Source organism: Algoriphagus sp. 10J20-15, from assembly GCF_055809615.1.
The window spans coordinates 57,672-115,342 of sequence record NZ_JBVVUG010000044.1 but is presented as its reverse complement, the minus strand read 5'-3'; the positions used below and the strand labels follow the sequence as shown (position 1 = coordinate 115,342).

At 41.9% G+C, this 57,671-nt stretch carries 56 protein-coding genes, 1 tRNA gene and 3 pseudogenes (2 of these 60 cut by a window edge); 34 read left to right on the top strand and 26 right to left on the bottom strand.

Translation table 11 applies throughout. The features are described 5' to 3' along the window. The 8 genes from AC0L6R_RS18875 to AC0L6R_RS18840 form a co-directional block, all read left to right on the top strand. Window positions 1-362, top strand: partial view of a sensor histidine kinase gene (locus AC0L6R_RS18875; protein ID WP_473272629.1) — the 3' end only. The gene continues 724 nt to the left of window position 1, outside the view; the window shows 362 of its 1,086 coding nt (coding positions 725-1,086); its start codon lies off the left edge, out of view; it ends in the stop codon at window positions 360-362. Beyond that, window positions 359-1,054 carry a LytR/AlgR family response regulator transcription factor gene (locus AC0L6R_RS18870; RefSeq protein ID WP_473272628.1) on the top strand — a complete coding sequence of 232 codons (696 nt, stop codon included), beginning with the start codon at window positions 359-361 and terminating at the stop codon, window positions 1,052-1,054. Before AC0L6R_RS18875 ends, AC0L6R_RS18870 begins: the two co-directional genes overlap by 4 nt. Window positions 1,055-1,145: 91 nt before the next feature. After that, complete coding sequence (locus tag AC0L6R_RS18865; protein ID WP_473272626.1) at window positions 1,146-1,613, top strand: hypothetical protein; 468 nt, start codon at window positions 1,146-1,148, stop codon at window positions 1,611-1,613. 150 nt (window positions 1,614-1,763) lie between these two features. Beyond that, window positions 1,764-2,057, top strand: coding sequence for a winged helix-turn-helix domain-containing protein (locus AC0L6R_RS18860; RefSeq protein ID WP_283412716.1), 294 nt, complete (start codon window positions 1,764-1,766; stop codon window positions 2,055-2,057). Between the two features lie 52 nt (window positions 2,058-2,109). Further along, window positions 2,110-2,436: a hypothetical protein gene (locus AC0L6R_RS18855; protein WP_473272625.1), complete on the top strand. Its 327-nt coding sequence runs from the start codon at window positions 2,110-2,112 to the stop codon at window positions 2,434-2,436. A gap of 53 nt (window positions 2,437-2,489) precedes the next feature. Continuing rightward, on the top strand, window positions 2,490-3,821 hold the full coding sequence (gene creD / locus AC0L6R_RS18850; protein WP_473272624.1) for a cell envelope integrity protein CreD: 1,332 nt from the start codon (window positions 2,490-2,492) through the stop codon (window positions 3,819-3,821). 39 nt (window positions 3,822-3,860) lie between these two features. Continuing rightward, window positions 3,861-4,586, top strand: a complete 726-nt coding sequence (locus AC0L6R_RS18845) for a DoxX family protein (RefSeq protein WP_473272623.1) — start codon at window positions 3,861-3,863, stop codon at window positions 4,584-4,586. 138 nt (window positions 4,587-4,724) lie between these two features. Next, window positions 4,725-5,984: a cation:proton antiporter gene (locus AC0L6R_RS18840; RefSeq protein ID WP_473272622.1), complete on the top strand. Its 1,260-nt coding sequence runs from the start codon at window positions 4,725-4,727 to the stop codon at window positions 5,982-5,984. 8 nt (window positions 5,985-5,992) lie between these two features. On the opposite strand, the gene AC0L6R_RS18835 is transcribed toward AC0L6R_RS18840, so the two are convergent. Next, window positions 5,993-6,658 carry an FAD-binding oxidoreductase gene (locus AC0L6R_RS18835; protein ID WP_473272620.1) on the bottom strand — a complete coding sequence of 222 codons (666 nt, stop codon included), beginning with the start codon at window positions 6,656-6,658 and terminating at the stop codon, window positions 5,993-5,995. A 159-nt stretch (window positions 6,659-6,817) separates the two neighbouring features. On the opposite strand from AC0L6R_RS18835, the gene AC0L6R_RS18830 reads away from it, so the two are divergent. Together AC0L6R_RS18830 and AC0L6R_RS18825 are read left to right on the top strand one after the other, a co-directional pair. Further along, window positions 6,818-7,729, top strand: coding sequence for a sugar phosphate isomerase/epimerase family protein (locus AC0L6R_RS18830; protein ID WP_473272619.1), 912 nt, complete (start codon window positions 6,818-6,820; stop codon window positions 7,727-7,729). A 146-nt stretch (window positions 7,730-7,875) separates the two neighbouring features. Next, window positions 7,876-9,399 (top strand): arylsulfatase, encoded by a 1,524-nt coding sequence (locus AC0L6R_RS18825; protein WP_473272618.1) that lies wholly within the window; start codon window positions 7,876-7,878, stop codon window positions 9,397-9,399. A 269-nt stretch (window positions 9,400-9,668) separates the two neighbouring features. Here AC0L6R_RS18825 and AC0L6R_RS18820 read toward each other — a convergent pair whose 3' ends face one another. Together AC0L6R_RS18820 and fahA are read right to left on the bottom strand one after the other, a co-directional pair. Next, entirely contained in the window at window positions 9,669-11,171 is a 1,503-nt protein-coding gene (locus tag AC0L6R_RS18820) for a hypothetical protein (protein WP_473272617.1), read from the bottom strand. Between the two features lie 267 nt (window positions 11,172-11,438). Next, window positions 11,439-12,708, bottom strand: a pseudogene (gene fahA, locus AC0L6R_RS18815) (fumarylacetoacetase). 328 nt (window positions 12,709-13,036) lie between these two features. Here fahA and AC0L6R_RS18810 point away from each other — a divergent pair. The 11 genes and pseudogenes from AC0L6R_RS18810 to AC0L6R_RS18760 all read left to right on the top strand — a co-directional run bounded on the left by AC0L6R_RS18810 (window position 13,037) and on the right by AC0L6R_RS18760 (window position 23,447). Next, complete coding sequence (locus tag AC0L6R_RS18810) at window positions 13,037-13,285, top strand: CocE/NonD family hydrolase (protein WP_473272616.1); 249 nt, start codon at window positions 13,037-13,039, stop codon at window positions 13,283-13,285. Next, the gene (locus AC0L6R_RS18805; protein ID WP_473272615.1) at window positions 13,282-14,922 is read left to right on the top strand and encodes a CocE/NonD family hydrolase; all 1,641 of its coding nucleotides are present in this window, start codon (window positions 13,282-13,284) and stop codon (window positions 14,920-14,922) included. Before AC0L6R_RS18810 ends, AC0L6R_RS18805 begins: the two co-directional genes overlap by 4 nt. Before the next feature lie 298 nt (window positions 14,923-15,220). Further along, window positions 15,221-15,466, top strand: coding sequence for a carboxypeptidase-like regulatory domain-containing protein (locus AC0L6R_RS18800; protein ID WP_473272614.1), 246 nt, complete (start codon window positions 15,221-15,223; stop codon window positions 15,464-15,466). Further along, window positions 15,451-15,891 (top strand): TonB-dependent receptor plug domain-containing protein, encoded by a 441-nt coding sequence (locus AC0L6R_RS18795; protein ID WP_473272613.1) that lies wholly within the window; start codon window positions 15,451-15,453, stop codon window positions 15,889-15,891. Before AC0L6R_RS18800 ends, AC0L6R_RS18795 begins: the two co-directional genes overlap by 16 nt. Window positions 15,892-15,968: 77 nt before the next feature. Further along, window positions 15,969-16,784 (top strand): hypothetical protein, encoded by an 816-nt coding sequence (locus AC0L6R_RS18790; protein ID WP_473272612.1) that lies wholly within the window; start codon window positions 15,969-15,971, stop codon window positions 16,782-16,784. Continuing rightward, the gene (locus AC0L6R_RS18785) at window positions 16,781-18,124 is read left to right on the top strand and encodes a TonB-dependent receptor domain-containing protein (protein WP_473272611.1); all 1,344 of its coding nucleotides are present in this window, start codon (window positions 16,781-16,783) and stop codon (window positions 18,122-18,124) included. Before AC0L6R_RS18790 ends, AC0L6R_RS18785 begins: the two co-directional genes overlap by 4 nt. A gap of 11 nt (window positions 18,125-18,135) precedes the next feature. Continuing rightward, window positions 18,136-18,390 carry a hypothetical protein gene (locus tag AC0L6R_RS18780; RefSeq protein WP_473272610.1) on the top strand — a complete coding sequence of 85 codons (255 nt, stop codon included), beginning with the start codon at window positions 18,136-18,138 and terminating at the stop codon, window positions 18,388-18,390. A gap of 22 nt (window positions 18,391-18,412) precedes the next feature. Further along, window positions 18,413-19,516: a RagB/SusD family nutrient uptake outer membrane protein gene (locus AC0L6R_RS18775; protein WP_473272609.1), complete on the top strand. Its 1,104-nt coding sequence runs from the start codon at window positions 18,413-18,415 to the stop codon at window positions 19,514-19,516. 129 nt (window positions 19,517-19,645) lie between these two features. Continuing rightward, window positions 19,646-20,008: a DUF4260 domain-containing protein gene (locus tag AC0L6R_RS18770; RefSeq protein WP_473272608.1), complete on the top strand. Its 363-nt coding sequence runs from the start codon at window positions 19,646-19,648 to the stop codon at window positions 20,006-20,008. Between the two features lie 89 nt (window positions 20,009-20,097). Continuing rightward, entirely contained in the window at window positions 20,098-20,601 is a 504-nt protein-coding gene (locus tag AC0L6R_RS18765; protein ID WP_473272607.1) for a GreA/GreB family elongation factor, read from the top strand. 210 nt (window positions 20,602-20,811) lie between these two features. Next, window positions 20,812-23,447: pseudogene (locus AC0L6R_RS18760) on the top strand (valine--tRNA ligase). A gap of 281 nt (window positions 23,448-23,728) precedes the next feature. Here the strand turns inward: AC0L6R_RS18760 and AC0L6R_RS18755 are convergent. Continuing rightward, window positions 23,729-26,264, bottom strand: a pseudogene (locus tag AC0L6R_RS18755) (phosphoenolpyruvate carboxylase). 397 nt (window positions 26,265-26,661) lie between these two features. Here AC0L6R_RS18755 and AC0L6R_RS18750 point away from each other — a divergent pair. Then, entirely contained in the window at window positions 26,662-27,579 is a 918-nt protein-coding gene (locus AC0L6R_RS18750; RefSeq protein ID WP_473272606.1) for a lactonase family protein, read from the top strand. Here the strand turns inward: AC0L6R_RS18750 and AC0L6R_RS18745 are convergent. After that, a complete protein-coding gene (locus AC0L6R_RS18745; RefSeq protein WP_473272605.1) occupies window positions 27,576-28,658 on the bottom strand; it encodes an o-succinylbenzoate synthase in 1,083 nt (360 codons plus the stop codon). The genes AC0L6R_RS18750 and AC0L6R_RS18745 overlap by 4 nt on opposite strands. A 31-nt stretch (window positions 28,659-28,689) precedes the next feature. Here AC0L6R_RS18745 and AC0L6R_RS18740 point away from each other — a divergent pair, with 31 nt between their 5' ends. Next, on the top strand, window positions 28,690-29,940 hold the full coding sequence (locus tag AC0L6R_RS18740; RefSeq protein ID WP_473272604.1) for an S-adenosylmethionine:tRNA ribosyltransferase-isomerase: 1,251 nt from the start codon (window positions 28,690-28,692) through the stop codon (window positions 29,938-29,940). Between the two features lie 43 nt (window positions 29,941-29,983). Here the strand turns inward: AC0L6R_RS18740 and AC0L6R_RS18735 are convergent, their stop codons facing one another. Then, the gene (locus AC0L6R_RS18735) at window positions 29,984-30,238 is read right to left on the bottom strand and encodes a hypothetical protein (protein WP_473272603.1); all 255 of its coding nucleotides are present in this window, start codon (window positions 30,236-30,238) and stop codon (window positions 29,984-29,986) included. Between the two features lie 303 nt (window positions 30,239-30,541). On the opposite strand from AC0L6R_RS18735, the gene AC0L6R_RS18730 reads away from it, so the two are divergent. The 5 genes from AC0L6R_RS18730 (at window position 30,542) to AC0L6R_RS18710 (ending at window position 33,602) form a co-directional block, all read left to right on the top strand. Continuing rightward, window positions 30,542-30,633 (top strand) — tRNA-Ser (locus AC0L6R_RS18730). Between the two features lie 726 nt (window positions 30,634-31,359). Next, a complete protein-coding gene (locus AC0L6R_RS18725; RefSeq protein ID WP_473272602.1) occupies window positions 31,360-31,848 on the top strand; it encodes a helix-turn-helix domain-containing protein in 489 nt (162 codons plus the stop codon). Between the two features lie 145 nt (window positions 31,849-31,993). Further along, the gene (locus AC0L6R_RS18720; protein ID WP_473272601.1) at window positions 31,994-32,218 is read left to right on the top strand and encodes an NAD(P)H-binding protein; all 225 of its coding nucleotides are present in this window, start codon (window positions 31,994-31,996) and stop codon (window positions 32,216-32,218) included. Next, a complete protein-coding gene (locus tag AC0L6R_RS18715) occupies window positions 32,211-32,849 on the top strand; it encodes an NAD(P)H-binding protein (protein ID WP_473272600.1) in 639 nt (212 codons plus the stop codon). The genes AC0L6R_RS18720 and AC0L6R_RS18715 overlap by 8 nt, the downstream gene beginning before the upstream one ends. A gap of 138 nt (window positions 32,850-32,987) precedes the next feature. Continuing rightward, window positions 32,988-33,602, top strand: a complete 615-nt coding sequence (locus AC0L6R_RS18710) for a siderophore-interacting protein (protein WP_473272599.1) — start codon at window positions 32,988-32,990, stop codon at window positions 33,600-33,602. A gap of 235 nt (window positions 33,603-33,837) precedes the next feature. On the opposite strand, the gene AC0L6R_RS18705 is transcribed toward AC0L6R_RS18710, so the two are convergent. From AC0L6R_RS18705 to AC0L6R_RS18665, 9 genes are all read right to left on the bottom strand, one after another. Continuing rightward, window positions 33,838-34,464: a glycoside hydrolase family protein gene (locus AC0L6R_RS18705; protein ID WP_473272598.1), complete on the bottom strand. Its 627-nt coding sequence runs from the start codon at window positions 34,462-34,464 to the stop codon at window positions 33,838-33,840. Next, entirely contained in the window at window positions 34,431-34,781 is a 351-nt protein-coding gene (locus tag AC0L6R_RS18700; protein ID WP_473272597.1) for a hypothetical protein, read from the bottom strand. The genes AC0L6R_RS18705 and AC0L6R_RS18700 overlap by 34 nt, the downstream gene beginning before the upstream one ends. A 213-nt stretch (window positions 34,782-34,994) precedes the next feature. Next, the gene (locus AC0L6R_RS18695; RefSeq protein WP_473272596.1) at window positions 34,995-36,038 is read right to left on the bottom strand and encodes a family 16 glycosylhydrolase; all 1,044 of its coding nucleotides are present in this window, start codon (window positions 36,036-36,038) and stop codon (window positions 34,995-34,997) included. Window positions 36,039-36,054: 16 nt separating this feature from the next. Then, window positions 36,055-36,627, bottom strand: coding sequence for an alpha/beta hydrolase (locus tag AC0L6R_RS18690; protein WP_473272595.1), 573 nt, complete (start codon window positions 36,625-36,627; stop codon window positions 36,055-36,057). After that, on the bottom strand, window positions 36,624-36,857 hold the full coding sequence (locus AC0L6R_RS18685; protein WP_473272593.1) for a hypothetical protein: 234 nt from the start codon (window positions 36,855-36,857) through the stop codon (window positions 36,624-36,626). The genes AC0L6R_RS18690 and AC0L6R_RS18685 overlap by 4 nt, the downstream gene beginning before the upstream one ends. Window positions 36,858-36,866: 9 nt before the next feature. After that, complete coding sequence (locus tag AC0L6R_RS18680) at window positions 36,867-37,985, bottom strand: Zn-dependent alcohol dehydrogenase (RefSeq protein WP_473272592.1); 1,119 nt, start codon at window positions 37,983-37,985, stop codon at window positions 36,867-36,869. Between the two features lie 33 nt (window positions 37,986-38,018). Beyond that, a complete protein-coding gene (locus tag AC0L6R_RS18675) occupies window positions 38,019-39,275 on the bottom strand; it encodes an NAD(P)/FAD-dependent oxidoreductase (protein WP_473272591.1) in 1,257 nt (418 codons plus the stop codon). After that, entirely contained in the window at window positions 39,272-39,580 is a 309-nt protein-coding gene (locus tag AC0L6R_RS18670) for a 2Fe-2S iron-sulfur cluster-binding protein (RefSeq protein WP_283412747.1), read from the bottom strand. The genes AC0L6R_RS18675 and AC0L6R_RS18670 overlap by 4 nt, the downstream gene beginning before the upstream one ends. A 4-nt stretch (window positions 39,581-39,584) precedes the next feature. Continuing rightward, window positions 39,585-40,748 carry a cytochrome P450 gene (locus AC0L6R_RS18665; protein WP_473272590.1) on the bottom strand — a complete coding sequence of 388 codons (1,164 nt, stop codon included), beginning with the start codon at window positions 40,746-40,748 and terminating at the stop codon, window positions 39,585-39,587. Between the two features lie 173 nt (window positions 40,749-40,921). Between AC0L6R_RS18665 and AC0L6R_RS18660 the strand changes: the two genes are divergently transcribed. Continuing rightward, the gene (locus tag AC0L6R_RS18660; RefSeq protein WP_473272589.1) at window positions 40,922-41,764 is read left to right on the top strand and encodes an AraC family transcriptional regulator; all 843 of its coding nucleotides are present in this window, start codon (window positions 40,922-40,924) and stop codon (window positions 41,762-41,764) included. A 38-nt stretch (window positions 41,765-41,802) separates the two neighbouring features. Here AC0L6R_RS18660 and AC0L6R_RS18655 read toward each other — a convergent pair whose 3' ends face one another. The 11 genes from AC0L6R_RS18655 to AC0L6R_RS18605 all read right to left on the bottom strand — a co-directional run bounded on the left by AC0L6R_RS18655 (window position 41,803) and on the right by AC0L6R_RS18605 (window position 51,250). Next, a complete protein-coding gene (locus AC0L6R_RS18655) occupies window positions 41,803-43,377 on the bottom strand; it encodes a sulfatase family protein (protein ID WP_473272588.1) in 1,575 nt (524 codons plus the stop codon). A 162-nt stretch (window positions 43,378-43,539) separates the two neighbouring features. Continuing rightward, complete coding sequence (locus AC0L6R_RS18650) at window positions 43,540-44,553, bottom strand: L-rhamnose/proton symporter RhaT (protein WP_473272587.1); 1,014 nt, start codon at window positions 44,551-44,553, stop codon at window positions 43,540-43,542. 33 nt (window positions 44,554-44,586) lie between these two features. Beyond that, complete coding sequence (locus tag AC0L6R_RS18645) at window positions 44,587-45,630, bottom strand: aldose epimerase family protein (protein WP_473272586.1); 1,044 nt, start codon at window positions 45,628-45,630, stop codon at window positions 44,587-44,589. 70 nt (window positions 45,631-45,700) lie between these two features. Next, window positions 45,701-46,735: a mandelate racemase/muconate lactonizing enzyme family protein gene (locus tag AC0L6R_RS18640; RefSeq protein WP_473272585.1), complete on the bottom strand. Its 1,035-nt coding sequence runs from the start codon at window positions 46,733-46,735 to the stop codon at window positions 45,701-45,703. Further along, window positions 46,732-48,189, bottom strand: coding sequence for an aldehyde dehydrogenase (aldA, locus tag AC0L6R_RS18635; protein WP_473272584.1), 1,458 nt, complete (start codon window positions 48,187-48,189; stop codon window positions 46,732-46,734). The genes AC0L6R_RS18640 and aldA overlap by 4 nt, the downstream gene beginning before the upstream one ends. 21 nt (window positions 48,190-48,210) lie before the next feature. Next, complete coding sequence (locus AC0L6R_RS18630; RefSeq protein ID WP_473272582.1) at window positions 48,211-48,981, bottom strand: SDR family NAD(P)-dependent oxidoreductase; 771 nt, start codon at window positions 48,979-48,981, stop codon at window positions 48,211-48,213. Between the two features lie 25 nt (window positions 48,982-49,006). Then, on the bottom strand, window positions 49,007-49,675 hold the full coding sequence (locus tag AC0L6R_RS18625; RefSeq protein ID WP_473272580.1) for a zinc-dependent alcohol dehydrogenase: 669 nt from the start codon (window positions 49,673-49,675) through the stop codon (window positions 49,007-49,009). Next, a complete protein-coding gene (locus tag AC0L6R_RS18620) occupies window positions 49,612-50,022 on the bottom strand; it encodes an alcohol dehydrogenase catalytic domain-containing protein (RefSeq protein WP_473272579.1) in 411 nt (136 codons plus the stop codon). The genes AC0L6R_RS18625 and AC0L6R_RS18620 overlap by 64 nt, the downstream gene beginning before the upstream one ends. A 24-nt stretch (window positions 50,023-50,046) precedes the next feature. Further along, the gene (locus AC0L6R_RS18615) at window positions 50,047-50,226 is read right to left on the bottom strand and encodes a hypothetical protein (RefSeq protein ID WP_473272577.1); all 180 of its coding nucleotides are present in this window, start codon (window positions 50,224-50,226) and stop codon (window positions 50,047-50,049) included. 11 nt (window positions 50,227-50,237) lie between these two features. Then, window positions 50,238-50,801 (bottom strand): glycoside hydrolase family protein, encoded by a 564-nt coding sequence (locus tag AC0L6R_RS18610; RefSeq protein WP_473272576.1) that lies wholly within the window; start codon window positions 50,799-50,801, stop codon window positions 50,238-50,240. Further along, a complete protein-coding gene (locus tag AC0L6R_RS18605; RefSeq protein WP_473272575.1) occupies window positions 50,792-51,250 on the bottom strand; it encodes a hypothetical protein in 459 nt (152 codons plus the stop codon). Before AC0L6R_RS18605 ends, AC0L6R_RS18610 begins: the two co-directional genes overlap by 10 nt. A 505-nt stretch (window positions 51,251-51,755) precedes the next feature. On the opposite strand from AC0L6R_RS18605, the gene AC0L6R_RS18600 reads away from it, so the two are divergent. The 5 genes from AC0L6R_RS18600 to AC0L6R_RS18580 form a co-directional block, all read left to right on the top strand. Beyond that, the gene (locus AC0L6R_RS18600; protein WP_283412758.1) at window positions 51,756-53,324 is read left to right on the top strand and encodes a tetratricopeptide repeat protein; all 1,569 of its coding nucleotides are present in this window, start codon (window positions 51,756-51,758) and stop codon (window positions 53,322-53,324) included. 479 nt (window positions 53,325-53,803) lie between these two features. Continuing rightward, the gene (locus AC0L6R_RS18595) at window positions 53,804-54,388 is read left to right on the top strand and encodes a TonB-dependent receptor plug domain-containing protein (RefSeq protein ID WP_473272571.1); all 585 of its coding nucleotides are present in this window, start codon (window positions 53,804-53,806) and stop codon (window positions 54,386-54,388) included. Further along, window positions 54,382-54,648, top strand: coding sequence for a hypothetical protein (locus tag AC0L6R_RS18590; protein ID WP_473272568.1), 267 nt, complete (start codon window positions 54,382-54,384; stop codon window positions 54,646-54,648). The genes AC0L6R_RS18595 and AC0L6R_RS18590 overlap by 7 nt, the downstream gene beginning before the upstream one ends. Beyond that, entirely contained in the window at window positions 54,575-56,731 is a 2,157-nt protein-coding gene (locus tag AC0L6R_RS18585) for a SusC/RagA family TonB-linked outer membrane protein (protein WP_473272565.1), read from the top strand. The genes AC0L6R_RS18590 and AC0L6R_RS18585 overlap by 74 nt, the downstream gene beginning before the upstream one ends. Before the next feature lie 143 nt (window positions 56,732-56,874). Continuing rightward, a protein-coding gene (locus AC0L6R_RS18580) for a RagB/SusD family nutrient uptake outer membrane protein (RefSeq protein WP_473272563.1) crosses the window boundary here: on the top strand, window positions 56,875-57,671 show its 5' end (the start). Its footprint extends 856 nt past the window's final position; only the first 797 of its 1,653 coding nucleotides appear in the window; its start codon is at window positions 56,875-56,877; its stop codon lies off the right edge, out of view.

The following is a 57,671-nucleotide window of genomic DNA, read 5'->3' as shown; positions in this document are numbered from 1 at the left end:
ATGGGGAAAAACTGAAAATCAAATCGACTTTTCCAGATAATTTAAGCAGCCAAATGATCGCTCCTATGCTTTTTCTTCCTTTGCTGGAAAACAGTTTCAAACATGGAAAGTCCCAGGGAAATGACGCTTTTGTAGAATTAAGAATAGAGGCTAGTGAGGGTGATATAAACTTCTTCCTAAAAAACTCCTTAGAGGAAACTGATCAGAATGAAACACTAACTTCTTCTGGAATAGGACTTCAAAACATCCAAAAACGCCTAGCACTCCTCTATCCAAAAGCCTATAATTTTACCTTCGAAAAAGTGAATGGCTACTTTATTGTCAACCTTCACATACAAACAAATCATCCCAAGAGCTCATGAATTGCCTGATCGTTGACGACGAACCCATTGCCCAGAATATTCTGAAGGACTTCATATCCAAGGTTGATCATTTGAACCTTATCGGGTGCGCAAGCAATGCTAACGAAGCTTTCAATGTACTACAACTTGAACAAATCGACTTAATATTCCTCGACATCAATATGCCTGGAATTGACGGGATGGCTTTCGCCAAAATCATCCCTCAGGAGATTCATATGATTTTCACCACTGCCTTTCGGGAATATGCTATTGAGGGATTTAATCTTGAGGCAACGGACTATTTGCTGAAACCCATTCCTTTTGAGAGATTTCTTAAATCAGTTTCTAAAGTAAGAGAGGCTATTGAGAAAAGCAGGGCAAATTCAACTGAAGAAAAGCCCAATTTCTTATTTGTTCGTCAAGATCGAAAAATGGAAAAAGTAAACTTCGCGGACATACTTTACATAGAAAGCTTTGCTGACTACATCAAGATTCATTTGACTGATCGCGTATCGGTTGTGCGCGAGAGCCTATCTAATTTCGAAAAAAAGCTTCCTGAAAATCAATTCATCAGATTCCACCGATCCTTTATCGGAAATATCGCAGCCATCACTTCCTATACCCATGAATTTCTAGAAATAGATGGAAAGGCTTTGACCATTAGCAGATCTTATAAAGAGGATGTTTTGAAAAGGCTTCAGCAATTTGAATAAATATAAATCTTAAAAATTCTGAATATTTTCTCAATCCATAGTGAGAAAATGATTTTTCTAATTTACTTTGTATTTCAAAGTACTTTTAACTATGCGAAAACCTGAACAAGAGTTAGCCGAAATCAAGTCTATGATGGAGCGAAGCACTCGCTTCCTAAGCCTCAGTGGACTTTCTGGAATATTGGCAGGGACCTACGCTTTGATCGCAGCCGGGATTGCTTATACCTGGATCTATTATCCAAAAGTACCTTATGGCAGTAACATAGACAAGATCAGTGATGAAGGGATAGTTGGCAAGTTGCTAATCACTGCATTGATCGTGTTGTTACTATCTATAGGAACTGCTTGGGTGATGAGTCAAAATAACAGCAAGAAAAAGTCTACCAAATTCTGGGACTCCAGCAAGCAAACGTTTCATCCAAGCGCTATTTATACCCATAGCAATTGGTGGAGTTTTTTGCTTGGCTTTGATTTCAAGAGGACATCTCGCTGTAGTCGCTCCCACAACCTTGATCTTTTATGGATTGGGTTTGCTGAATGCCTCCCACTTCACTCATAACGACATCAAATACCTTGGCTATTGTCAGCTTGTGCTTGGAGTTATCTCGGCATTCCTCCCAGGCTTTTGGCCTGCTCACCTGGTCATTAGGTTTTGGAGTACTGCATGTCATCTACGGAGCGATGATGTATTACAAATACGACAGGTAAGGTGAAGGGGAATTACGATAAGGCATTTGAAAATGTGGTCCGATTGCGGGTCATGTCCATCTTGATGGTCAATGATGAATTTGATTTTAATTCATTCAAAGAGCTGCTAGATGTGACGGATGGCAACCTGGCTTCGCACCTGAAAAACCTAGAGAAGCAAGAATACATTTCTGTAGCTAAATCATTCCTGGGCAGAAAACCATTAACCAATTATTCTGCAACAGCCAAAGGTAAAGCAGCATTTCAAGACCATCTTGAATTCCTTGAAAATTTGATCAAAGAAAACAAAACCTAAAAAAATTTAAACATTCACTTTGAAATACAAAGTACTTTCAAAACACAAAATAATGAAAACAAGCATAGAGTTTCTGAAAGGCATTCAATCCAAATCAGCTGCAGTAGCGGCACTCATTGGAGCCTGCATCCCATTTTCCTGGCTTATGTTTTTTATACTGGTCAAGAGTGGGGACTTCGAATCCTGGATGTATATCCCCCTCACCTTTATCCCATTGGGAGGTTTGTTTGGAGGATTATTCTTCTACCTCATGGGATTTGTCTGGTTTCCTTCTGGAGGAAGAAAACTGGCGGCTATCATTTTCAGCACTCTACTCTACTTCGTAGGGATATGGCTCGGTGCAGTTTTCGCATTCAGCCTAGTTGGGCTTTGGGATTAATATCTCCATATACACCTACCTATAATTTACCTCACACTTTAACTCACTAAATCATGGAAAAAGAATCAAACCTTTCTATCCTCGAAAAATTTCAGGATTGGATTTCCCGCTCTACCAGCTTAAAACTTTTAGTAATAGGCTTCATTGCCTTATTACTTTTAATTCCTCAAGCCTTGATTACGGACTTAATTAACGAAAGGCAAATCCGTCTCCAAGAAACGGAAAATGAAGTGACAGATAAATGGTCTCGGGCGCAAACTGTAATTGGTCCCTATCTGGCACTACCCTATCATACGTATCGAGAGGTACAGAGCAACGGTGAAACCAAGGTAATTAAGGAATTACAAACGGCTTATTTTCTACCTGATCTTTTAGACGTCACTGGGGACCTTCAGGCCGAATCTCTTCATCGAGGCATTTTTGATGTGGTCGTTTACCGAGGCGATTTAGATCTGAAAGCCAACTTCAATTCCATTGCACTTGGAAAACTTGATATAACCACTGAGCAAGTACTTTGGGATCAAGCCACCTTTCTAATTTCCGTGAGTGATCTAAGAGGAATTGGTGAAAATCCTGACCTAAAACTTGATAGCAAATCGCTTATTTCAGAACCATTTACTGATACTCAAACTAACTTGAAGGGTCTTCAATTCCCTGCTTACCTAGATTCTGCATCAAATGATTTTACATTCTCTGGAAAAATAAAGCTGAAAGGAAGCAAGGAGTTTCATATCGTTCCTTTAGGCAAAACCACCACCTTGAACCTCAGTGGAAACTGGCCTAACCCGAGTTTCCAGGGAGACTTTTTACCTGAAGAAAGAGTTTTGACCAAGGAAGGTTTTGAGAGCACATGGAAGGTCCTTCATTTCAATAGACCTTTTGGCCAGGAATTCACCAATACGCTGCCAAATTTTCTGGAAAGTTCCTTTGGCTTAAGCCTCAAAATGCCCGTAGATCAATACCAGCAGAGCATACGAACTTCGAAATATGCAATCCTCATCATTATCTTGAGTTTTCTGGCCTTGTTCCTCATGGAGACCTTTACTAAAAGAAGAATTCACCCGCTTCAATATACTCTGGTTGGTTTTGCGCTTGTCCTCTATTACACCCTGTTGATAGCACTTTCAGAGCAATTTGGTTTTACATCAGCATACCTTATTTCGAGCTTAGCTACCGTAGGACTCCTAGCATTTTATTCCAAAAGCCTCTTTTCCCAACTCAAAACCACAGGGATTTTCACAGGAATTCTTTCTGCCTTTTACCTTTTCATTTTTGTGATCATAAAGCAACAGGACTACGCCTTATTGATTGGAAGTATTGGGCTTTTTATAGCACTTGCAGTGACCATGTTTATATCTAGAAAAATCGATTGGTATAAAAAATAAATCAGAGTAGATCTGTTTGACACCTTTATTTGAAAGCAAATGAAATTATCAAGTTTACCTGAAAAATTAGAGAACTATTACTTCAGCATAAAGAGAAATAGATGGCACTGGTTGTTTCAACTCGGTTGCAGAATCCTTCTAGCCTATGCATTTATAGTAGCAGGAATGGTGAAAATTCTTGGTGAGCGATTTGCCAGCGGTTTATCTGTCATACATCCCATGGGCTCCTACCTGGAGGCACTGCATCACACGGGGTATTACTACACTTTTATCGGTGTTGCACAGGTGTTAGCAGCGATCTTACTTCTTATTCCTCGCACAGTGTTAATGGGAGCATTAGTGTACTTGCCCATTATTGTAAATATTTGGGTGCTTTCATATGCAGTTCGATTTGTGGGCTCCTATGTCACGTCGCCATTAATGGTGTTGGCCAATCTTTACATTCTGGCGTGGCATTACGACAAGCTGAGATACATCTTGCCTTTTAATCGATATTCGAAGGAAGTAAGCGTGCTAAAGCCTGAGAAATTCGATAAAAAGTTTCCATTTCTGTTCTTTTTAGGAGTGATTGGAATCCTGGTTTTCACCGTATTGTTTTCACGTTTTGGGCATGAAGCGATGCCTCAGAATTCTTTAGAATCCTGCAAAAAACAGTTTGTAGGAAAAGAATATGAGGCAGCTGGATTTGAATTTTGTGAATGTGTCCATACCAATGGAAACCCCTTGGATGATTGCCTAGAGAGATTTGATCAAAGCAAAAAGTAGGTTGTTATATCCATTAAAATAAAAATAGGAGATGCATATACTTGCAGGGACTTCTGTGGGAATGATCCCTGCACTTTTTTGACTCAATCAATAAAATGGTTGTATTTTGGCAAATGCCATCAAAACCACTTCTAGTCAATGGATATTTTTAGCATCATTACCATTCTTATAGTCCTATCAGCAGTATTTGCCTTTATCAATACTAAATTCCTGAAGTTGCCTTTTACGATTGGCTTGATGATTATTGCCATCGTATTCACACTAGGCATCACCATTTTAGGTAAAATCAATCACTTTTTCATCGACGAAGCTGAGTTGCTGATAGGTTCTATCGACTTCGAAACTGCTTTGTTGGATGTGATGCTGAGCTTTTTGCTTTTCGCTGGGGCGCTGCATACCAAACTGGATTCATTGAAAGCGATGAAAGCCCCGATTGCTGTCTTTGCCACTATCGGTGTGCTAATTTCCACTTTTTTGGCGGGAACCATGATGTTCTACGTTTTCATTCTTTTTGGGCATGAAATCGACTACATCTACTGTCTATTGTTTGGAGCTCTGATCTCTCCTACGGACCCTATTGCTGTTTTGGGGATTCTTAAAGATGCCAATGCACCTAAAAAACTTGAAGTCAAAATAGTTGGCGAATCGCTTTTTAATGATGGCGTGGGTGTGGTTATTTTCCTAGTGATTTTCAAAATAGCACAGAAAGGAATCGGTGCGGTGAGTGCAAACGAAGTCGGATTACTTTTTCTCGAAGAAGTGGCTGGAGGAATTGGCTTAGGTCTGGTCGCAGGCTGGTTGACATTTAGATTGATGAAAGTGATAGATCACTACGAAACCGAAGTAATCATCACGTTAGCGCTGGTGATGGGGCTATCTATGCTAGCACATTACCTTCATGTATCGGGTCCGCTGGCCGTAGTGGTAGCCGGGATTTTTATAGGAAACAAATCTCCGACCATTGCCTGGTCTGAGACCACACATAACTACGTGGATAAATTCTGGGAGTTGATCGATGTGCTGCTAAACGCAGTCCTCTTTGTATTAATCGGTCTGGAGCTCCTGATTATTACTGCAAGCGAGGAGTACCTAACTCTAGGGCTAATCGCAATTCCAGTAGCTCTTCTCGCAAGATATTTATCGTTGGCAGGGCCAGTGGCAATTTTCAGAAAGCAACTGGACTTTATCCCTAAAACAGGCTTGATGATGACTTGGGGCGGAATCCGAGGTGGAATTTCCATCGCATTAGCTTTATCTCTTGAGCCGCAAATGGAGCGAGAACTCTTCCTAACCGTGACCTATGTGATTGTGGTTTTCTCAATCATAGGACAAGGTTTAACAATAGGACCTTTGGTGAAAAGAGTAATAGGTATGAGCGAGAATGACGATCCGAAGTAACAGAAAACTTATTTTTCGAAAGTAATAGCTTCTGGACTTGCTCCTAATTGCTCTAAAGTCTCACTTATAGCTTTCACCATTGAATCAGGTCCACAAACGTAAAAGTGCTGAGAATAGTCCTGTACATGTTCCTTTAAAAACGCTTCATCAATGAGACCATTTTCATGACCACTAGCACTTTCTTTTTCAAGAATAGAAACAAAGTCTTTCCCTAACGTCTCTCTGAAATAGCTTTCCAAAATCACATCCTGCTTAGTCTTATTTGCAAAGAAAAGTTGATTTCCAGACAGTTCTCCTTTTTCTTTCAAAGACTTTATAATCGCGATAAACGGGGTAACTCCAGCACCTCCAGCTATAAATACTCCCTTTCCCTTGTAGTTTATGGCTCCCCAGGAATCATCTAGTATTAGCTCATCTCCTACCACTAATCGGTCGAGTTGATTGGTCAGCCCATCGTGATCAGCGTAGGATTTTATTACAAATTGCAAATAATCATCCTCTGGCAAAGAAGTAAATGTAAATGGCCGCTTTTCCTTTTTCCACTCTGGTTTGTTAATAGCTAATTCAGTTGCTTGACCTGGAGTAAAAGAATAGCCCTTGGGCTTCTCCACTTTATACTGCTTTACATCATGTGTTAGTTTTTGGATATCAATTAGTTTTGAAACGTAAGCCATTAAAATAAGATAGTTGGTGTTACTATATAATACGTATTCAAAGTTTTTTGTTTAGTCACTTCCTATTTAATCCTACGAGTCCGAGGACGTAAATTGAGTAATATCTTCAATATTTATATGATTTAGCTAACTTGAGCTTTGAAAAACCCCTATTCAAAAATGAAAAAACAAGTAAATCAAAGCATCCTCTTATTACTCATTCTATCTCTTGCTTTCACGGCATGTTCCAGCAAAACAGGAACTGAAGAGGTGGAAGAAACAATGGAAGAAACACAAGTAGCATCAGCCAATTTTGGTGGATTAGCTCTCTATACATTGAGAGATGCTATGTCGAAAGACCCTAAAGGCACGCTAAAAGCTGTAGCAGAAAACGGCTATGCTTACGTAGAAACAGCTAATTATTCAGATGGGAAGTTCTACGGCATGACCCCTACTGAATTCAAATCCTACTTAGAATCCCTTGGCCTGACTGCGAAAAGTGCGCACATGGGCATGGTTAATTTGGAGAATGCAGATCAATTGATTTCAGACGTAAAGGCTGCTGGAATAGAATATTTTGTCATTCCTGTACCTCCTATGGGCATGTTTACTTCCGGAAAAGATGGTATGGGCATGAAGGGTACACCAGAAGAATTGGTTAATATCATGAATACCTTGGGCGAAAAGTGTTCAAATGCAGGCGTCAAGTTACTTTACCATAATCATGATTTTGAATTCAAGACTTTGGAGGATGGAACAGTGATCGAAGATTTACTTTTGGAGAAATGTAATCCCGAATTTGTAAACTTTCAGATGGATCTTTTCTGGGTGACTAAAGCTGGCGTAGACCCGCTAACCTATTTTGAAAAGTATCCAGGGCGCTTCATTGCTTGGCATGTAAAAGACATGAATGAAGAAGGTAACTTTGCTCCTGTAGGAACTGGCACGATAGATTTCAAGAGAATCTTGGCAGAGAAGGATAAATCAGGAATGGAGTTCTACTTAGTAGAGCAGGACAATACTTTCGATTTAGACCCTTTGGAAGCAATCAAAATCAGCCATCAAGGTTTAGAAGAGATTGGATTCAAATAATCCCCCCTTTTTATAAATTAAAAGCCACCTTAATCGGTGGCTTTTGTCGTTTTGAGGATCCTGCTTTTAAAACTCAATAATAACCCACTCCTCATTTCAGATGTTTTTAGTAATTTAATCGGTGTCCCGAAAACGATAACCTGATTATGAAAAACCCAATTTTTATTTTGCTGCTTTGGCTCTTTATTCCTTTGGTTGGAAAGGCTCAGCAAGAAAAGCCAAATATTGTCTTGATTCTAGCAGATGACTTAGGATGGTCAGATATCGGATGCTACGGAAGTGAGGTAGAAACTCCAAATTTAGACTGGTTAGCAGAAAGAGGCATCCGATTCACCCAAATGTATAATACATCAAAGTGCAATCCTTCTAGAGCAGCATTGATTACAGGCTTGTATGCTCAGCAGGTTGGATATGGCGCCACTTACCTTCAGCCTCTGAAAAATGGAATCACAGCCGGAGAACTTCTCCAGTCAACTGGATATAGAACGTTGTGGGCGGGAAAACACCATGGCTACGATCATCCAATGGACCGGGGTTTTGATAGGTATTATGGATTGAAAGAAGGCGCTTCAAACCATTTCAATCCCGGCCCGCGACGTGTGAATGAACCAGAACCTGCCCAAAAAAGACCTGATCGCCCATTTTACGATGACAGGAAATTGATGCAGCCTTATTCAGTGCCGCAAGATTATTATTCCACCGATTACTTCACCAAGCATGCTTTGCAGTGGTTGGACGAATACAAAGAGGATAAGCAACCATTTTTTCTTTATTTGGCTTACACAGCGCCGCATGATCCACTAATGGCTTGGCCAGAAGACATTGAGAAGTACAAAGGAAAATATGCACAAGGCTATGAGGCTATCCGGAAAAAACGATTTGAAAAGCAGAAAAAACTAGGAATCATAGATGAAAGCTATGCGCTAAGCGACCCAACATATGAGCCATGGGAATCTCTTTCAGATTCAGTGCGACAAGTAGAAGAGCTGAAAATGGAAGTATATGCAGCGATGATTGATCGAATGGATCAAAAAATCGGAGAAATAATCCAGAAGCTAAGAACACAAGGTAAGCTAGATAATACAGTTTTTCTATTTCTTTCAGACAACGGCGCTTCAGCTGAAGTAGTAACTATACCCGGCAACGGGGAAATCGGTTCCGTAGGACAATGGACTTCCCTTGGAGCAGATTGGGCAAATGTTGGAAACACTCCTCTTCGATTCTTTAAAAACTATTCGTTTGAAGGAGGGATTAAAACTCCCTTGATCGTCTCATGGCCAAAAGGCTTGGGACATCAAAATGAAATCAACTCTTTTCCAGCCCATCTAATCGACATTCTCCCTACCCTGGCCGAACTCGCAGGTGCTAAATACCCAACTGAGTTTAAGGGAAATTCTATTTTACCTGCTGAAGGACAAAGCCTATTACCAGCTATCCGGGGTGAAAAATCGCAACGGGAAGAACCAATTTTCTGGGAATGGTCTGTAGGAAAAGCCGTGAGAAAAGGCGACTGGAAACTTGTCAGCCATGGAAAAAATGCTCCCTGGGAATTGTATAATCTTAATAGTGACCCAACAGAAACCAATAATATAATTACACTGCAACCTGAAATTGCCAGGGAAATGGAAGTTGAATTTCAAAACTGGAAAACCAGAGTTAGTCTTTATTAAAGTCTAAACTTAGTTATTGGCAACAAACCTCTTGTCATAGATTAGTCAATGAACGGAAATACCACAATAATCCTGATTTTCGGAATCCTGATCCTACATTTTGTTTTTGGGATCGGCTATTTGGTCTTCAAACTATCCCGCAAAAACCAAAACAACAAAAAATGATTCCTGTAGAAGATTAGACATATGTTCTGGTATTTACATGAAAATAAAAAACCACTTCTTAGTAGAAGTGGTTTTCGCGTTGAAACCATTTAATGTTTAGCCAATTAAACCAAAAGTGTCAAGTTGCGATGGGTATTATTGTGTCCTATCCAAGAATAGCCGTTGGTAGTCCTCGCACTTGCTGCAAGTACAAAGCTGTATGCACAGGATTGCGGTGGTCTCCAATTTCCGGATGCGGGAATCACCTTATTAACGAAGCCTGTCCAGTTTCCTTTTGCCGGAGTATAGCTTTCGCTATAAATACTGGTAGAAAGCCCTGAACCATAAGTCGCATAGAAACTAACTCCTCTAAGATTCCCTTCGGGATCATTGGCAGTAATTCGGAAATTCAAACCATCTGGAGCAGCGCCTATTGTTTCGATCGCACAGGCAGAAACTTCGCTGCTGCCATGCTTCACACTTTGTATCACTACGTCTGGCACGTGATTGTCTATATACAACCTCAACACTTGCGAATCCAATTCTGTGTAACTCGTTCCTATATAAAAAGTGACTTTCACGCTATATAAGCCCGGTAATAAACCAGAAGTCGGAAACTGAATCAGTAAATCATCTATCGAGTAGTCAGTTGCGGGATTTGTCATTTGATAATAGCCAAATGAATTGGGAGCAAAAGACTCCAAGGCATAGGTTGAGCCTGTCCAGCGATAATTCGACCAATTGCTAATCAATTTGGTGTACGAACCTCCCCCCGGACCAGCAATTTCCACTTTGTATTTTCTATTTCCTGCAGAATAGAGCTGCTGCAGCTTGGTACGATTGCCTATCAAATTCAAAGTACCCCCAAAGGCAGCATTCTCCACAGCTAGATAATATCCTGCATCTGTTGTTGCACGACCAGTAGTAGGAGAAATTTTGGTAGTTGGAATCAATCCTACACTACCTACTAAAGGACCCAAATCCTTTACAGGAATTGTCGGCTTTCTACTAAGAATTAACTGACGAAGTTTCGTGAAATCCTTGTAAAAATTACCAGGAAAATCAGTTGTAAAGCCAGGATTGCTGGACTTCACTCTGAAACCAAAATAAGTGTATGGAGTACTGAGCGGCCAAGATAACGCCACATTGATCTCACTGAGCTGTATTCTAAACTTCCATATTCTATGGGAATCGTCTGAGTTGGGGCTAGCGCCAAATTCCTGCATTACGGCCGAATTGGATGGATCTGAAAGTAAACCAGTCCACTGGCCAGGTCCAAGGTATTTTTGCTTACCTAGCTTGTTTGGCTGACCAGGGTACAAGCCATAATTCACATCAACACCTGAAGTGATATTACGATCACGGTTGTTATCAAAAGACAGCCAAAAGTAATCGTTCGTACTCGGATCATTCCCAGTATCAGATACCACATCTAAGGTGAGATAAAGGAAATTTGCATCATTTTTTGCCATCACAAATCCTCGGGAGAACTTGAGGCTTCCGGCTCCATCCCAGTCTCCTGCCATGATTGGTTTATTAATGTCAATTGGGTTTACTGCCCACTCACTCCGTAAGGGTAAAGCAAAAAGTAACGGGGATGTGATAGATAAATTTCTAAGTTTAGCCATTGTTTTTAATTGTTATGAAATTTGAAAAAAAGCGTTTGTCTCTTAAAAAATTGAGACGATTATGAAAATACAATCCCGCACTGCTCTGAAAAAAATCAAGCCAATAACGGGAACCTTAGAATATCCAAGCAGATAAAATTAGTTCAATCCGCTGATATTCAATCTCTTAGTAAATTTAAGCATTGACCAGTAAAATGATAGGGAAAAGCGCACAAAAAAACCCTGACTTGTACTAAGCCAGGGTTTTAGATTATTATTTTTTGCAAATTACTTAGCTGGAAGAACCTTTGCTTTGAGTTCCCCAAAGCCCACTCTCACTCCATCTTTCTCTGCAAATCCTTTCATAATTACTGTATCACCATCTTCGATAAACTTTCGTTCGGTTCCGGATTCAAGCTTAACTGCATTTTTCCCATTCCAGGTAGAGCTCCAGCATTGACCCAAAAGAATCTGGCTCCTGACCTGAGATCGTTCCAGAAGCGATCATATCGCCAACGTTGATATTACATCCATTTACTGTATGATGTGCCAATTGCTGGGCAACATTCCAATACATATTTTTGAAATTGGAAGAACAGACCTTGCTGCTCTTCTCTTCTTCTGGCTGGATATAAGCCTCTAAATGTATATCGAAACTATGGGATTGGTCGCATTTCAAATAATCCAAGACTTCAGGTTCTTGCACAGGACTTTCCACTTTGAATTGCTCCAGAGCTTCGAGAGTAACTACCCAAGGTGAGACAGAGGATGCAAAGCTTTTTCCCAAAAATGGACCTAAGGGCACGTATTCCCATGCTTGAATATCCCGAGCTGACCAATCGTTAAACAATACAAAACCGAAAATATAATCCTCAGCATCTGCTGTAGAAACCGAGTCACCGAGCTTGGTTGATTTACCGGTAATGAATGCCAACTCTAGTTCGAAGTCTAACTTTTTACTAGGTCCAAAAACAGGTGAACTTGATTCAGGATCTTTAGTTTGTCCTTTTGGGCGGATTACTGGCACACCTGAAGGAATAATAGAAGAAGCACGACCATGATATGCTACAGGAAGATGTTTCCAGTTTGGCAATAATGCATTTTCTGGATCACGAAACATTTTACCGACATTGGTAGCATGCTCCATGCTGCTATAAAAGTCTGTGTAATCACCGATTTTTACTGGCAACAGCATAGTGGCTTCCTTCCGATTCAGCATTACTTTTCCTCTTGCAGAATGGTCTCTCAGTTTTTCATTATCTGCAGCAAGCAAATCCTGAACGCGTTCTCTGATTTTTTTGGTAGTTACTTTACCGAGTTCGATCAGGTCATTAAGATATTCACTTAAGAAAATCCCTTCAGGCAAAAACATATCTGAAAAGAATCCCTCTTGATCAAGAATACTTAGATCCACAATCTTATCGCCTATTGCTATTCCGATACGCGGACTAAGCTTTTTGTTTTTGAAGACTCCAAAAGGAAGATTGTAAATCGTGAAATCTGAATTTTTTGCTACTTCCACCCAGGTAGTCAGGGCGTTGCTTGGGCTGTCGCTCATTGGTAAAAATCGTTAGGAGTGCAAATTTAGCCTTTCTATATGAAATGAAAAGTGCAAAAGCTGAAGTAGCCGGATTTCATTTCGCAAGTACGGCTATAAGTCTTTGGCTACTTGACCGTTGACCCGAGGGAGCTAAATTTCAATTAATTCCAATCTACAAAATCAACCAATCATCAATTATTTCACCCTGTTTTCAAGCGCTTTGCTAACTTAGGTGCCAACTAAAACCCTGAAAAAATGAAATCTGACCAAAATAAAGTTCATATCAATTGGCTTTCATAAGTCTTTAATGGTTCCTAGCCCTCACTTAAATTAATTTTATAAACAAATGAAAAACCTTCACAAATTCTGCCTGACTATCCTCATGGTATTGTTGGTATCGGTTGCTTTTTCTCAGGAAAAAAGCATCATCGATCAGCTTGAGGAAGTCGCTATAGTAGACCAAAAAGTCATGATGCCTATGCGAGACGGTGTTCGCTTGGCTACTGATATCTATCGCCCCAAAGGAGAAGGGAAATACCCAATCGTATTTTCTAGAACTCCCTACAACTTTAACACCTGGGAAATGGAGAAATGAATACCCGCACCATGCAGACTGCCCTTTCATGGGTAGAAAAAGGCTATGCATATGTAGTCCAAAATGAGCGTGGTAGGTATTTTTCTGAAGGAGATTGGGACATACTTGGCGTCCCATTGACCGATGGATACGATGCATTTGAGTGGATGTCCAAGCAAAACTGGAGCAATGGCAAAATAGGAACATTAGGTTGCTCCTCCACTGCTGAGTGGCAAATGGCTGTGGCTTCTTTAGATCATCCAGCATTGGCGGCGCTTGTACCCCAAGGTTATGGTGCAGGTGTTGGCCGGGTAGGTGAATTTTATGAGCAGGGAAACTGGTATCGCGGCGGTGCTGGTCAGATGCTTTTTACAAACTGGCTTTATGGTGTTCAGCATGACCCAATGGCGCCAAGATTACCAAAAGGTATTGAACAGAAAGACTTGTTGAGACTTCAGCGTTTTTATGACATGTCTCCTGAGTACCCTAGAATTGATTCCAAAGAAGCTTTGGCACATCTTCCTATTCAGGATATCATTAGAAATCAGAATGGTCCAATGGGCATCTACGAAGAGATGATCACCCGCAAGCCAAACGATCCCAAGTGGTTTGAAGGCGGATTGTACCACGATGATATGCCATTTGACAAACCGAGTTTCTGGTTTGTATCTTGGTTTGATGTGTCAGCTGGTCCAAACATAGCGCTATTCAATCATGCTCGCGAAAATGCCATTTCGCAAATGGCAAGAGATAATCAGTACCTCGTGATCGCCCCTGTGCTTCACTGTTCCTACACCAGAGCCTCTGAAAACACCATGGTAGGCGATCTGAATGTGGGTGATGCCCGATTGAATTACGATGAAATCATCACGGCTTGGTTTGATGTATGGCTAAAAGGAGAGAAATCTGAAGTCATGGAGGAAATGCCAAGAGTGCAGTATTACACGATGGGAGCAAATAAATGGCAAACTTCAGACGTATGGCCTCCTGCAGATGCTGTGATGACTACTATGTATTTGGATTCCGAAGGGAAAGCCAATACGCTCAACGGAAATGGGAAACTAACTCCCAAAAAGCCTAAAAAAGATAATCCCGATACTTTCAAATATGACCCAATGAATCCTGTGACATCTTATGGAGGTAACGTCTGCTGTACAGGAAATGCTATTGATGGTAATGGAGGATCCAAAGATCAATCTGAGATGGAGAAACGTGAAGATATCTTGGTTTATACTTCGGATGTGCTGGAAGAGGGTATTGAAGTTTCAGGCTTTATTGAATCCTACCTATACCTATCTTCTGATGCCAAAGATACTGATGTCACAATAAAGCTAATCGACGTCTATCCTGACGGAAAAGCATATAATCTAGATGAAACAATTCAGCGTGTTCGCTACAGAGAAGGCTACGACAAAGAAGTCTGGATGGAAGATGGGGAAGTGTACGAAGTAAAAATGACCCCTATGAGTACTTCAAACTACTTTGACAAAGGTCATAGAATCCGCATCGAAGTCAGCAGTTCCAACTTCCCACGATTTGACCGAAATATGAATACTGGTGGAAATACCTACGACGAAACCGAAGGAATCGTCGCTACCAACTCGATTCATCATGGTGGAAAGAGCCTGAGCAGGATTGTGCTGCCGATTGTCAAATAATTTTGCGCTCAACAATTACTAAACAATATTTAAAGGAGAGATCTAGGTCTCTCCTTTTTTTATTCGGTCAATCGACAATTACAATTAATTTAGTTTAAACAATATTGTATTTTATCCATTGATATAAAAAGGAGAAAAATTCTAAGAAAACACTAGAGAGTAAGGAGATTTTTTAGGATTTTAAACAAGGATTAACACATAACCAACAAACTATGATAAACAAACCTTTACTCACGTTGATACTCCTTTTCTCTGTACGATTGGAGTATCGTGGGCACAATACACCATCAGAGGTACTGTGTCCGATGAAAGAACAGGCGAGCCACTGATTGGAGCCAGTATCCTTATAAAGGGAAAAACTACTTCAGGAGCAGTGACGGACTTAGATGGGAATTACTCATTGGATATGAATAGCTCAGGAAGCGTTGAGCTGATCGTCTCATCCATAGGGTATTTGAAAAAGACCATTTCTGTAAACCAAAACCAAACAGAAGTCAACATCCAGCTGAATCAAAAGATGCTACAAACTTGGAAGAAGTCGTAGTAACCGGATTAGCGTCTTCTGTAAAACGTAGTAACCTAGCCAATGCTGTCACTTCAGTATCGTCAAGAGACCTAACAGGTACAACAACGATACAAACTACAGATGGTGCACTATACGGAAAAGTGCCAGGTGCTACGATCCGATCAAATGGTGGAGCTCCACGGAGGAGGTATCTCTATAGACAGCTTAGAGGAATTTCCAGCTTGCAGGGAGCATCTCAGCCACTTATAATTGTGGACGGAGTCTACATCAATAATGCCTCTCAGCGTACAGGTAGAGCTACTGTATCTGGAGCAGGCGCTTCCAGCCAAGATGATGGAGCAGACAGACTGGCTGATATTAACCCTGCAGACATTGAGAATATAGAGGTTCTGAAGGGGCCTTCCGCAGCAGCTATCTATGGAACACGAGCAAATGCGGGGTAATTATCATCACCACCAAGCGTGGTGCTGAAGGCAGAACTAACGTCTCCCTTTCGCAGGATATAGGTTTTGCCAAGCCATTGAGATTACTGGGAGTGGATGATTGGAGTGAGAAGGACAAAATTAATTTTTTCTTTCCTGAATCCAGGAGACCTATACAGCTTGAGCGCTACAGAGCAGCTGAGGCGAGTGGTACTTTTATTGATTATGAAGATTATTTTTATAACAATACCGCCTTACTGTTGAATACCAGAATAAATGTATCTGGAGGTACGGAAAAGACTAAATTCTTTGTATCGGGTAATGTCACAAATGAAGACGGTACAGTCAAAAATACTGGGTTTGAACGTTATTCGATTCGAGCAAATATAGATCAGAAGATCACAGACAGAATAAAATTAGGAGTATCCTCCAACTACATAAGATCCAATACCGATAGAGGCTTTACTGGTAATCAAAATAATACTGGAGCTAGTATAGGGTATAGCATTTCTTATGTTCCTAATTATTATGATTTGAGAAGAAATGAAGATGGAACATACCCTATCAACCCGTACTTCTCAGAAAACCCTGTTTCTGTCACAGACAATGCTCAGAACAACTCGTTGGTTAATCGTTTTATCCAAGCATTTACCTTGGATTTTGATATTCTCAAAACTCAGAATAGCTATTTGAAAGCTTCTGTATCCGGAGGTTTGGATCATTTGCAAAACTCCACTCAAATCTACCTCCCTGAGTTCTTGCAGTTTCAGAGAGCACAGGCAAATCCGGGAGATCTTTTTGGGAAGGAGAGTATAGAGTTTCAACACCAACTTCCAAGCTGCATTAGTTTACAATTGGAACCTAGGCAAAGTCAATATGAATTCCCAAGCAGGTCTCGTTCGTTTGGATTTTGACAACAGCTCCTTGTTCAATAGAGGCAGAGGGTCTAGGTTCGCTGGGCCAGAGAAACTTAAAACAAGCCAACATTCAGGAGATAAATGATCAATTCAACAGCAAAATTCAAGAAGCAGGAATATTCCTGCAACAGGAAGCAAATTGGGAGGATAAGATCATTGGAACTCTAGGCATCAGATGGGATAAATCCACTTTGAATGGCGATCCAAACGAATACTATGCATTCCCTAGAGCAAGTGTAGCTTTTAATCTTGGAAACTTTGACTTCTGGAATAGTTCCGTAATCACTCAATTGAAACCAAGGCTAGCCTACGGAGAGACTGCTGGTCCCGTGCCATTTGGCGCGACATTCACCCCTTTAGGAGGAACTAATATAGGTGGGTTGCTAGGTTCAACAGTTTCTACTTCAATTGGTAATACGCAGATTCAGCCAGAAACTGCTTCAGAACTTGAGTTCGGTGTAGATGCAGGTTTCTTCAACAATCGTATCAGCTTGGAAGCTACCTATTACATCAAGAACACACAAAACAACCTTCAAAACCTAAATCTGGCACCATCTACCGGTGTAAATACCACGCCTAGTAATGAGGCTGAACTTCAAAACAAAGGTTTAGAACTAAGTCTATCTGGCACAGTAGTGGATAAATCAAACTTCAGATGGTTCTCAAGAATTCTATACTGGCAAAATGATATAGAAATGACTAGACTGGGTATCCCCACCTACATTTCAGGAGGTTTTGGATCTGGACTTGGTACATTTCTATATGCAGAAGGCTACTCCCCTACTACTATTGTAGGTACACCAGCAGATCCTTCCATTCCGGGCGGATTTACGATTTGGGGGGATGCTCAGCCAGACTTCAATCTTTCGTTCTCTAACTCTTTCAGTATCTATAAAGGGATTGAATTTTCCTTCCTAGTAGACTGGAGAAGTGGTGGAGAAAACGTGAACCTTTCTTCGTTCTTATCTGATGGAGGAGGGACGACCAATGGGTGGTTTGATGATGATAATGGAGATGGGGTTCCAAACGGTAGACAAAGAGAACCAGAACCATACAATAATGCTGGTCGATGGGTTCAGGATGCTTCATTCGTAAAAGTCCGCGAAATAGGCCTTTATTATACTTTACCTAAAGAAACTCTAAATAACTGGTTTGGAAATACAGTTCAAAATCTACGTGTAGGTTCTTCCGTCAACAATGCATTCCTATTCACCGATTATGAAGGATATGACCCTGAGACTTCCACCTTTGGAGCTCAAGCTGTTGCCAACAACGTGGATATTGCTCCATACCCTACTTCTCGAAGGATTTTCTTTCACGTAACCATTGACTTTTAATCCGACTCAACATGAAAAAAATAACAAGAAATATAGGATTTGCTATGATTGCAGCCACGATGATCGCTGGATGTAATCCCTTGGAATTCGACGACATCCAAGATCCTAATAATCCATCTGTAGGAAGTATCGCTAATAATGCAACTTCTGAACAAATACAATTCCTGATCACTGGATTAGAATCCAGACACCGAGGCTATGTAACTAACATTTCCCAAGCATGGAATACTTTTGGGCGGGAAATATGGTACCTCGAATGCCTCTGACCCAAGATTTCAAACAGATTGGTTGGGCCAGAATGGTCGAGTTCCAGATCGATCCTACTTTGGTTTTGGTAATACTGGAGGAGGTTCTTGGGCTACCCCTTATCAAGCGATCAAGCAAGCCGATGTTCTCCAGTTAGCTGCTGCTAATACCAGCAATATCACTGATGCACAAAAGAACGCAGTTATAGGGTTTGCCAAAACTATACAAGGCTACCAATTCATGATTCCAGCTAATTTTGTCTATCAAAATGGAATCCGAATGGAGGTGACCGATCCACTGAACCCTGATCCTTTTGTAACCTACGAGCAAGCGCTAGATCAGATCAGCACTATACTGGACGAAGGATTTCAAGCATTTTCCAGCGCAGGCTCAGGAAACTTCCCTTTCAGGCTGACCAGCGGATTCAATGGCTTCAACACCGTCACAGGCCTTCAGCAAGTCAATCGAGCCATAGCAGCACGACTGAATGCGTACAGAGAAGATTGGCAAGGTGTTTTGACGGCACTAAACGGTTCATTCATGGACCTGAATGGAAATCTAACAGCAGGGCCAGCTCACCCTTATGGAGCAGCACCAGATATTTTCAACCCGCTCTTTTATCTGCCAAATGCAGCTGTGAACACCATCATCGTAGTACACCCTTCCGTTCTGGATGATGCTACACCTGGTGACCTCCGCGTTCAAAATAAATTTCTACAGCGGACCAACCCAGTCACTGTGACTACAGATGCTGGCGCCTTAGTAGGGACACATCAAGATGCTAGATGGTCTAACAACACGGCTCCTATTCCTTTCATTAGAAATGAAGAACTAATCCTACTTAAGGCAGAAGCTCATGCTAACTTAAATCAGGCTAATGATGCAGTAGAGGCTATTAACATTATTCGCACAGCAGCTGGAATCGGCCCATACACTGGCGCTACCACCACCGCAGCATTGATAGACGAGATTTTATATCAGCGCAGATACTCGCTTTGGGCGGAGCCTTGGGGACATAGATGGATAGATGCAAGACGCTATGATCGGCTTAGCGATATCCCTACATCCTATGATGGAGGGTCTATTTTCACCCAATTCCCTCATCCACAGGCAGAGTTAAGCTGGGATGAATATGTAGGAAATTAAAATCCTTAATGCTGAATAAAAAGGGAAGCTGGTATCAGCTTCCCTTTTTTTAGGTAAATAAAATAAATCTTTAAAATAGGTATAATCAAAATACCTGGTTGATATTATCATTGATACACCTCCTCAAAAATGAGAAACTTATTAAAATTGGAAGAAGCAGCAATATTCCTTCTTAGCATTTATTTATTCAGCACTTTAGATTTTGCTTGGTGGTGGTTTCCAGCACTCTTACTGCTCCCTGATATAGGAATGATTGGCTATTTATTCAACCCGAAAATTGGAGCTTTCATTTATAATCTTTTCCATCACCGATTGGTGGCTGTTTTTGTAGCACTGTACGGACTTACATTTGAAAATGAGTATTGGATTCTTGCTGGGATCATACTATTTGCACACATTTCCTTTGATAGAATCATGGGATATGGGTTAAAATTCAGCGATAATTTTAATCATACCCATTTGGGTGAAATTGGGAATATCAAGAATAGTTAAGTCTTTACATCCCAATTCCCTCAATTAATCCTCATGAAACTTAAAAGCATTTCTATTCCTTATGTAGGTTAGACTATCACAATCAACCCATGAGTAGAGGATTTGTAAAAGAAGATGATCAGGAAGAAACACCACTAGTTCCACCAAGAGCAGATTTACCTGAAGGTGTTACTAATTTCATGACTGAAAATGGAATGGCAGAACTACTTGCTGAAAAACAAGCACTGATCGATGAAAAATCTGCTATAGAAGCCTCCACAGAGCAGGAAAAACGTATCGCTTCAAATTTCATAAATGCAAAAATACGTTTGCTTGATGAGCGAATAGCAGTAGCTAAAATCGTGAATTTGAGCGAGCAGCCTCAAGATGAAATTCGCTTTGGGGCAACCGTAACTCTTAAAATCGGAACAATATCAAAGCATCAGACTTACCAGCTAGTTGGTGTGGATGAAGCAGATATTTCAAAGAATAAAATCTCATTTATCTCTCCTATTGCAAAGGTTTTGATAGGTAAGAATGTCGGAGAAAAAGCCATTTTAAAGTTGGCCAAAGAGGATAGGATTTTTGAGATCATAGAGATTAACTATAAATAGATAGTGTGAAATCCAGGACTGGAAACACCTAATAGCATGACTAAATTTTTGATTCTGCCTCAGGAGAAGCAGAATCAATTCCTTCGCGCCCTTTGCGAATTCTTTGTGACCTTTGTGGTTAAATTAGAATCAAACCATAATTGATACCCCAATCATGCCTCCGAAATTGGCTTTTTCCCTATTTTTGCCCCTCTAAATAATCATCCGAATATGTCTATTGCCAGCAAATACGATCCAGCAGCTACTGAAGCCAAGTGGTATGCCTACTGGATGGAGCACAAACTTTTTTCATCGAAAGTAAATCCTAACAAGGAACCTTATGTGATTACCATGCCTCCTCCAAACGTCACGGGCGTCTTGCACATGGGGCATATGCTAAACAATACCATTCAGGATGTATTGATCCGTAGGGCTAGAATGCAAGGCAAAAATGCGCTTTGGGTTCCGGGTACTGATCATGCTTCGATCGCCACGGAGACCAAAGTGGTAAACTTGCTCAAAGAGCAAGGAATAGATAAAAAATCCCTCACCCGGGAGAAATTCCTGGAGCATGCTTGGGAATGGAAGGAAAAATACGGTGGAATTATCTTGGATCAACTGAAAAAGCTTGGTGCTTCCTGTGACTGGGATCGTACAGCATTTACCATGGATGCAGGTCTGAGCGATGCCGTGATTTCTGTTTTTGTGGATTTGCACAAAAAAGGAAAAATCTACCGCGGAATCCGCATGGTGAACTGGGATCCAAAAGGGAAAACCGCCCTTTCTGATGACGAGGTGATCACTAAGGAAATCGCATCCAAACTTTACTATATCAAATATCAAATCGACGGAACAGAAAATGAATTCCTGACCATTGCTACTACACGTCCTGAGACAATCATGGCAGATGTGGCTATCTGCGTCAATCCAAATGATCCCAGATTCACCCATCTCAAAGGCAAAAAAGCAATAGTTCCGCTGATCAACAAAGCCATCCCAATCATCGAGGATGAGTACGTAGACATGGAATTTGGTACAGGTTGCTTGAAGGTAACTCCTGCTCATGATATCAATGATTACGAACTTGGCCTGAAGCACAAACTAGAAGTGATCGACATCTTAAATGATGACGGAACACTAAATGAAAAAGCTCAGATTTTGGTTGGTGAAGATCGTTTTGTCGCGAGAAAAATGATCGGCAAAAAGCTGAAGGAAGTCGATCAGTTGGAGAAAATAGAAGATTACAAATCCAATGTAGGTCACTCCGAAAGAACAGATGCGGTAATCGAGCCAAAGCTTTCTTTACAATGGTTCCTAAAAATGGATGAGATAACCAAACCAGCTCAAAAAGCTGTGATGGAGGATATCATCCAATTGTATCCACCGAAATTCAAGAACATGTATCGTGCTTGGATGGATAATGTACGTGACTGGTGTATCTCCCGCCAACTTTGGTGGGGACATAGAATTCCAGCTTATCACCTTCCAAATGGGGAGTTCGTGGTAGCCAAAACTGCGGAAGAAGCTCTGCAGCTTGCCAATGAGCAATTTGAAGGTACGTTTACGCTAGCTGATTTGAAGCAGGACGAAGATGTGTTGGATACTTGGTTTAGCTCTTGGTTATGGCCTATTTCGGTTTTTGATCCGGAGGTTTTCACTACTGGCAAGCCGAATGAGGAATTGAAATACTACTATCCTACTAATGACTTGGTGACTGCTCCGGAGATCCTATTCTTCTGGGTGGCGCGAATGATCATTGCTGGCTACGAATACATGGGCGAGAAGCCTTTCAAAAATGTGTACCTGACTGGTATCGTCCGTGATAAACTGGGTAGGAAAATGTCTAAATCCCTGGCAACTCACCTGATCCTTTGGACTTGATCGCCCAAAATGGCGCTGACGGTGTCCGTACAGGAATGCTTTTCTCCTCGCCTGCCGGAAATGATTTGCCATACGACGATAAGTTAGTGGAGCAAGGGAGAAACTTCGCCAATAAAATCTGGAATGCTTTCCGTCTAGTAAAAGGCTGGGAAATCGATCCGAATTTGGACGGTTCCGGAAACACATCAAGCATTGAATGGTTTGAAAATAGATTTAACCAAGCCTTGGTAGAAATCAATGAGCACTATGAGAAATTCAGGATTTCTGATGCCTCGATGACTACCTACAAGTTGGTATGGGGAGATTTCTGCTCTTGGTACTTGGAAGATGATCAAGCCAGAGTACAAGCACCCAATCGATCAGGTTACTTACGACAAGTCGATTGCGCTTTTCGAAGATATTCTTAAGATTTTGCATCCATTTATGCCATTTATCTCTGAAGACCTTTGGCACCAGATCAAAGAGAGGTCTGTGGGAAGAGTCCTTGATTTTGGCTTCTTGGCCAGCAGAAAAGGGATTTGACAGCAAGATCATAGAAGAAGCAAATCAGGTGTTTGAGGTAGTTTCTCAAGTAAGAAATCTACGGGCTTCAAAAGGAATGTCACCAAAAGAAACATTGGATCTAACTATCAATGCTAAAGATGAAGGATTGTATGGAAGATTCTCAGCAGTATTGAATAAGCTGGCAAATTTGTCATCGCTAAACTTTGGTACAAAAGTAGAAAACGCACTCAGCTTCGTAGTGAAGTCAGACGAATGCTTTGTACCGATGGGTGACTCGATTAATGTGGAAGAGGAAAAAGGAAAATATCCAGAAAGAAATCGACTACACAAAAGGCTTCTTGAACTCTGTAATGAAGAAGCTAAGCAACGAGCGATTTGTAGCTGGAGCGCCTGCGCAGGTAATAGAAATGGAGCGCAAAAAACAAGCAGATGCTGAAGCCAAGATTAAAGCTTTGGAAGAGAGTTTAGCGAAGCTGGGGTAAAGTGGTAATATCCCCGCTAAGGCGCAGCGGACTTCCTGAATAATTAAAAAGTAATTACAAAACCGAAGACTTTAACAGTCTCCGGTTTTTTTTATTTGAACTTCCTAGAAAGACGAAAACAATCAATCACTTAGAACAAAACCTTTGAGATTTGGAAAATCTCAAAGGTTGAAAAATAAACCGCGCACTCTGCGTAAACCTCTGTGAACTCTGTGGTTTAACCAAAAAAGCCCGATTGAAATCAAATTCAATCGGGCTTATTCATCTATGCTTAAATAAATTTATGCCGCGTTTCTAGCCGCATTGATAATTCCGAACATACTTCTCAAGATTAGCTTTTGAAGCACATCTGTCGATTTACCTGTTTCAAGGATTTGCTGAATGGCGTATTGCTGCACTGTAATCAATGGTAATACGATTCGCTCACGAATCTCGATTGACTTCTTGATCACTTTATTATCTCCCATCAATTCATCCATGGAAGAAACTTCTTTGAGTTTTTCGATGGACCTCAAGTATTCATCGTACATGATCTCCCAGAATTCCCCGTAGTTTTTATCCTGCTTCAAATAAGCTGTGGCTGGATAGAAACACTTGGTCAATGACTGCATGGAGTTGCCAAGAAGGGCTCTGAAGAAAAGACTGTCATTGTACAGAGCTTTCAATTCACCCAGTTTCCCTTTTTTTTCCAAGACTTCCACTGCCGCTCCCACTCCATAGAAACCTGGAATATTTTGTTTCATTTGCGCCCATGAACCCACGAATGGAATGGCACGAAGATCTTCAAATTTCAAGCCTTCACCCTTACCTCTTTTTAATGGTCTGGAACCGATATTGGTCATCCCAAAATACTTCAGCGGAGTTACATGCTCCAGGTATGGAACGAACTTCGGATGACTCTTGAATTTTTTATAGGACTCATAAGCCTCGCCAGCCAATTCGTCGATCAAAGCACGCTGCTCTGTATTTAGATTCTTGTCAGCTCCACCATATAGGTGATTTTCCAAGCCTGCACTCAGCAGTTGTTCAAAGTTATAAGTACAAGAAGCCTGCTTACCGTAATTAGCAGAAATCGTCTGACCTTGAATCGTAACCTGGACTCTCAGAGTTCTCCACTTTTTCACCTAGAGAAGCATAGAAATTATGCATATTTCCTCCTCCACGTGCAGGAGGTCCGCCTCTACCGTCGAAGAAGACGACTTCGATGCCATTCTCTCTGGAAACTCTGGTCATTTCCTCTTTTGCTCTCAAAATAGACCAGTTGGCTTGTAAATACCCACCATCTTTGGTACCATCTGAGAAGCCAAGCATAATCGTTTGCTTATTTCCTCTAAACTCCAAATGCTTTTTGTACTCAGGCATGTTGTAAAGACTGGTCATGATCTCTGGCGCTTCCGCCAAATCATCAATCGTCTCGAAAAGAGGGACAATATCCAAAGGCATATTTTCCTTGCCTTTACCCAGCGATAATTTATTTAATTTAAATACTTCAAGGAGGTGCTTTCTGGATTGACAATTGGAAATTATGTATCTATTCATGATTTCCTCTCCACTCTCCTGCTGAATTGAGTCAATCACACCCATGGACTTCAATATCTCTTGGTTGAATTCATCCCGCAAAGAATCGATTTCTGGCAGTTCAGTAAGGTTCATGATCTGAGCGATTTGCTCATCTTCTGTACCCTGAAGTTCCTTTCCTTGAAGTGCAAATATCTCTTCAATCAATGCATCGTGCTTGCGGCTATCCTGACGCATGTCCATGCATGCGAAATGGAAACCAAAGATCTTTACTTTAAGAATAAACTGATCCAAAACATCCAAGAATAGTCCTTCGTGGTATTTGATCAAGCCCTCTCTTGCAGGCAAATCTGCTAGCAATTGGTCTTTAGTTTGATAAACAGGATTATTTTCAAAAAGAGTGGAGTAAAGACCACGCTCAATTTTTATCAATATCTCTTCAACATGCTTGAAGTAAGTCTTCTCGCACCTTACGAACATCTTTGTAATAGCATTTTATAACCCATTTTTTCAAGCGAGCTGCTACTTGCTTAGTGATCTCGTGCGTCACAAATGGATTACCATCTCTATCTCCTCCTGGCCAAAATCCGACTTTAAGCAGACCTGGATTATCCCAATCGTGAAGTGGAATATCCAATGATCCAAGTAAACGCACCATGATGTCCGAAATGCTCTCGTAGAATATGTTTTCGAGGAACCAGATTAAGCTTACTGCTTCATCGTATGGAGTTGGTTTTTCACGCTTAGTGAAGCCTGTTTTCCCAAGTTGCTGTAACAGTGAATTGATCTTACCTAAATCATCTGTACGGATGGCATTCTCCAGATCAGGTGAAGTGTTATTGCCAGGACATTGCCAGGACAAACTGTGTAGGATGGGCAGTAAGTGTGAGACGAACCGAGAAAGTTTTCAACTTTTCAATCAGCTCTTCGCGCTTATTGTCATTATCAGTTCTATCGACCAAAGCTTTGATCGTTCCTTTACCTTTCAGATCATGGATTTTCTCATAAGCAGCCATCCTCGATGGAGTCAAACAAAACAACTTGACGCTCCACGTACTGAATCATCTGAAACAGCAAATCAGATTGCTGCTCTGCAGTAGAATCCGGCATCAATTCATCGAAAAACCCTGCAATAATTTCCTTGGGCGTCAACCCTTTTTGGAAACCATTTTGACATGCTGTACCTAAAATCGGAAGTAGAGTTCCGGTACGGTAGATGTCATTGAAGGGAAGATCTAAAAATAAACTGTTGTAAATGGTGAAGCGCTTGGCTACTTGGGTATCATAGGTTTTATACATTATTCATCTTCCGTTTTAATGGTTAAGCAAATTAGTAAAAATTCTAAAAACTGAAATAACTATTGTGTTTTCATTAACAAATAATCTCATTCTCTTACTTTTTAGCAATCAAAAGCTCAATTTTCCGATAAAAACACAAAACCATCATTTCATATAATTCAATATCTTTCGGTTATGCAACGATCACTTTTAGCGGCAGTCATACTCGCCATCTCTTTCTCCTGTAATACGGAAAAATCAACTGAAATAATAGAAACACCTATGACGTACTCCTTTCTGGTAGGCACCTATACTGACGATGCTAGTCAGGGACTCAATCAACTCGATTTTACTCCTTCGGAAAACAAATTAGAAATCAGAACGATTTTTCCAGGAATCCTAAGGACCTTCATTTGTTGTGGCAAACTCAGCCGGAGACAAGGTCTTTACTTTAGAGGAAATAGACAATGTTCCAGGCGGAAATATTATTAGCCTGAATCGTAGCACTGACAAGCCAACACTTTCGAAAATAAGTGAATTACCGAGCTTTGGAGATCATCCGTGTTATTTGGCTCTTTCTCCAAATGAAAAATTCCTGACTGCCGCCAACTACAGCGGCGGAAATTTTAGCGTATATAAAGTTGATGAAAAAGGTGATTTAAGCCATCTACAGTCCATTCAACATGAAGGAAGCAGTGTTAATAAAGGTAGACAAAGCGCGCCACATGTACACAGCACCGTGTTTAGTCCGGATGGCAAATACTTACTTGTGGCAGACTTAGGAACTGATGAGGTATATGTTTATAATTTTGATGCAAATTCTCCTGAGCCTGTGACGCTGAACAATGCCTATAAAGTAACCCCCGGAGATGGGCCGAGACACTTAGTTTTTTCTGCAGATGGAAAAGAGATCATGCTTGTTCAGGAGATGACAGCAGCCCTAGATATTCTCAATTTTGATAAAGGAAAAATAATTCTAAAACAGCGCATTTCATTGATTGCTGATGATTATGAAGGAGCTGTGGGAGCCGCTGAAGTCCGACTTTCTTCAGACGGAAAAAACATCTATGTATCCAATCGTGGAGACGCTAATAGCCTTTCGGTTTTCGCTAAAAAAGATGATGGGAATTATTGGCTGATACAGCAAACAACATCAGGAGGTATCATGCCTAGAAACTTCAATCTAACATCTGATGGCAAATACCTGCTTGCAGCACATCAGGCAAGTGATGATATTGTTGTTTTTGAAAGAGACGAGGAAACAGGAATGCTGACACAAACGGATTGGAAAGTAAGTGTACATAGCCCCGTATACCTATTTAGACTAGGTGACTAAGAAGGTTGCTCCCAAACAATCTGGGAATTGTAGCGAATATGACCTTGATCGATTTCGAGTGGAGATTTCAGGTTATTTTGATACAATTTTCCTGTGCCCAGACCTTGTGGAATCGAAGCTCCCAAACTATCAGCAAGTTGTGCGATAGCATTTAAACCAATATTGCTTTCCAAGGCAGAAGTCATCCACCAGCCAATATTACGCTCTTCAGCAAGCGTTATCCATTCTTTGGTTTCTAAGATCCCTCCTAGCAAGGTTGGCTTTAGAATAATATGCTGAGGCCGAATTGCGTCTAATAATTCACCTTTATTTTCCACACCAATCAATTCCTCATCCAGTGCAATTGGTAGTGGAGTAGCTTCGCAAAGCTTTCTCATTGCCTCCCAATTCCCCGCTGCTATAGGTTGCTCTATGCTGTGCAGATCAAACTCCGCTAATTCATATAGTTTAGCTAGAGCCTCCTCAGGCGAAAAAGCGCCATTTGCATCTACCCGAAGTGTGATTTGATCTTTTGAATATCGTTTTCTGATGTAAGAAAGAAGCTCCAATTCCTGCTGAAAATCTATTGCTCCAATTTTCATTTTGATGCAATCAAAACCTTGCTCAAACTTTTCATTGATCTGTTCAAGCATAAAATCTTTTTCTCCCATCCATATCAATCCATTGATTGGAATAGTTCTATTTCCTTCAAAAAAATCCTGACCTAGGATCTTCTTTTTTCCTCCATTGATAAGATCGAGAATTGCTGTTTCTAAACCGAATTTTATGCTGGGTAAATAGACAGGAATTAATTGTCCAACTTGGCTGAGCACTTCGTTTTCATTTTGACTCCATGCGATAGTTGCCATCTGCTCAAGAGTCTGCTGTAATATATTCTCAAAATCCGGACGGTCATCCAGACTTAATTTCACGAGGGGCGCAGCTTCCCCCCAGCCAGCAATCTCTGGCTGATCTGGATAAAAGGCTTTTATCCAAAACACGTCCTTTTTCTTCAAAATACCTCTGGATGTTCCCGCATCAAACTTAAAAATCAGTGTTCGTTTCAGGTATTCAAAAGTGATCTTAGATGTGCTATGCATCGATAAAGAAAGGTTTTGGAAGGTAGTTGAAATGACTTGGGCTATATTTGCAGGCAGAATTAGAGACCATATGCAAATCCCAGCAATTGATTTACGCGATTACGAATATACATTACCCGAGGAAAAAATCGCGAAGTTCCCTTTGGAAAAGCGTGATGCATCGAAGCTTTTACATTATAAAGACGGGCAAATTTCGCATTTGAATTTTTCCAATATCGTGGACTTACTTCCTTCAGACACGCTACTTGTCTATAATGACACCAAGGTGATTCCTGCCCGCTTAATTTTTCAACGGGAAACTGGAGCACGCATCGAAATCTTTTTACTTCAGCCAATTTCACCCACGACTGTAATTCCAGAGATCATGCTGGCTAAGCATCCGGTGATCTGGGAAACGATGATAGGAAATTCTAAAAAGTGGAAGGATGGAGAAATCCTAAAAGGTCAAATCCCATTTCAAGGAAGCGCAATCAATCTTTTTGCAAAATTAATCGACCGGGAAAGTCGCAGAGTAGAATTCTCTTGGGATAACGCCGATGTAGCATTTGTAGATGTAGTAGAAGCGAGCGGAGAAGTCCCTCTTCCGCCCTATTTGAATCGAAAGCCTATTGACGAAGATAAATCCCGATATCAGACGGTTTATTCGGTGAAAGAAGGCGCAGTCGCTGCTCCAACAGCCGGCTTGCATTTCACTCCTGAGATTCTTGAAAAACTACGGGAGAAAGGAATCAAAGAAGCTCAAGTAACACTTCATGTGAGCGCGGGTACTTTCCAACCTATAAAAGCAAGCCAGGTTACTGAGCACCCGATGCATAGTGAACAGATTCATGTCAACCGGGAAACGATAGAAAAGATTCTGTTGAATCTTGGAAATGTGGTGACTGTAGGGACTACCTCAGTGCGAACTTTAGAGACCCTGTATTGGTATGGAGTAAAATTACTTGAAGGAAAAGGAGATGAATTGAAAATTGAGAAGCTTTTTCCCTATGAAAATAGAGAAAGTTTGCCTTCGGCACAAAAAGCTTATGAAGCGATACTTGAGCTCATGAAAGAAAAAGGAATGCAAACAATCATGGGAACCACAGAGATTTTTATTTTCCCTGGATATGAATTTAAGATTGTGAAAGGGCTAATCACCAACTTCCATCAGCCAGGTTCTACGCTTGTTTTACTAATTGCAGCCATCCTCGGAGAGGACTGGAAGCGAGTTTATGGAGAAGCTTTGGCTAGTGACTACAGATTCCTGAGCTATGGAGACAGTAGTTTACTTTGGATAGCTTAAGGATGTCCGTGCTCCTTAATTATTATTGAATCAAAAAATAGCTCTAAGCTGTTTGAAGACTGAACTCCGCAAATTCAGAATAATCAATCTCCTTCACCATTAGAATCATGGCATTTGCGAATTCTTGTTTACAGGAAAGAACTTCATATGCATAATACAGGTCCTCCGTTACATTAATTTCTAGGGACCCAAAAAATCGATTTAATTCATCTTGAGAATTTGAACGAATAGATACACATCCATCTTTCTTTTCACTTTTCTCAATCATAAAATTCGCTGAAGTCGTTTGGATTATCATAGTTGGCATGTTAATGATATACAAATTTAGCTTTGGAATATATTAAATCTATACCCTATACAGGGTATTTTTCATATTTCGACTAGCAAGATGCTAAATTATTTTATTTGATTTTCAGATCATTAGACAAAAAGATCTGATCCTAGAAATCCTATCCATTAATGATTTGTTAAAGTGTGATCAATTGGCTTATATTTGCATCGCTTTACATGATGGAGCTGGGAGAGAAAATCAACCAAAGTTCCAAAATTTCATTGAACGGATGAATTTGTAAATCGAAAACAAAGCCAAGTATAATTATCTAGAGAGTTGGGTGAGTGGCTTAAACCAGCAGTTTGCTAAACTGTCGTACGTGTCAAAGCGTACCGGGGGTTCGAATCCCCCACTCTCTACCACTACAAACCCTAACTATCTGAAATATTGATCGTTAGGGTTTTGTTTTTCTTGATCAGTGGCTAATCGGTTTTGATTTAGCTTTAATCTGTAAATCGGCGGAGCTCTCTTTTTTTAAACTTCCTTGCTCTTAAAGCAATTACTCACAAACGGTCTTTAGTTGTTCTTATCGAAAAGAATTTCCACCGAAAAACGCTCTCAAACCGAAATATTCGTACGTCATGAAGGTAAAGCCATCTAGAGATTTTATTCCCAAGCCATCCATAATCCCCACATTGTTTTTGTCCTAATGTTTGTACAGAATCAATTAAATTTTGAGAATTTCACTGAAACCGTCGAATCACTAATTCCTTGTTTGACATACCCAATATTACATTCCGAGGCAATGCCAATTCTCTGAGCTTTGATTTGCTTAAAGCATCTGAAGTCTATTCTAAGAACGAAAAAGAATTAAATCATAATCCCAGAAAGCCACATCGAATCAACTTTTTCGCTTTGCTTATAGTCACCGAGGGAATCGGAACTCACCAGGTAGATTTGAAAAATTTCGCTTTAAAAAAGGCTCGGTATTAAAAATAGCGAAAGGTCAGGTACATGCTTTTCAAGAAAACGCCAGCTATTCAGGCTTTTTAGTCATTTTTAAAGAGGAGTTTATTCTGACTTACTTTTCAAAATCTTCCATAGAATCCATTTCCCATCTTTACAATTACCACCTTTCTGATCCCCTTGTGGAGAATATTTCATTTAGTGAGTCTTTTATTGAGGAGGTAACTGGAGAGCAGGCCTATGAAAACGGGCATGTGCAACAGAATATTCTAGCCAAGATTCTGGAATTATTTTTACTTAAGCTAGAGCGTGTTTCCCAAAATCCAATTTCCACTACCAAAACGAATCAATATTTATTATTCTTTCAGTTTAAAAACTTGGTTGAGGAAGGTTTCAGAACTACTCGAAATGTGAAAGATTATGCCGCAAAGCTTTCAGTCTCCCCCAAGCATCTGAACACTATTGTCAAGAATTTCACTCGAGCTACAGCCAAAGCTTTTATCGATCATTATGTTCTTTTGGAGATAAAACGAGCAATCCTTAGCACCGATAAAAGTTTGAAAGAAATTGCATTTGAAGTAGGTTTTGATGAAGTAACTAATTTTACGAAGTTCTTTAAAAAGCATACTAACCAGAGCCCAAAAGACTTTAAATCAACCCTAAAACTGTAGATGGTTTCATATTTACCATTTTCTGTAACTGATTCACCTTGCTCTAGGGACCGGTTTTACTCTAGCTTTGTATGGTATGAAGTTCAATGTGAACGAGAGTTGCTTTTCAGTTAACGATAGTGTAAGCTCGTATTAAGAAAAACCTATGAAAATCGCAGTAACAGCAGCCAGTGGAAAGCTGGGAACTTCCATAATACAGGAGCTCACGATAGCAATCGGAAGCCAAAACGTGATAGGCTTAGCCAGAACTCCAGAAAAAGCCCAACACTTAGGAGTAGAAATACGCGAGGGTGATTACAGCGACCCTGATTCACTAAAAAATTCCCTTGAAGGAGTTGAGACTTTGGTATTAATCCTCCGGCATGGATGATCCCCGTGAAAGGATTCAACAGCATAGAAATGTAATAAATGCTGCGAAACTAAACGGTGTAAAGAAGATTGTCTATACGAGCATAATTGGTGCAGAAGAAAACACTTCCTTTAGCCCAGTAGTAAAAAGTAACCGTCAAACAGAAATCGATGTACAAGAATCCGGATTAGTTTGGGTAATCGGAAGAAATGGAATCTATATTCAACCGGATTTAGAATATCTGGATAACTATATCAAAGCTGGTGAAATCAGTAATTGTGCCGGGGATGGGAAATGTGCTTATACCAGCAGAAGTGAATTGGCTTATGCTTATACTCAAATGCTTTTGAATGAAAATCTTAACGGACAGGTGTACAATCTTGCAGGCAGCCCAATTACACAATCTGAATTAGCAGAGGGAATCAATCAAGTATACAACACTAGTCTAAAGTATGTACCTATCGGTGTAAAAACGTACGAGAATGACAGAAAGGCAGCACTTGGCGATTTCATGGGGACAATAATTGCAGGGATTTATGAAGGGATTAGAAAAGGAGCAAATGATGTCGCGACGGATTTTGAAAAGGTAGCGGGAAGACCACACCTATCCACCATCGAGATGATAAGTTCCTTTAAAAATCAATCCCGATAGATTTGACTTCTGAGCTATAATACATTATGGGAATAATTGATAGTATTTTGAAAAAGGTCGTGCTGCAAAAGGCGACTATTGTAGAAAAAGAAGACTTTCAGATTCGGCTTTTCTTATCCGTCTGGAAAGCAAAGGAATTTGGAAGCTGATTTCGTCCCTGGGCATTTTATCCGCTTAGCAGTAGGACTGGATAAGGAAGGCACTTCTGTAAAAGATAAAGTAAGAAGTTATAGCGTTTGGAATATTGATACGTCACAAGATATCATTGATTTGGCTGTTGCTACACATAGTAATGGAATAGGATCAAAATGGGCTGAAGACTGCACCATTGGTGACGAAATTTATTTCAAATGGAAGAAAGGCAATTTCTTAGTCGATGACTCCGCGGATAGCTACTTGATGATCGGTGACCTGAGTGCCCTGGCACATCTTTATATGATCAATCGTAACCTCCCAAATAAGAAAGTGAAAGGTATCATTTACAGTTCGGACACAGATGATCTGTTCTCTGACATTGACGGCCAAGCTCCATTTGATTTTTACAGTCTACCACATAATCCTTCTCAAGAGCTTATTCATAAGGCAAAAGAACTGTTAGCAGACATGACAGGCAAAAAGATCGTTTACATAGCTGGAGATAGCAGAGTTTGTGTAGCACTTAACCAGTTTTTCAGGAATGAATTGAACTGGGAAACCAAATTTATCAAAACCAAACCTTTTTGGAATCCCGACAAAAAGGATTGGAATAAATAACGAAAGCTAAACCCAAAAGGGAAACGACGATAATAGTAAGAACTAATTACCCTTTATAAGGGCCTCATTTTCTTCTTGTATTCTCTGCATCTGCTTCTTGCTTAATCCATGTTGGTAATAGAATTCTGGTTTATAATAGTAATTATGTTTTTTCATTTCTGGATCATGAATATCTAAGCTAAGATCACAATCAAACCTCAGTAAAATAGCGTGATTTTGCTCCCAGTTTGTCGCATTAGTGATATGTGAGATCCCCCGCTGCAATTCCTTTTCCATAGGAAGTATTAATAAAAGCATCAGGCATATAAGGCCCGGCGGCAGTGGGCATAAGGTTAGTGATAGCGGCAATATCAAAATTAACTCCATCTTCTGCATATTGAATAGTGAAGTGTTCATTCCCATCTTTGATCACGAGCGCTGCTATTCCTTCCTTGAAGGGAAACAAAGTAGTCTCGTGCCCTGAATTAATCACGGGATTCAAGGGATGTTTCTTAAATGGCCCCAATGGATGCTCAGCAATAGCTAATCCTTGCATCCGAACTAAATTTGGATCTCCATCAAAATCAGATTTGTAATACAAATAGATCTTGCCGTTGTGGACAATGGGTTGAGGATCATGAATAGAATATTGATCCCAGTCCCCTTCATCTCCATTGGGAATGACTATTTCATTATAAGCTGTCCAGTGTCCATCTGGAGAATCTGCATATGAAACTGCCACCGGACAATCATCTCCTCTTTTGCCACTAGCTTCCATAAACCCCTGATAGTATAAATAATACTTCCCTTCCCATAGCAAAATATCAGTAGTAGTTACAGACCTCCAGCCTATCTGTGGCTTTGGTGCCCTTGGAACCGCCACTCCTTGCTCTTCCCATTGAATGCCATCCTTACTTGTAGCATACCAAATCTCTGAAAGATCCCAATCTGATGAAGGAATGGTATCGTTTGATTTTTCTGGACCTTGGGAGATACAGGAGTGTTTCTATAAGTATACCAGACGTAATATTTGCCGTTAACAAAAATCACTTTGGAAGGGTCGCGTCTAGAGATGGTGCCATCATGTCCATTGTAGTCAAAGCCCTTCAGTTCAGTATACTTGAACTGAGTATAAAGCTCGTTCTCCTCAGGCCGTGCTGCTGGATATGCATCGTAATTCCTTTCCATTGCCTTACTCAAAGGGAAGTCGGGTTTTTCTTTAGGTAAAAGAAAAGGAGGCCTTCGTGGCAGTTTCTTCTTGGGCAAAACCTGTTAAAGTTGTAGTCATGACAACCACAAAGAGAAAAATGATTCTTCGAAATTTCATTTTAGTTATTTTTGAGAGTATTAGGAATGCTGTCTAATGTATTTATAATCTCGGCTCACGCCAGTTAGTAAGGGTAAAGCAAACTCTCAATTTTTCAACACTGGTTTGAAAATACGAATCCAATCCACTTTAAACGTGTGATCTTCGGTCTTTGCCAATTCGCTATCTGTAGGAGTGTAGGTATCTGATTTTTTGCCCGAAGCCGGCGTAGATCTCCAGGTCTGATCTTCGGTGTTAATAATGATGTCCATTTCCTTACTCAAGCCAGTTCGGGTATCCTTTGCGGTATTGCCTGGATCTTCGCTATTCGTATAAAAATTAGGGTCAATCATATCCTTCCCTGTAACTGTCCTCACCAGCTTCCCATCAATGTAATACTCCAGATGCCATGGGTCTCGCCAGTAAACTCCGTATCGATGGTATTCTTCCCTCCAAATCGTACTGCCGTCATAGTACCAGCTTCCTGCGTCGGTTGGCTGATAATCAGCAAATGGGTTACGGATGAAAACGTGATGACTAATGTGAATTCGCTTTTCATACCAAGTATGCGCTGCCCCCGCACTCTCTGAGAACTGTCCTCCATAGGCCTCCACAATATCTATTTCCTGTGTGTCATCAGGACTCAACAACCATACATCGGAGGCCAAAGTGGAGTTCATCACCTTGGCATAAGCCTCCACATACACCGGATACTGCACGCGGGTTTTGCCTGTAACACATCCTTGATTTATCAGGGCAGTACCTTCTTTTCTGGAAGAACGCAGCTGCAATTGCCCATCCTTCACCTGTACGTGATCTCGTTTCCATTCGGTAAGCCCTGGGCCTGCCCAGGAATTATGGTAAAAATCATCCCATTTGTCAGAGAATTGAACGCCTTTGTTTGCTGCTGGTGCCAAGTACTCAAAATCATCTGAAAATTCCTGGAATTCCCATTCCATATTTTCTCCTGGATTGGCTGGTACAGGTATAGTCTTCCAATTAGTTTCTACTACGGGAATGCTATCCGGTTTTTGTTCAGGGTCGAGAATATCATCATCTATCCCTCCATTTGAGCAACTGATCAATGCGATCATAGACCCCAAAATCCCGGCTGAGATCAAGGAAAAAGCGTTATTCAAGGTGAATTTCATTTTATTTATCGTTGGTTTATTTAAAACTAGTTTGATCAAAAAATCGAAGTGAGCGCTCCAAGTGACTCTGCCAATACGTCCACTCGTGTCCTCCTTCTAACTCCTCGTATTCATGCGTCACTCCCAATTCAAGCAGCTGCGTGTGCAGCAATCGATTCCCTTCAATGAGTTCATCTGATTTGCCACAGTCAAACCTCATAGGAGGAAGCTTAGCTGTATTCTTGCTTACACTAGCTATCACATCCATCTCCTGACTCATCAAGTCGAATGAGTCTAGCGGCTCCTCCACAAAATCTCCCATTTCAGAAAATTTGGTAATCGCACTGTGTGCAGAGATAGCTTTGAATTGATCAGGAAACTCAGCGCCCAATCGCAAGGCACCATATCCTCCCATCGACAGTCCTGTGATGCATAAGGGTGAGTTTTCGCTGGCCTGAGAGATATTTTCATAGACAGCCCTGGGTACATCGGAGACGATCCACTGCGCAAAGTCCTTTATCCTATGCCTCAGGTACCCAGATCCATCTCCCCAAAGTCCATCCGATGGCATCACGATAATTGCAGGTCGGATCTCTCCGGACTCCATCATTCGCTTAGCCGTATGATGCGCCCGCCTTTCATGGCCCAAACCCACGCACTACCATACACCCCATGCAGCAAGATGTAGATCGGCAAATCAGTCATGCCTTCGAGTACATCCGGTACAAAAAGACATATATCCCCTCGCCCTTTCAGGTTCGGAGTTTTCACGGTGAGAAAGCGTAATCCATCCTGCTCAAATTTCTCGTCTGATAATTCAATTGTTCTGAAACTGCTCATCGATTTGATTTAGGGGAAAACAATAACTCCTTTGGCATTCTTTCCAGTAAGCATATCATCAAATGCCTGCTGTAAGTCTTCCAAGTCGTATTCTCGAGTGATCATCTGATCCAGCTTTAGCTCTCCTTTTTTATAGAGCTGGATGATTTTTGGAAAATCTAGTTGAGGCCGGCATTTGCCGTAAAGTGGATTGATGTAGATCTTGTCCCATTCAAAAAGTCTCATATCAATACTGATTTCCTCTTCTATGCCACTGACTTGGACGGCCGTTCCGGCATTCCTCACCATGGCCAATGGCGCAGCACCCAAAGCCGGAATAGCAGTGCATTCAAAAGCATAATCCGCCCCTCTTCCACCCAAAAGCTCTTTTACTTGTTCCGCAGCTGTCAATAGTCCCGTATCATCCTTTTCTGCCAGAATCAAATCTGTCGCTCCAAATTCCCTCGCGAACTCTAGCTTGTTAGGATTCACGTCTATCGCGATGATCCGGGAGGCACCGGAAATTTTACAGGCATTGATCACGTTCAGGCCAACGCCTCCGCATCCCAAGATCACTGCAGAACTTCCAGCCTTAAGCTTGGCAGCATTGACCACCGATCCATATCCCGTCATCACCCCGCAACTCACAATACTTGCCGCGGAGAAATTAAGATCTTTCTCACTGACCTTGACCACTGCTGATTCCTTGACTAAGGCATACTCGCTGAGTGTGCCTAGGTTAAAAGAACGCTCGATGCTTTTTCCATTCCACTGCGTACTGGCAAGATTGGCATGACCGGGCGTATGTCCATTTTCCCCTGCTACTACAGGCGAATTGTTTTCGCAGATATGCTGATGACCTTCCTGACATTGAAAACATTGCATGCAGGGTGTAGCCCAATTCAAGATCACCTGATCTCCTACCTGCACACGTTTCACTGCAGAGCCTACGTTCTCGACTATACCCGCACCTTCATGTCCCATCACGATGGGCTTGCCCCAAGTGAGGGAATCATAATCTGTATGACAAAGCCCAGCGGCTTTCATCTTTACCAAGACCTCGTCTTCCTGAGGATCAGAAAGCGTCACTGGGCTGATGATAAAAGTGCCGTCGCCCATTGCTACCGCACTTTTAGAAGAAATTGACATAATGGGTTTATTTAAAATTGTCTAATGACTCTGTTAAGCTAAGATGATTGCAGCCTTAAATTCCAGCTTAGAATCTTGGAGTTTCGCTTTGTCTAGTAATTGTCTAGTTTTTATAAACTTTGTTCCCCAGACATAGGCTTTGGCATGATTCACAGCATCCACTGCAAGCAACTTTTCCCCTTGGAAATACCAGACTGAGAAACTTCTATCGCCTTCTTCCCTGCGGAAAACAAGCTCTGTGAAGCCTTCCGATAGACCTACGATCTGCAATTTGACATCATACTGATCTGACCAAAACCAAGGAATAGCGTCGTATGCGATTGCCTTGCCAGCGATAGCAGCCGCTGCTATTTTCGCCTGATCGACGGCATTTTGAACACATTCCAAGCGAACAAAACGATCGAAATGGATATTGTGATGGTAGGTGCAATCCCCGATCGCATATATATTCGAGTCATTGGTTTGGCCATGAGCATCTACATGAATGCCGTTTGATACTTCCAAACCCGCACCTGCAGCCAACTCAGTATTGACATGAATGCCGACACCCACCACGATTAAATCAGCGGGAAATCGTGCTCCATCTGAGCATATTACTTCAGCGATATGGTCCGTGCTCTCGATGGCAGTGATGTTTTTATTGGTGAAGATTTCTACCCCGTTTTCTGCATGTAGCTGCGCAAAAAAGTCTGACATTTCAGAGGTCGTGATCCGGGAAAGGATTCGGGCTTCCCGCTCCAAGACAGAAACTGAGGCCCCCAATTTTTTGAGCGAAGCAGCGGTCTCTAAGCCAATGTATCCACCCCCGATAACCACTACCTTGGGGTTTGGTGTGCGACTAAGCACCTCCCGGATTTTCTTGACGTCTGAGGCCGTCCGTAGCGGAAAAACATTGGATGCTTCTTGAATCCCCACAATAGCCGGAATAATCGGCCTCGCTCCTGTCGCTAAGACTAATTTATCATAGGATAAAGAGCTTTCATCGTGCAGGACAATCGTCTTCCCCTCGCGATCAATCGAGTTCACTTTCAGGCCCAACCTCAGCTCGATTCCTTCCTTAGCATAGCTATCTTCCGCTTTCAGCAAGGTATAGCCGCTCTCCTCTGTGCTTTGCAAATAGGTTTTAGAAAGTGGTGGGCGATGATAGGGAAGCTGTGGATCGGAGTCAATCAGCACGATCTCTCCTAGCCAACCTTCTTTGCGCAGGGCGAAAGCGAAATTCACGCCCGCATGACTAGCACCGACTACCACGCAACGTGAAAATGAGGCCTCTTTCAATTCAGGACTCACCTAGCCACGTTTAAAACCAATCCATCAATGGCATCTGAGATTTCTATCTGACAACAAAGTCGGCTAAACTCATTGGCATTGTCATCCAATTCGAGCATATCAGTTTCTATCTCGCTAGCTGCTCCCGCCCTTTCCAAACCCTCAGGACTAAGATACACGTGACAGGTCGCGCAGGAGCAAACGCCCCCGCAGTCGCCATCGATGCCTGTGACGCCGTTTGCTACTGCCAGCGCCATCGCTGAACCGGCATTGCCTTCGAGTGTAATAGATTGTTTGTCTCTTGTAATAAAAGTGATTTTTGCCATGGGATTACTTGTTTAGTGGACTGAGTTTTACAGTAAGTTGATGATAGCCAACCTTACGCCTATACTGCTTCCAGTCTTCTATATTGTCTTCTGAACTCAGAATTTCAATTTTTCCTATTTGATGCGAAAGTGTAGAAAGCAGGATCCGCATGATTTGTCTTGAATGAGTAGCACCCAGACAGTTGTGGTGACTAAAGCCGAAGCCAACATGTGGATTGACCTTCCGATCCAGCACGATTTCGTTGGGATTTTCGAAAACCCCTTCGTCTCGATTTGCAGAAGCCCAACAAAGTGAAACCCGGCTTTTCGCTTTGATCGCATGCTCACAGACCTGTGTCTCTTCCGTGACTTCTCTTCCCATTTGCGTCAGGGGCGAAAAATATCGGATCATTTCCTCCACCGCATTCCCGATCAGCTCTGGTTCTTGGCGCAAGCGCGCCAGCCCCTCGGGGTGATCGGCAAAGTATGCGATCGCATTGGTCACCGCATTGATCACTGTGTCCCTGCCTCCTGCGAAAGTCAAAACCATCACACCCTTGGCTTCCTCTTTGGTCAGTTTCTTTCCCTCAACTTCTGAATTGAGCAAAACCGAATATAAATCCTCACCGGGCTGCGCAATTGTCCGATCGAGTTGTGCGTCGATATAGTCATATAGCACATTCGCCTTGTCTCCATCGAGTGCTTCTCCCTCACTACGGAAAACGTGTGTACCCCAAGAAATCCAAGTCTCGGACTCCTCAAGAGGGGTATTGAGCAGAAGCGTCAAGGCCTTGGATTGGAGTGGCAGAGCAAAGTCTTCCACAATCTCAACGATCTGCTTACAAAGCGCGTCCGCGACGATTGACTCAATCTGAGCGGTTAGTTCATCTTGATATGCTGGATCCAAAGGACGTCTAAACCAAGGTTCGATCAAGGCTCGGTATGCTCCATGCTTCGGCGGATCTACCTCAAAGGGTATCTGTCGCGTGTCCCGAATGGTAACTTCCGAAGGAACCGCGATTCTCCCAGGCTGAGTCTCTGAAGTAAAACTCTTGTAATTATGCGCTGTCTTCCGCACATCTTTGTGCCGCAGCAACATCGTGACCTTGTCATTCTGATCGTCTATTTCAAGAACGCCATCTTCTTTTCTGGCTGTTTCAAAGGGATCAGGAAAAGTGCTTGTTTTCATTTGTTCAGGTTTTGGGTTTCTTCATCCGTAATCAACTCTACAGAGTATCAGGTTTTTTCTATTGAGATAAATAGTCGTTTTTGACAGATAAGTTATCTATCCTGTCGACTATTGGAAAAAATCACGTAGTTTCAGACCAAATAGAATATTTTCATGAACAAATCCATGTTACGATGAAACCCATATTGGAACCCATTCCTCTCGGTAGTTTGAGGTCAATTCAGAGCTTTTGCTTTGCGAAACCAAGCTTCGAAACTCCTTGGCACTTCCATCCAAAACATGAACTCACCTATATAGAGCAAAGCGTCGGCACCAAGTTCATCGGAGATTATGTAGGGTCCTACGAGCCCGGAGAACTTGTGCTGCTTCGCTCGAATCTCCCTCATTGCTGGAGAAATAGCGTTCACGAAACCGACTTAGCAATCTCCTATGTGGTGCAATGGAATGTAGGTATTTACCCTGAAATCCCTGAACTGAAAGCTATTCACCAGCTGTTGAAGACTGCCTCTAAAGGAATCATCTTCGAGAAAGCCGATGTCTCTGAGCTAATTCCACTTTTCAAAAAGCTTCCGGAACTCACTGCTCCAGAACAATACACTCAATTGCTTTCTCTTCTCCAGCGATTGACGGATTGTCACTTTAAATCACTCTCTGAGGCAAGTTTCATCGACAATCTTCCCTCAGAATATGGTTCTCGTATGGCCAAAATCCATGATTTCGTAGCAGAAAACTATGGAAGAAAGATTTATCTCCGGGAGCTTTCCGAACTGATCAATATGTCCGAGCAGTCCTTTTCCCGGTTTTTCACCAAAATGATGGGCAGGTCATTTTTCACCTTTCTCAATGAATATCGGGTGAATATCGCCGCGCGTTTGCTTTTGGATTCGGATTATTCCATTGCACAGATTTCGTATTCTTGTGGGTTTGAATCTCTTCCCTTTTTCCACAAAAAATTTCACCAATCCTATCAACTCACTCCGGCGAGGTATAGAAAGCAACATCTTGCTATTCGTTGATCAGAGACGATTTTTTTCAAATCATCCACACAAGCCTATCAATCCTCCCAGTGCTCATCTATCACTTTTTGGATCTCAGGATACTTGGCATCCGTCTCATTCAATGCTTTTCTTTCCGCAAGTATATCTGCTTTCAGCTTGGCTACGATGTCCTTATAAGCCGGATCATTATACCGATTGTGCAATTCATTGGGATCGTTTTCCAGGTCATAGAGTTCCCAGGCTACTGGAGTATCATACCCCAGACTCCGGAGCTGACCTTCCCAATAAAAATTCTTCCAATCCGACTCCGGCAGGTAGTGCTTGGCATAGTAAAAGATCAGTTTGTAGCGATCGGTTCGGATCCCAAAATGCGCCGGAACCCAATGATGGATCATGTGCATCCAATAGCGGTAGTAGGTCGCTCCCCTCCAATCCGTCTCAGTCTTGCCCGCCAGCGTGTTGGCAAAAGATTTCCCCTGCATATACGAGGGAACTTCCCCACCCGCTAAGCTGATCATAGTTGGCGCAAAGTCGGTATTATTGATCAATAACTTACTGCTGGAGTTTGCCTTCACAAGCTTAGGATAGTGAACGATAAAGGGCATTCGCATTGACTCTTCCAGCATCCAACGTTTGTCTATCAAGTCATGCTCTCCCAGCATCATGCCCTGGTCACCGGTGTAGATGATCACGGTATTTTCCCACAAGCCCTCTGCTTTCAGATAATCAAATAGGCGTCCCAAATTATCATCCACACCTTTGACGCAGCGCAGGTACTTTTTTAGATATTCTTGATAGGCAAGATGAGTGCCTTCTAATCCTCGAACGGTATCGTTTACAAAAGTCTCCACGTAGTTGCGCAAGATATGCCGATCAGACACAGAAGTCCCGATTACCGGCTTTAGCTTTCCTAAGTTGCCCACCGTGGCATCAGATCCATAGTAAGGCTGACTATACAAACTGGCAGGTTCTGGTATTTCCACATCCTCCAAATATTCCTCATATCGAGGCGCGTATTCGAACATGTCGTGAGGCGCTTTGTAATGATGCATCAGAAAGAAAGGCTTTGTTTTATCTCTTTGCTGTAGGTATGCTAAAGTCCTATCGGTAATTACATCCGAGGAATGACCTTCGTACTGGATCTTATTATTCGGCCAAGCCCCATTTGTTTTGGTCATGAGATATGGGTCAAAATACTCTCCTTGAGAGTCTAGCACTTCATAGTAGTCAAAAGCGGCAGGCTCTTGCTTCAGATGCCACTTTCCGATGATCGCAGTCGAATAGCCCAATTTGCTCAACTCCTGCGGCAGATATTGATTAGCTGGAGCCAGCTCGCCATCCAAATCCAGCACCCCATTGGTTTGGGGATACTGCCCCGTCATGATCGTGGCTCTGCTTGGCGTGCAGATCGAATTGGTAGCAAAAACCCGATCAAACCGCATCCCTTGACCGGCCAAATAATCTAAGTTAGGTGTAGGATTTAACGTCGCCAATCTCCCTCCGTAAACTCCTACAGCTTGGGTGGTATGATCATCGGACATGATGTAAATAATGTTGGGTTGCTTTTTATTTTGCGCCGGCGAAACGGAGGCGATAAGCAGAAAAAGGAAGGCTAAATAGGGTCTAATCATAGCTGTATGTTTAATTAAATGAACAATCTAAGTTTTTCCCTAGCGAAAGAATTATAGCAACTGATTTAAGACAAACGCCTGCTTTTGAGGGCACTTAGATCACCCATCTTCCAGCTTTTCCAGCAAAGGGATTTTGATTTAATTACTGATTAAAAGAAAATTCTAATTCCCCATTGCGATCACCACTATTCCTATCACCATACAGGCCACTCCGGCGTAAAGCAGTTTCTTAGACTTTGGCGAAGCTGAAATCCACTCTTTGGTGATGATCCCACTTAGTATCGCAGTGACTACGCAGGAAGTATTGTAGATCGCATAACCTACCGTATTTCCAGATTCTCCCAGTTTGAAAGCTGCAAAGGCAAACAGTGCTGAAGCCGCATAATGGAAGACGGCCATGATTAGAATCAAAATGAAATTCTTGCTAAATGAAGGAGTCTTGAACGCAGACCATGCTTTCTTTTTGGATAAATGATAACCAAAGTATGCCGCCATCACGACACCACCACTTATAAAAATCGGAAACATAACCGCCACTGCTGTCACCCAATCTGCATTTCCCTGCGCTTGGCTTGCTTCGTGTAAATAGGGTCTCCCCACAGCATTCGCATAGCTAAATCCTGTCGCTAACAAACCTCCAATTACAGCGATCAGTATCCCTGTTGCCATAGAGCCTTTGGTGTCTACAGTCAGGTTGTTTATGTTTGCCAAAGCCTCGTCTTTCTCACGGATCAAACCAGCTTTTCCTTTGAGAATAACACCAAAAAGCACAACCAATATACCGATCAGAATCAGAATCAAAGACTCTTTATCGGGCAAGCCATCCACGGCAAATGGAATCAGAGAACCGATAAAAATGACAGTACCAATAAAGATTGAGAATCCCAGTGAAAGCCCGATGTGATTGATAGCTTTGCTCCACATCATCACTCCGATCCCCCAAAGGAAGCTTGCTAAGCCCATTTTTAGCCAGAGTTCTGCGGGCATCTCTCCGAAAATCTGACCGAAACCATCTATCAATAGAACTGAGGCCACGATAGGCACTACAAACATGGTCAATAAAAAGAAAAGGCTCCAGGTATTTTCATAGGTGAAACCTTTGGTAAACTTCTCTGGCAAAGCGTACAGACCAAGCATAACGCCGGCGGTGATTGCCAATAAAACTCCTTCAGTCATTTTGGTTGAATTTTGGGTTGAATTATTATAGAATTAGTGAAAACTGTACTTGGTCATGGAGTCGAACTCTTCGCCAGGGTTCAGGATAGTGCCCGCAAGGCCGGGGAGGTTTGGACCATTGGGAAATCGATGGGTCTCGCAGCAAAATCCACGAAATTTTCCGAATGCATGTCCGCTTTCCCGGCGCAAGGAATCGCAGGTATATTTTCCCGTATAGAAAAGCATCCCCGGCTCATCGGTAGTGATATCCAAAGAGATACCTGTCTCGGCACAGGTGATTTCAGCTACTTTCTCAAATTTGAAAACAGGCTTATCAAATACATAGTAATGCTCAAAACCATCATTCATTTCCTGATGCACCTCGGCTATTATCTTGGCTTGACTTAAATTATCGGGTTGCTTTTCCAAATCAATCACATAACCTGTCACCGCTCCTGTAGCATCCATAGCCAAGCGGCGACTTGCTGAGATCTGAGCACTGTGCCCAAGAATGTTATTCTTGAAACCACTTAGATTGAAGTAAGTATGATTGGTGACGGCCAATGGCGTAGGTGCATCTGTCTTGGCTTGGTAGCGTATACTGAGTTCATTGGATTCATTCAAGGAAAAAAGAACTTTGACCGCTACATTGCCAGGGAAACCTTCCTCCATATCCTCACTCAGTAAGTTCATCTCCAGAGATGAATCGGGTGAATCCTCCACTACTTTGGCGGACCATATTTTCTTATCGAATCCGACCGTACCTCCATGAAGGTTATTCCCTCCACCATTACCTGCGAGCTGATAATCTTTGCCATTCAAACTGAATTTTGCATCCTTGATGTGAGAGCAATAGCGACCTATAGTTGCGCCGAAATACGGGGAATTAGCCTTATAATTCTCAGAAAAATAGCCCTCCAAGGAATCAAATCCACAGGCAATCTCGGTCAGGTTGCCATCTCGATCAGGCACCTGAACCGATGTGATTGTAGCTCCATAATTCATTATTTTCACCTGCATTCCATTTGAATTGCTCAGGGTAAATAGCGTGATGGTCGCATCTCCTATCCGGCCAAAGTCAGTTTCTGTCGGTTTCATAAACTTCGGTTAAGCATGTAAATAAGGGCTGAGTTTTTCCCAGTCAAACACAACTCCTACACCGGGAGTGTCAGGAGCCACTGCCCTGAAATTTTCGACAACAAGTGGCCCTGGTGGTATATTCATCTATTGGAAAACTATGCACCTCCAACCAACCCGCATTGGGCTGCGAGGAGACTAAGCTTACGTGCAATTCCTGCATGCCATGTGAACAAGCGGGTACGCCATATTTTGCAGCTAACCGAGCCGCTTTGAGCCAACCAGTGATTCCTCCACAATTCGAGGCGTCAGGCTGTATAAAAGAAAGCTTTGCCTGCTCCATCGCGTACTCATACTCATGGATGGTATGGAGGTTTTCCCCCATCGCCAGCGGAAAACCAGTCCTATCTACAATCTCTCCATAGCCTAGGTAATCATCAGGAATAATAGGTTCTTCAAACCAAGTAATGTCGTACTCTCTGAACCCTTCAATAGCCTTGATAGCCTTTTCCACATCCATGGAGTAATTGGCATCTACCATGAAAGTGACATCCGGACCAATGAACTTCCTCACCGCACAAATACGGTTTAGATCTTCCTGCAAGTTTGGACGGCCGATTTTGATTTTCACGGCATTGAATCCCCGGGCAAGGTAGCTTTCTATATTATGTAAAAGCTTTTCCAGTGGAAACTGCAAATCAATTCCCCCACAGTAAGCTTTGCAGGTGTTATCTGCCCCGCCTGCCATCTTCCATAATGGTTGATTTGCTTTCTTGCACTTAATGTCCCAAAGTGCAATGTCAATGGTAGAAATAGCAAAAGAGGCAATTCCCCCACGTCCCACATAATGGATATGCCACTCCATGAAATCGTAGATTCCGTCTATATCACTCGCATCTTTTCCCACCAGAACTCCAGCGAAGTCATATTCTACCATCGCCTTAATGGCATGACCTCCTTTGCCTCCGGTATAAGTATATCCGGTACCCTCACTCCCATCTTCCAGAGTAATGGTCGTAGTCACCAATTCAAAATGGGTATGATCGCCATGCTTGGCATCATTTAAAACTTCCGGTAAAGGAACCTTGAAAAGCTTACAGTTTACTTCTTTTATCAAATTGCTCATGATCTGTTATAGTTGACGTAGAAAGTCTTTTTCTCCAGGTACTGCTCGAAGCCATACTTGCCATCTTCACCGCCACTTCCGGAAAGTTTGTATCCATTGTGAAAGCCTTGATGTTGCTCTCCGTGACCTCTGTTGACATAGATTTCTCCATATTCCAGTTCCTCGTTGCACCGCATGATCAGGTTCATGTCGTTAGTAAAAACCATCGCCGCCAAGCCATATTCACAGTCATTGGCATAGCCGATCACCTCGTCGAAAGACTTGAACTTCATCACAGGAAGTATGGGACCGAAAGACTCTTCATGCATGATGGTCATGTCCTGAGTCACATTGGTCAGTACAGTTGGCTCAAACCAATAGCCCTTTTCAAATTCAGCTCCAGCTGGACGTTTACCTCCGGTCGCTACAGTGGCTCCTTCAGCGATGCTGATCTCTACCAGCTTTTCCATGTGGGCCAACTCAGATTTATTGACCTTTGGGCCCATGTCTGTATCGTCCAACATCGGATCGCCCACCTTCAGTGCTTTAGTCTTGGCAAGGAATTTTTCCATGAAAACCTCGTAAACATCTTCCTGCACATACATGCGCTCATTACAAGTGCATACTTGCCCACAGTTGTCAAATCGAGAATGGAGCGCCGAATCCACGGCAGCATCGATGTCTGCATCAGCAAAAACGATAAAGGGTGCTTTTCCTCCCAACTCTAGCTGGACATGAGTCAGGTTCTTGGCTGCATTTCTCGCAATATCCTGACCTACAGGAGTAGAGCCAGTCATAGTTACCATCTTGGTGATCGGATGCTCCACCAAAGCGGTCCCCATTGCCCGACCTGGACCGGTAAGGATGTTGATTACACCTTTTGGGATGCCTACTTTATTGGCAAGATTTCCCAGTTCCAAAGTTGCCAACGGAGTCTCCGAGGTTGGCTTCATCACGATGGTATTTCCAGCTACCAATGCAGGGCCGAGTTTCCTTGCAGCTAGTGCCAAAGGAAAATTCCAGGCTGTGATCGCCACTACTACTCCACGGGGGATTTTCTGAATCCAAATCTGCTCCCCGGGATTATCCGAAGGAATAATATCTCCTTCGATTCTTCTCGCTCCTTCGCAGGCATATTCTATAAATGAAGCCGTCACAGCAACTTCACCTTTGGCTACTTTTAGCAGTTTCCCTTGCTCTTTTACCAGCAATTCAGCCAAGTAATCAGCGTTTGCTTTGATCTCTGCTGCTAATTTATAAAGCAACTCTGCTCGTTTTCTTGGAGGCATCTTGCCCCAGGATTTTTGCGCAGCCTGTGCCGCTTCCAATGCTTTTATTGCCTCAGCCACTGTCCCATTTTGAACTTTGGCCACCACTTCTTCCGTGCTCGGGTTGATGATATCTATGGTCTCACCAGATTCGGATCTGACCCATTCTCCATCGATGAATAATTTGTATTCTTTTATATCTGACATATTGATCTCATTAAAGGTGAGTTATCTACCCATCCAGCCTCCATCGACTAGCATGGTCGTGCCGTGCATGTAAGCGGCGGCATCTGAACAAAGGAAAACAGTGGGTCCAGCGAAATCTACCGGCTTGCCCCAGCGTCCGGCGGGAATTCTGGAAAGAATCGAAGCCGATCTTTCGGGGTCATTTCTTAATGCTTCGGTATTATCAGTATCGATATCTCCTGGTGCGATAGCATTGACATTCACCCCTTTTCCTGCCCATTCATTGGCAAAAGCCATAGTCATCTGACCGATAGCTCCTTTGGAAGCGGCATAACCGGGCACGGTAATTCCGCCTTGGAAGGTCAATAGAGAAGCTGTAAACACAATCTTTCCAGATCCTCTAGCGATCATCTCTTTCCCAAATTCTCTGGTGAGGATGAATTGGGAATTTTGGTTGACCTCGATCACCTTATCCCACATCTCGTCAGGATGCTCAGCTGCAGGCGTACGCAAAATCGTCCCGGCATTATTGATCAGGATGTCGATCACCGGAAAATCCGCCTTCACTTTTGCGATGAATTCATAGACTGCTTTTCTGTCGCTGAAGTCACAAGCGTAGCCTGTGAATTCCCGTCCAGTGGCTAGCACAGCCTGCTCCACGGCTGATCCCGATTCCTCCAAAGTGGCACTCACGCCTATGATATTTGCCCCGGCTTCTGCCAGACCTATCGCCATTGCTTTACCTATTCCTCGCTTGCAACCTGTGACTAAGGCTGTTTTGCCATCTAATCTAAATGTGTCTAATACTGCCATATATGCTTTTATTAGGGTTTAAAAATTAAAGTTGACAATCCATCAATACCTTCAGGCCTTCAGGATTTTTGTCAATTGATTCAAATACTTGTTGGATGTTGGAAAGAGGCTGCACGTCGGTGATCATCTTTTCAAAAGGAAGCTCATTCGCAGTTACCAGCTCAATTGCCTTTTCATAGTCCTCTTTCTCGTAAACTCTGGCACCGATGAGTTTCAATTCCTTCCAGAAAAACTTGAACAAATCCACCGGTTTTTTCTGCCCGTGAATTGCCACCATCACTATTCTGCCACGGATTCCCGCTACTTCCGTCATCACATCCAAAGCCGGTTGAACTCCCGCGACCTCAAATACGACATCTGCCAATCTTCCTTCCGTTTGCTCTCGCACAAACTCTACAAGGTCTATTTTGGTAGGATTAACCGCCTGAAGACCAAATTCTCCAGCCATCTTGATTCGGGTTTCATTCACTTCCGAGATGATGACCTTTGCACCAGCTTCCTTAGCTACCAGTGCCACAAGAAGGCCAATTGGGCCTCCGCCGAGTACGACAGCTGTTTCTCCTGCCACCAATCCAGACATGCGTACGTCATGTACCGCTACAGATAATGGCTCGATCAAAGCGGCAAGTTTTAAGTCCGTTTCAGCTTTAAGCTTGTGTAGCACAAACGCTGGAACATTCCAGTATTGCTGCATGGAACCTGGCTATCGATCCCGATGAATTTTAATTTTTCACAGATATGATTGAAGCCTTTGTCAGATGCTTTTACCAAGCGATCGTCCAGAGGACGAACCACTACTTTTTCACCAACTGCATATCCGGTGACATCGTCTGCGACTGCGTCGATCACACCCGACATCTCATGACCTATAGTCTGGGGGATGCTTACCCGCTTGTCCATCATGCCGTGAAAGATGTGAACGTCTGTGCCGCAGACGCCGGAATAGGCGACTTTGATGCGGACTTCTCCTGATTTTGGCGCGTCGATTTCCTTCTCAATCACAGTGAAGGATTGATTGCCATTGTAAACTGTTGCTTTCAAAATGTTTTTGTTTTTTAGGTTTGCTTACTCTCCTTTAGCCTTGTGCGTAGTTTTTCGTGCTGACGAAAACCTCATGATACTTTGGTAATTGTAGCTGTTGTAGATGTGGGAAAGTCCCCATCGAAGGATCTCCGTAGGTTCCTTTTCTGTATCTGCCGTCCGGTTCAAGCCGATGGCATGTGGCGCTCCTTGGATGGAGGACATTATTTCAAAATTTATCCCGTCAGGCGACCACTGAATCGTATTCTTTTCAGGCCCGTCCGTCGCTGATCAGCGAAGCTATTCCGCCATTGTATGGCCATACGCAGAATCTCACGACCACTATTACTGATGGGGTTGAATTCAGACTTGACGTAAGGACCCTTTGGATTGTCGGCTATAGCCACTCCATGTCGGATCTGACGACCACCAAAGGTGATCTCTTCGCCCATTTGCTCGCCTTTATAGTAGAGATAGAACTTCCCTTTGTAAGGAAGTATGCAGGGATCATGAACCTTGTGACTATCAAAATCACCTTTTTTCTCCACTGCAAAGCGATCCTGCTCCTCGCCTTTCCAGATACCGTTGTCAGCCGGGCTCAGAATGGGCTCTTCGCTTTTGGTCCAAGGACCATCTGGAGAGTCTGACCAAGCCAGTCCGATTTGATTTTTTACGCGGACGGTGTAGGGAGATTTTACCGTTTGATAGGTCAGATAGTACACCCCATCGTGTTTCATAATCTCAGTAGTAAATACCGAACGGTCATCATAAGCCCCAGGCTCTCCTCGACCTACAGCCATCCCCTCTTCCTTCCAAGTCCAACCGTCTTCCGAGGTTGCATACCAGATATCGCATCGATCCCAGGGAAAACCTTGTCCTTCTCTATATCGCCTGCAAATCCATCCGTCGGCCCGACACTCTTACTGTACCAGACGTAATATTTTCCATTTTCAAAGATCATGGCGCTGGGATCTCTGCGAACTACACCTTCTTCGTAAGCAAGATCACCTTTGAGAGGCTGAAGACCGGAAAATTCTATAAACCATTCATTACCGATATTTGGCCACTTTAATGCGCGCTTAGAAGCAGCACTAAGATGATCTGCATTAGTAATTCCAAGTTTGTCTAATTGCTCTGGGCTGACAGTGATTTCTTCTTCAGAAGTAGCTATTTCTTTTTTTGATGCAGGATCACAAGCCTGTAAAAACATAACTCCTAATAAGGAATATAGAAGTGATTTGTAATTCATATATATTTTTCATTTTGGGTTTTACTTACTTATTTACTTTGAAAAAAGATTATAATCTGAAACCAACACATATTTATTTTATTAAATCATCCAGCCAAAAAGTTGTCTAAATTTCCAACATCAAAATCAGGCACTTTTATAAGCTTCATTTCAAAAAGGAAGCGTCGAGAAAAACATTTTTTATATCCTTTCGCTTTGAACAAATATGAGATTTGAAAAGAATAATACCCCAGAATCCACCTAGACAAAAACTGAACAAGGCGATAAAAAGTCTGAAAAAGCAAAAAATTATTCTGGACGATCTATAAATTGTCCTAACAAATATTCCGAAGCGGCCTTCACTTCAGAATATTTTGTAAAAAACAGTCAATACAACCCAAAACAAGCCCAAATACGCCAAATGAATCAATTTCATTTCGAATTATCATCATTCCTTTGTTATAGCAAGCCTTCAAAAATCGTTGCGATTACCCCCTTGATTTGTGTTGTTTTTGTCTTGACAATCTTGACGAACCTGACAAGTCTTGCGCAAAGCAACTCTACAAGCAGAGAAAACCCCTTTAAATCCAATGAACTTAAGTACAGCAATTCGGACAGTTCAATTCTTCAGTTAAAAAATGCGATAGAACTACACCGAGATAATAAAGACACAGTGAATTTGATACTTTCACTGAATGAATTATCAAGTATGTATGCCCATTTACTCGACTATGGAAATTCATACGATGGCTACTGGGAAGCTTTAATTTTAGCGGATCAAATCAACAACAATCTATTCAAAGCAAAAATATATCAAGAGTTGGGGTGGCTATATAGTTTTTATCATCGCGATGAAGAAGCTCTTAAGTATTTCAATCTTGGACTTACTATTAATAAGGAGTTATATGAGCTAAAAATAATTGATGCAACTTATATAATAAGTGACTATTTCTCACTGATTAACTTTTACCGCGTCAACGGAGATTACATTACAGCTGCTAAATATCTTGATAGTTGCTATCAACTTCAGAAGGAAATAGGCAATCCTCCTATGAACTATGTGGTGGCAGAAGATGGCTATCTAGACGGCATGCAAGGTGACTTCGACAGTGCTTTCGAAAAGCTAGCAGAGTCACAGAAATTCTTCGAAAAAAATGACCGCTCGTACTTAATCGTGATCCATACCATGCTTGGGAATGTATTTAGAAATATGGGCGATTTGGCCAAAAGCGCAGCGGAATACAATCAAGCTCTCGAACTTTCCAAGCAATTTCAATCCCATTCCAATTATAAATTAATGTCACACGAAGCTTTGGCTTCTATCTATGCGCTCACCAATGATTTCCCACGTGCATATCAGCACTCCAAGGAAGTCAATGAGATAAACGCTGAGATTTTTGGTCCTGATAGTAAAAACAACAAGCATCTTTTTGCAATCAATGACCAATACAGGCTTCAAAAAGAAAAGGAAAAAGAATTGATCAAGGAGCAACACATTGCTAAACTAGAGAACGAAGAAAGAATAAATACCTTAAAATTATGGCTATTAGGTGTAGTTCTGGTCTCTCTGGTAGTTTATGGGTACTTGCTAGTTCGCAACATTCGTAGAAAACACCTTTTGGAGAAATCAGCACTGGCAGAAAGAAGGCAAATGGAACGGCAGAAGAGTAGTGAGATTTTGGAATTGAAGAACAAGGAGCTGACAGCTACTGCACTGCAACTTATAGAAAAAGATGAATTTATAGATAAACTCAAAAACAACCTTTCTGATGACAAAGGATTGGTAGATGTGAATAGTCTAAAGCGGATGATAAAATCGGTTCAGGGAACTCCGGGTAGTAACTGGAAGGAGTTTGAAGCTAGGTTCACAGCTATCAACCAAAGTTTCTACGAAAATCTGCAAAAGCAATATCCAGAACTTTCCCAAACTGATCTAAAAATCTGTGCTCTCGTTAAGCTGAATTTCAGTAGTAAGGAAATGGCATCGCTGTTAGGAATATCTATAGAAAGTGTTCATACTTCCCGGTATAGACTTCGAAAAAAGTTCTCAATCGACAGAACCGAAAATCTTACCGAATTTATAGCTCAGTTCTAATGGCTATTTCTTTTTAAACATATATAGAAACAAACATATTCTTCCCTTCTAAATCTAAACACTGGCTCAACTGGGACAGTGTTTTTTTGTCTATAAAGAATCCAAGCATTTGAGCTGGATTTGAGATAAAAAAATATTCCGTCGAGTCATCAACCGCCAAAAAAGGCTTCGCAATCGATATTTTAATCGATTTGTTCAGTTTTAATCGAGTTTGAAAAATGGCTTGTATTGTTTAGGATCTCTACATTGACCGAGGTTTTAAGATCAGAAATGACTCTAGCAACATAAGAGACATCCTTGATTTTTCTACCAAAACAATATTAACCTAAACTCAAAATCTCGTATGAAACAACAATTTTACTGCTGGAGGAAAACCCTCCCGATAACGCTTGTTTTGTTGTGCTTATGGATACCATTTGTATCTGCACAGCAGCAAGTAAGAGGAAAGATCATTGATGATCTTGGAATAGCACTACCTGGTGCATATCATTATAATAAAAGGCACCACCACAGGCACCATATCTGATGTAGATGGTAACTATTCTATCTCTGCAAAAGAAGGGGATGTAATAGTATATACTTTCATCGGGTTTAACTCAGTAGAACGGACAGTAGGGAATGCATCTGAAATCAATGTGCAGATGACTCCGGATACTCAGAGTTTGGATGAAGTAGTAGTGGTCGGCTACGGTACACAAACCAAAAAAGAAATCACCGGCGCAGTAGCGCAAATCAAGGCAGATGCTATTTCTAAAGCGCCTGTATCTGACGTGGGTGAAGCGATACAGGGACAAGTGGCTGGTGTGGATGTGCAAGCAGCAAGTGGCCGTCCAGGTCAAGCAGCTAATATCCAAATTAGAGGAGTAGGCTCACTGATGGGCGCTTTGGAACCACTCGATGTAGTGGATGGAGTCCCATATCAAAGCAATCCAAATATTTCTCCAGATCAAATTGAGTCTTTGGATATCCTAAAAGATGGAGCAGCAGCTTCTGTCTATGGCACCAGAGCATCCAACGGGGTAATATTGATAACTACCAAAAGAGGGAAAAAGGTAATATGGTAGTGGACCTCAACGCATACGCTGGGGTACAAAATATCACCTCAGGTACTCCATTGATGAATTCTCAGCAGCAGATGTATGCTGAAGAGGTAAAACTGGAAGCCTTAGGACGTGATCCCCTGATCTTCTTTTTCAACCCAGACGCATTGGACTATGACACGGATTTCGTAAGTGATGTGCAAAATAACAATGCACTCATTCGAGAATTATGGAATTGGCGTATCCGGTGGTACCGAGCATCTTTCGGTAAACTTCAACTCTAACTACTTCAATCAGGATGGTATATTGATCAACTCTGGATTTGACAGGCTTAGCAATAGACTTACAGCCCAGTTTAATAGAGGGAAATTCAAAGCATTCACAAGTATTGGTTACACAGAGGAAAACAGAACTCAAGAACCTTGGTCACTTTATGAATATTCCATCGCTCAGCGTCCATGGCTAGCTCCTCTTAATTCATTACAGACAGTAGGAGAAAACAATGTGCAAATCCCTGTAGACAATGCTATTCTATACAGCTACCTGTCTAGAGAACTTGACAATGTGGATGAGCGAAAAGTCAACACAAGCAACATCGCGCTGAATTTAGAATATGAAATATTAAAGGGCCTTAGCTATAAAATCAACTTAGGTAGCAACCCATATAACTATAGCAGAAATTTCTTCAGACCTCAATATTTGGTTACCAATAGAGATGGTTCTTTCAATCCTACAGCTTCTAGGCAAGATGCGCTTCTAAATGAAGAATTCACTTTCTCACAGAGAAATACAATAGAAAACATTCTTTCCTATTCAAAAGAATTTGGCAAGCATAAGCTAAATGTAACTGGTGTTGCATCATGGGAGAAATTCACTTCCAAGCAAATAGGAACAGGAATTATTGGACTTCTGAGCAATAAAACCCCAGTTTTGGGAGCAGGACAGCAAGCGACTAAGCCGACTAGTTTCGACTATACCAATTCACTGAGCGGTTTGATGGGTCGAGTGCAATACAATTACGACGAGCGCTACTTGATCTCTGGAAGCTTTAGAAGAGATGGCTCTTCAAATTTTGGTCAAAGCAATGTTTATGGTGACTTCTTCGGTGTGTCCGCAGGATGGAATATTTCAGAAGAAGGTTTTTTCAGAAATGGAAATACTGAATTCATTGATAACTTCAAAATCCGTGGAAGTTATGCTCAAGTGGGAAATCAAAGCATTCCTCCATATACCTATGCCAGCCAGATTGAAAGTGGTGTGAATTACATTTTCGGTTTTGATGAAGAACTATACAATGGTGCTATTCAGAGAAGGTATTCTAATCCTAATGTAAAGTGGGAATCTAGTATTTCTTCCAATCTTGGTATAGACCTCGCCATGTTCTCAAACAGATTAAACTTCACTGCTGACGTTTACAAAAACGACAAGCAGGACATGCTTTTGCCAAGAGCAACTCCCCCATCCGGTGGAGCTTTCCACCCAGGCGCAACTGGGACATACAGCACTATTATCGTGAATGCTGGAAACATGACTAACAAAGGGATTGAACTTTCACTATCCTATAGAACAGAATATGCCTCAGGTTTCAAATGGAATATCGCCTCTACATTTACTAAAAATGTAAATGAAATCACTGATTTGGAAGGAATAGAACGAGGGTATGGAAATGGACAGCCATCTTCTTCCCTTGGTCCAAACGTGGATTACACGACTTTCTTTGCCGTAGGCTATGAAGCAGGAGCATTCTTTTTAGTACAGCATGATGGAATAATAAAAACCCAAGAGCAACTAGCGGACTATAAGAAAATTGACCCTAGCGCTCAGATCGGTGATATGATGTACAAAGACCAGGTGACTGAAGATACTAATGGAGATGGGATTCCTGATACCGGAAACAACCGCATTGATGAAAACGATCGTGTATATTCGGGTTCTGGTCAAGCCAAATTCAACATAGGTTTGAGTACAAATTTTGACTACAAAGGCTTTGATCTGTTTGTACAAAATTACTTTTCCTATGGCGCAAAATTGTACAACGGCGCTAAATACTATGCCTATACCCAAGGCCGTCACCTAGATCAATACTACATGTGGACTCCGCAAAACTCAGACACTGATATCCCTACAGATCGAGGAGATGGTTACCACAACAACGTGAGAGCGAGATCTGATTTCTTTTTGGAAGATGGCACTTACTTCAGAATCAGAAATATTACGCTAGGATATACAATTCCACTTTCTGCTACTGGCAAGATCGGAGTGAATAAAGCGAGGATTTACGGTACCGCTATGAATCCATTCACTTTCACCGAATACACTGGCTATGATCCTGAAGTGGGGGAAATGGTATTAACACTAGAGGTGTAGACCAGGCGTAATTACCCGGTATCCAGAAGATTCATTTTCGGTGTACAGATCCAATTCTAATCTTAAAAAAGCAATCCAATGAAACTCAAAATATATAAAAGATCCTTTGCATCGATCGCCTTATCTTCAATGCTTCTCTTCGGATGTGGTGTAAATTTTCTGAAGAAACAAATCCAAATGCCATAACTACCGATACCTTTTGGGAAACATCCAAGCAATTCCAATCTGGGCTTGCTACTGTCTATGGAGCGTTACAGTTCCAATCTATCAGCGGAGCAGGTTTGATTAATGAGATGATCCTCGGAGATATAGGTGGCACCGAATCCTGGTATAGACCTACCGCCTACAGAAACCTTACCTATAACGACGCCAGTGATCAAGTAACTGACAAGTGGAATGAGCTCTACATCGGAGTCTTCCGAGCCAATCAAGTGATCAACCAAATACAAGAAGCTGATCCTAGCCTTTTTGCTGAAAATGAAAAAGAGACAATTGAGGCTGAAGCTAAATTTCTTAGAGCATTCTTCTATTTCCAGTTAGCACATACCTACGGAAAAGCGGTCATCCGAACGGAAATACCCGTGACTGATGAAGATTTCAATTTGCCTCCAAGCACAAAGGAAGAAATCCTAAACACGGTGGTATTACCAGATTTAGAGTTTGCAAAAACTCATTTACCTAAATCCTGGGATGATAAAAATAAAGGAAGAGTTACTTGGGGAGCCGCAACTTCTCTATACGGTAAAACCTTGCTATTCCAAGAAAAATGGTCTGAAGCGGCAACAGAATTCAAAAGTGTAATTGATTCTAAAGTGTATGCACTGACTCCAAAAATCAGAGATAACTTCTCCGAAGAAAATGAATTCAATGAGGAATCAATTTTCGAAGTGGCATACAATAGCGAAATCAATCCGGGCGCAAATGGGTCAGTGGTAGATGA

Excerpts from the sequence above, each read along its gene's own strand:
- AC0L6R_RS18870 (WP_473272628.1), top strand. The coding sequence starts at position 359 with ATGAATTGCCTGATCGTTGACGACGAACCCATTGCCCAGAATATTCTG.
- AC0L6R_RS18865 (WP_473272626.1), top strand. The coding sequence starts at position 1,146 with ATGCGAAAACCTGAACAAGAGTTAGCCGAAATCAAGTCTATGATGGAG.
- AC0L6R_RS18855 (WP_473272625.1), top strand. The coding sequence starts at position 2,110 with ATGAAAACAAGCATAGAGTTTCTGAAAGGCATTCAATCCAAATCAGCT.
- creD (WP_473272624.1), top strand. The coding sequence starts at position 2,490 with ATGGAAAAAGAATCAAACCTTTCTATCCTCGAAAAATTTCAGGATTGG.
- AC0L6R_RS18845 (WP_473272623.1), top strand. The coding sequence starts at position 3,861 with ATGAAATTATCAAGTTTACCTGAAAAATTAGAGAACTATTACTTCAGC.
- AC0L6R_RS18840 (WP_473272622.1), top strand. The coding sequence starts at position 4,725 with ATGGATATTTTTAGCATCATTACCATTCTTATAGTCCTATCAGCAGTA.
- AC0L6R_RS18835 (WP_473272620.1), bottom strand. The coding sequence starts at position 6,658 with ATGGCTTACGTTTCAAAACTAATTGATATCCAAAAACTAACACATGAT.
- AC0L6R_RS18830 (WP_473272619.1), top strand. The coding sequence starts at position 6,818 with ATGAAAAAACAAGTAAATCAAAGCATCCTCTTATTACTCATTCTATCT.
- AC0L6R_RS18825 (WP_473272618.1), top strand. The coding sequence starts at position 7,876 with ATGAAAAACCCAATTTTTATTTTGCTGCTTTGGCTCTTTATTCCTTTG.
- AC0L6R_RS18820 (WP_473272617.1), bottom strand. The coding sequence starts at position 11,171 with ATGGCTAAACTTAGAAATTTATCTATCACATCCCCGTTACTTTTTGCT.
- AC0L6R_RS18810 (WP_473272616.1), top strand. The coding sequence starts at position 13,037 with ATGAAAAACCTTCACAAATTCTGCCTGACTATCCTCATGGTATTGTTG.
- AC0L6R_RS18805 (WP_473272615.1), top strand. The coding sequence starts at position 13,282 with ATGAATACCCGCACCATGCAGACTGCCCTTTCATGGGTAGAAAAAGGC.
- AC0L6R_RS18780 (WP_473272610.1), top strand. The coding sequence starts at position 18,136 with ATGAAAAAAATAACAAGAAATATAGGATTTGCTATGATTGCAGCCACG.
- AC0L6R_RS18770 (WP_473272608.1), top strand. The coding sequence starts at position 19,646 with ATGAGAAACTTATTAAAATTGGAAGAAGCAGCAATATTCCTTCTTAGC.
- AC0L6R_RS18765 (WP_473272607.1), top strand. The coding sequence starts at position 20,098 with ATGAGTAGAGGATTTGTAAAAGAAGATGATCAGGAAGAAACACCACTA.
- AC0L6R_RS18745 (WP_473272605.1), bottom strand. The coding sequence starts at position 28,658 with ATGCATAGCACATCTAAGATCACTTTTGAATACCTGAAACGAACACTG.
- AC0L6R_RS18740 (WP_473272604.1), top strand. The coding sequence starts at position 28,690 with ATGACTTGGGCTATATTTGCAGGCAGAATTAGAGACCATATGCAAATC.
- AC0L6R_RS18735 (WP_473272603.1), bottom strand. The coding sequence starts at position 30,238 with ATGATAATCCAAACGACTTCAGCGAATTTTATGATTGAGAAAAGTGAA.
- AC0L6R_RS18720 (WP_473272601.1), top strand. The coding sequence starts at position 31,994 with ATGAAAATCGCAGTAACAGCAGCCAGTGGAAAGCTGGGAACTTCCATA.
- AC0L6R_RS18715 (WP_473272600.1), top strand. The coding sequence starts at position 32,211 with ATGGATGATCCCCGTGAAAGGATTCAACAGCATAGAAATGTAATAAAT.
- AC0L6R_RS18695 (WP_473272596.1), bottom strand. The coding sequence starts at position 36,038 with ATGAAATTCACCTTGAATAACGCTTTTTCCTTGATCTCAGCCGGGATT.
- AC0L6R_RS18690 (WP_473272595.1), bottom strand. The coding sequence starts at position 36,627 with ATGATGGAGTCCGGAGAGATCCGACCTGCAATTATCGTGATGCCATCG.
- AC0L6R_RS18685 (WP_473272593.1), bottom strand. The coding sequence starts at position 36,857 with ATGAGCAGTTTCAGAACAATTGAATTATCAGACGAGAAATTTGAGCAG.
- AC0L6R_RS18680 (WP_473272592.1), bottom strand. The coding sequence starts at position 37,985 with ATGTCAATTTCTTCTAAAAGTGCGGTAGCAATGGGCGACGGCACTTTT.
- AC0L6R_RS18670 (WP_283412747.1), bottom strand. The coding sequence starts at position 39,580 with ATGGCAAAAATCACTTTTATTACAAGAGACAAACAATCTATTACACTC.
- AC0L6R_RS18665 (WP_473272590.1), bottom strand. The coding sequence starts at position 40,748 with ATGAAAACAAGCACTTTTCCTGATCCCTTTGAAACAGCCAGAAAAGAA.
- AC0L6R_RS18660 (WP_473272589.1), top strand. The coding sequence starts at position 40,922 with ATGAAACCCATATTGGAACCCATTCCTCTCGGTAGTTTGAGGTCAATT.
- AC0L6R_RS18655 (WP_473272588.1), bottom strand. The coding sequence starts at position 43,377 with ATGATTAGACCCTATTTAGCCTTCCTTTTTCTGCTTATCGCCTCCGTT.
- AC0L6R_RS18650 (WP_473272587.1), bottom strand. The coding sequence starts at position 44,553 with ATGACTGAAGGAGTTTTATTGGCAATCACCGCCGGCGTTATGCTTGGT.
- AC0L6R_RS18645 (WP_473272586.1), bottom strand. The coding sequence starts at position 45,630 with ATGAAACCGACAGAAACTGACTTTGGCCGGATAGGAGATGCGACCATC.
- AC0L6R_RS18640 (WP_473272585.1), bottom strand. The coding sequence starts at position 46,735 with ATGAGCAATTTGATAAAAGAAGTAAACTGTAAGCTTTTCAAGGTTCCT.
- aldA (WP_473272584.1), bottom strand. The coding sequence starts at position 48,189 with ATGTCAGATATAAAAGAATACAAATTATTCATCGATGGAGAATGGGTC.
- AC0L6R_RS18630 (WP_473272582.1), bottom strand. The coding sequence starts at position 48,981 with ATGGCAGTATTAGACACATTTAGATTAGATGGCAAAACAGCCTTAGTC.
- AC0L6R_RS18625 (WP_473272580.1), bottom strand. The coding sequence starts at position 49,675 with ATGCAGCAATACTGGAATGTTCCAGCGTTTGTGCTACACAAGCTTAAA.
- AC0L6R_RS18615 (WP_473272577.1), bottom strand. The coding sequence starts at position 50,226 with ATGTCCTCCATCCAAGGAGCGCCACATGCCATCGGCTTGAACCGGACG.
- AC0L6R_RS18610 (WP_473272576.1), bottom strand. The coding sequence starts at position 50,801 with ATGGCTGTAGGTCGAGGAGAGCCTGGGGCTTATGATGACCGTTCGGTA.
- AC0L6R_RS18605 (WP_473272575.1), bottom strand. The coding sequence starts at position 51,250 with ATGAATTACAAATCACTTCTATATTCCTTATTAGGAGTTATGTTTTTA.
- AC0L6R_RS18590 (WP_473272568.1), top strand. The coding sequence starts at position 54,382 with ATGGTAGTGGACCTCAACGCATACGCTGGGGTACAAAATATCACCTCA.
- AC0L6R_RS18585 (WP_473272565.1), top strand. The coding sequence starts at position 54,575 with ATGCACTCATTCGAGAATTATGGAATTGGCGTATCCGGTGGTACCGAG.